At 46.8% G+C, this 56624-nt stretch carries 63 protein-coding genes (2 of these 63 only partly in view); 13 read left to right on the top strand and 50 right to left on the bottom strand.

Translation table 11 applies throughout. The annotated features are described in order from the left end of the window. The 22 genes from ftsZ to DRW41_RS02595 all read right to left on the bottom strand — a co-directional run. Window positions 1–1005, bottom strand: the 5' portion of a protein-coding gene (ftsZ, locus tag DRW41_RS02705) for a cell division protein FtsZ (protein WP_115450412.1). It extends 132 nt beyond the left edge of the window; the window shows 1005 of its 1137 coding nt (coding positions 1–1005); its start codon is at window positions 1003–1005; its stop codon lies off the left edge, out of view. A gap of 158 nt (window positions 1006–1163) precedes the next feature. Then, entirely contained in the window at window positions 1164–2450 is a 1287-nt protein-coding gene (ftsA, locus tag DRW41_RS02700) for a cell division protein FtsA (protein ID WP_115450411.1), read from the bottom strand. Window positions 2451–2572: 122 nt separating this feature from the next. Further along, complete coding sequence (locus DRW41_RS02695) at window positions 2573–2935, bottom strand: small basic family protein (RefSeq protein ID WP_115450410.1); 363 nt, start codon at window positions 2933–2935, stop codon at window positions 2573–2575. Continuing rightward, complete coding sequence (locus DRW41_RS02690; protein WP_245959322.1) at window positions 2935–3678, bottom strand: DUF881 domain-containing protein; 744 nt, start codon at window positions 3676–3678, stop codon at window positions 2935–2937. Before DRW41_RS02690 ends, DRW41_RS02695 begins: the two co-directional genes overlap by 1 nt. Before the next feature lie 35 nt (window positions 3679–3713). Beyond that, window positions 3714–4421: a DUF881 domain-containing protein gene (locus tag DRW41_RS02685; RefSeq protein WP_245959321.1), complete on the bottom strand. Its 708-nt coding sequence runs from the start codon at window positions 4419–4421 to the stop codon at window positions 3714–3716. Then, window positions 4399–5184, bottom strand: a complete 786-nt coding sequence (locus tag DRW41_RS02680; RefSeq protein ID WP_115450408.1) for a cell division protein FtsQ/DivIB — start codon at window positions 5182–5184, stop codon at window positions 4399–4401. The genes DRW41_RS02685 and DRW41_RS02680 overlap by 23 nt, the downstream gene beginning before the upstream one ends. Before the next feature lie 164 nt (window positions 5185–5348). Then, window positions 5349–6257 (bottom strand): UDP-N-acetylmuramate dehydrogenase, encoded by a 909-nt coding sequence (murB, locus tag DRW41_RS02675; protein ID WP_115450407.1) that lies wholly within the window; start codon window positions 6255–6257, stop codon window positions 5349–5351. 336 nt (window positions 6258–6593) lie between these two features. Continuing rightward, entirely contained in the window at window positions 6594–7694 is a 1101-nt protein-coding gene (gene spoVE, locus DRW41_RS02670; RefSeq protein WP_115450886.1) for a stage V sporulation protein E, read from the bottom strand. Between the two features lie 86 nt (window positions 7695–7780). Further along, a complete protein-coding gene (murD, locus tag DRW41_RS02665) occupies window positions 7781–9130 on the bottom strand; it encodes a UDP-N-acetylmuramoyl-L-alanine--D-glutamate ligase (RefSeq protein ID WP_115450406.1) in 1350 nt (449 codons plus the stop codon). Next, a complete protein-coding gene (gene mraY / locus DRW41_RS02660; RefSeq protein ID WP_115450405.1) occupies window positions 9131–10105 on the bottom strand; it encodes a phospho-N-acetylmuramoyl-pentapeptide-transferase in 975 nt (324 codons plus the stop codon). A 149-nt stretch (window positions 10106–10254) separates the two neighbouring features. Next, the gene (locus DRW41_RS02655; protein ID WP_115450404.1) at window positions 10255–11739 is read right to left on the bottom strand and encodes a UDP-N-acetylmuramoyl-L-alanyl-D-glutamate--2,6-diaminopimelate ligase; all 1485 of its coding nucleotides are present in this window, start codon (window positions 11737–11739) and stop codon (window positions 10255–10257) included. 166 nt (window positions 11740–11905) lie between these two features. After that, window positions 11906–13825 carry a stage V sporulation protein D gene (locus DRW41_RS02650; RefSeq protein ID WP_115450403.1) on the bottom strand — a complete coding sequence of 640 codons (1920 nt, stop codon included), beginning with the start codon at window positions 13823–13825 and terminating at the stop codon, window positions 11906–11908. Between the two features lie 171 nt (window positions 13826–13996). After that, complete coding sequence (locus tag DRW41_RS02640) at window positions 13997–16210, bottom strand: PASTA domain-containing penicillin-binding protein (RefSeq protein ID WP_115450401.1); 2214 nt, start codon at window positions 16208–16210, stop codon at window positions 13997–13999. Window positions 16211–16212: 2 nt separating this feature from the next. Next, window positions 16213–16569, bottom strand: a complete 357-nt coding sequence (gene ftsL, locus DRW41_RS02635; RefSeq protein ID WP_115450400.1) for a cell division protein FtsL — start codon at window positions 16567–16569, stop codon at window positions 16213–16215. Between the two features lie 52 nt (window positions 16570–16621). Next, window positions 16622–17554 carry a 16S rRNA (cytosine(1402)-N(4))-methyltransferase RsmH gene (gene rsmH / locus DRW41_RS02630; protein ID WP_115450399.1) on the bottom strand — a complete coding sequence of 311 codons (933 nt, stop codon included), beginning with the start codon at window positions 17552–17554 and terminating at the stop codon, window positions 16622–16624. 60 nt (window positions 17555–17614) lie between these two features. Then, window positions 17615–18046 carry a division/cell wall cluster transcriptional repressor MraZ gene (mraZ, locus tag DRW41_RS02625; RefSeq protein WP_115450398.1) on the bottom strand — a complete coding sequence of 144 codons (432 nt, stop codon included), beginning with the start codon at window positions 18044–18046 and terminating at the stop codon, window positions 17615–17617. Window positions 18047–18262: 216 nt separating this feature from the next. Continuing rightward, complete coding sequence (gene bshC / locus DRW41_RS02620; protein WP_115450397.1) at window positions 18263–19897, bottom strand: bacillithiol biosynthesis cysteine-adding enzyme BshC; 1635 nt, start codon at window positions 19895–19897, stop codon at window positions 18263–18265. A 97-nt stretch (window positions 19898–19994) separates the two neighbouring features. Then, window positions 19995–20390, bottom strand: coding sequence for a DUF3397 domain-containing protein (locus DRW41_RS02615; protein WP_115450396.1), 396 nt, complete (start codon window positions 20388–20390; stop codon window positions 19995–19997). After that, entirely contained in the window at window positions 20387–21277 is an 891-nt protein-coding gene (locus tag DRW41_RS02610; protein WP_115450395.1) for a 2-dehydropantoate 2-reductase, read from the bottom strand. Before DRW41_RS02610 ends, DRW41_RS02615 begins: the two co-directional genes overlap by 4 nt. A gap of 147 nt (window positions 21278–21424) precedes the next feature. Beyond that, complete coding sequence (locus DRW41_RS02605; protein ID WP_115450394.1) at window positions 21425–22966, bottom strand: acyl-CoA carboxylase subunit beta; 1542 nt, start codon at window positions 22964–22966, stop codon at window positions 21425–21427. A 10-nt stretch (window positions 22967–22976) separates the two neighbouring features. After that, complete coding sequence (locus DRW41_RS02600; protein ID WP_115450393.1) at window positions 22977–23189, bottom strand: biotin/lipoyl-binding carrier protein; 213 nt, start codon at window positions 23187–23189, stop codon at window positions 22977–22979. A gap of 58 nt (window positions 23190–23247) precedes the next feature. After that, the gene (locus DRW41_RS02595; RefSeq protein WP_115450392.1) at window positions 23248–24576 is read right to left on the bottom strand and encodes an acetyl-CoA carboxylase biotin carboxylase subunit; all 1329 of its coding nucleotides are present in this window, start codon (window positions 24574–24576) and stop codon (window positions 23248–23250) included. 308 nt (window positions 24577–24884) lie between these two features. On the opposite strand from DRW41_RS02595, the gene DRW41_RS02590 reads away from it, so the two are divergent. Beyond that, window positions 24885–25358 carry an N-acetyltransferase gene (locus DRW41_RS02590; protein WP_115450391.1) on the top strand — a complete coding sequence of 158 codons (474 nt, stop codon included), beginning with the start codon at window positions 24885–24887 and terminating at the stop codon, window positions 25356–25358. Between the two features lie 58 nt (window positions 25359–25416). Here the strand turns inward: DRW41_RS02590 and DRW41_RS02585 are convergent, their stop codons facing one another. The 4 genes from DRW41_RS02585 to DRW41_RS02570 form a co-directional block, all read right to left on the bottom strand. Next, window positions 25417–26022, bottom strand: a complete 606-nt coding sequence (locus DRW41_RS02585) for an RsfA family transcriptional regulator (protein ID WP_115450390.1) — start codon at window positions 26020–26022, stop codon at window positions 25417–25419. Window positions 26023–26102: 80 nt separating this feature from the next. After that, a complete protein-coding gene (locus tag DRW41_RS02580; RefSeq protein WP_115450389.1) occupies window positions 26103–26858 on the bottom strand; it encodes an enoyl-CoA hydratase/isomerase family protein in 756 nt (251 codons plus the stop codon). Window positions 26859–26953: 95 nt separating this feature from the next. After that, window positions 26954–27127, bottom strand: a complete 174-nt coding sequence (gene rpmF / locus DRW41_RS02575) for a 50S ribosomal protein L32 (RefSeq protein WP_007086250.1) — start codon at window positions 27125–27127, stop codon at window positions 26954–26956. Between the two features lie 81 nt (window positions 27128–27208). Beyond that, window positions 27209–27733, bottom strand: a complete 525-nt coding sequence (locus DRW41_RS02570; protein WP_115450885.1) for a YceD family protein — start codon at window positions 27731–27733, stop codon at window positions 27209–27211. 240 nt (window positions 27734–27973) lie between these two features. Here DRW41_RS02570 and DRW41_RS02565 point away from each other — a divergent pair, with 240 nt between their 5' ends. Further along, window positions 27974–29194 (top strand): nucleotidyltransferase, encoded by a 1221-nt coding sequence (locus tag DRW41_RS02565; RefSeq protein ID WP_115450388.1) that lies wholly within the window; start codon window positions 27974–27976, stop codon window positions 29192–29194. Between the two features lie 12 nt (window positions 29195–29206). Here DRW41_RS02565 and DRW41_RS02560 read toward each other — a convergent pair whose 3' ends face one another. Further along, window positions 29207–30235 carry a SepM family pheromone-processing serine protease gene (locus DRW41_RS02560; RefSeq protein WP_115450387.1) on the bottom strand — a complete coding sequence of 343 codons (1029 nt, stop codon included), beginning with the start codon at window positions 30233–30235 and terminating at the stop codon, window positions 29207–29209. 2 nt (window positions 30236–30237) lie between these two features. Further along, complete coding sequence (locus DRW41_RS02555; protein WP_245959320.1) at window positions 30238–31020, bottom strand: patatin-like phospholipase family protein; 783 nt, start codon at window positions 31018–31020, stop codon at window positions 30238–30240. A 313-nt stretch (window positions 31021–31333) separates the two neighbouring features. Between DRW41_RS02555 and spoVV the strand changes: the two genes are divergently transcribed. After that, a complete protein-coding gene (spoVV, locus tag DRW41_RS02550) occupies window positions 31334–32554 on the top strand; it encodes a dipicolinic acid transporter SpoVV (RefSeq protein ID WP_115450385.1) in 1221 nt (406 codons plus the stop codon). Between the two features lie 72 nt (window positions 32555–32626). Here the strand turns inward: spoVV and coaD are convergent, their stop codons facing one another. Together coaD and rsmD are read right to left on the bottom strand one after the other, a co-directional pair. After that, window positions 32627–33109: a pantetheine-phosphate adenylyltransferase gene (gene coaD, locus DRW41_RS02545; protein ID WP_115450384.1), complete on the bottom strand. Its 483-nt coding sequence runs from the start codon at window positions 33107–33109 to the stop codon at window positions 32627–32629. Further along, complete coding sequence (rsmD, locus tag DRW41_RS02540; RefSeq protein WP_115450383.1) at window positions 33102–33683, bottom strand: 16S rRNA (guanine(966)-N(2))-methyltransferase RsmD; 582 nt, start codon at window positions 33681–33683, stop codon at window positions 33102–33104. Before rsmD ends, coaD begins: the two co-directional genes overlap by 8 nt. 366 nt (window positions 33684–34049) lie before the next feature. Between rsmD and DRW41_RS02535 the strand changes: the two genes are divergently transcribed. Next, window positions 34050–34439, top strand: a complete 390-nt coding sequence (locus DRW41_RS02535; RefSeq protein ID WP_115450382.1) for a DUF7147 family protein — start codon at window positions 34050–34052, stop codon at window positions 34437–34439. Window positions 34440–34749: 310 nt separating this feature from the next. On the opposite strand, the gene DRW41_RS02530 is transcribed toward DRW41_RS02535, so the two are convergent. After that, window positions 34750–35025 (bottom strand): YlbG family protein, encoded by a 276-nt coding sequence (locus tag DRW41_RS02530; RefSeq protein WP_115450381.1) that lies wholly within the window; start codon window positions 35023–35025, stop codon window positions 34750–34752. Between the two features lie 140 nt (window positions 35026–35165). Here DRW41_RS02530 and DRW41_RS02525 point away from each other — a divergent pair, with 140 nt between their 5' ends. Beyond that, window positions 35166–35495: a hypothetical protein gene (locus tag DRW41_RS02525; RefSeq protein ID WP_115450380.1), complete on the top strand. Its 330-nt coding sequence runs from the start codon at window positions 35166–35168 to the stop codon at window positions 35493–35495. Between the two features lie 106 nt (window positions 35496–35601). Here the strand turns inward: DRW41_RS02525 and DRW41_RS02520 are convergent, their stop codons facing one another. The 3 genes from DRW41_RS02520 to DRW41_RS02510 all read right to left on the bottom strand — a co-directional run bounded on the left by DRW41_RS02520 (window position 35602) and on the right by DRW41_RS02510 (window position 36817). Next, window positions 35602–36048 carry a YlbF/YmcA family competence regulator gene (locus tag DRW41_RS02520; protein ID WP_115450379.1) on the bottom strand — a complete coding sequence of 149 codons (447 nt, stop codon included), beginning with the start codon at window positions 36046–36048 and terminating at the stop codon, window positions 35602–35604. Window positions 36049–36146: 98 nt separating this feature from the next. After that, window positions 36147–36395: a YlbE-like family protein gene (locus DRW41_RS02515; protein ID WP_115450378.1), complete on the bottom strand. Its 249-nt coding sequence runs from the start codon at window positions 36393–36395 to the stop codon at window positions 36147–36149. A 14-nt stretch (window positions 36396–36409) separates the two neighbouring features. Beyond that, window positions 36410–36817, bottom strand: a complete 408-nt coding sequence (locus tag DRW41_RS02510; RefSeq protein WP_115450377.1) for a YlbD family protein — start codon at window positions 36815–36817, stop codon at window positions 36410–36412. Between the two features lie 135 nt (window positions 36818–36952). Between DRW41_RS02510 and DRW41_RS02505 the strand changes: the two genes are divergently transcribed. Continuing rightward, complete coding sequence (locus DRW41_RS02505) at window positions 36953–37453, top strand: PaaI family thioesterase (RefSeq protein WP_181884386.1); 501 nt, start codon at window positions 36953–36955, stop codon at window positions 37451–37453. A 7-nt stretch (window positions 37454–37460) separates the two neighbouring features. Beyond that, window positions 37461–37823, top strand: coding sequence for a hypothetical protein (locus DRW41_RS02500; protein WP_115450376.1), 363 nt, complete (start codon window positions 37461–37463; stop codon window positions 37821–37823). A 32-nt stretch (window positions 37824–37855) separates the two neighbouring features. Here the strand turns inward: DRW41_RS02500 and DRW41_RS02495 are convergent, their stop codons facing one another. Together DRW41_RS02495 and DRW41_RS02490 are read right to left on the bottom strand one after the other, a co-directional pair. Continuing rightward, window positions 37856–38947, bottom strand: a complete 1092-nt coding sequence (locus tag DRW41_RS02495; RefSeq protein ID WP_439330847.1) for a CAP domain-containing protein — start codon at window positions 38945–38947, stop codon at window positions 37856–37858. Window positions 38948–39119: 172 nt separating this feature from the next. Beyond that, window positions 39120–39554 (bottom strand): CBS domain-containing protein, encoded by a 435-nt coding sequence (locus DRW41_RS02490; protein ID WP_115450374.1) that lies wholly within the window; start codon window positions 39552–39554, stop codon window positions 39120–39122. A 204-nt stretch (window positions 39555–39758) separates the two neighbouring features. On the opposite strand from DRW41_RS02490, the gene DRW41_RS02485 reads away from it, so the two are divergent. Together DRW41_RS02485 and ytvI are read left to right on the top strand one after the other, a co-directional pair. Then, window positions 39759–40118 carry a YugN family protein gene (locus tag DRW41_RS02485; protein ID WP_115450373.1) on the top strand — a complete coding sequence of 120 codons (360 nt, stop codon included), beginning with the start codon at window positions 39759–39761 and terminating at the stop codon, window positions 40116–40118. 179 nt (window positions 40119–40297) lie between these two features. After that, entirely contained in the window at window positions 40298–41356 is a 1059-nt protein-coding gene (gene ytvI, locus DRW41_RS02480; protein ID WP_115450372.1) for a sporulation integral membrane protein YtvI, read from the top strand. 52 nt (window positions 41357–41408) lie between these two features. Here the strand turns inward: ytvI and DRW41_RS02475 are convergent, their stop codons facing one another. The 7 genes from DRW41_RS02475 to cyoE form a co-directional block, all read right to left on the bottom strand. Next, window positions 41409–41876 carry a DUF420 domain-containing protein gene (locus tag DRW41_RS02475; RefSeq protein WP_115450371.1) on the bottom strand — a complete coding sequence of 156 codons (468 nt, stop codon included), beginning with the start codon at window positions 41874–41876 and terminating at the stop codon, window positions 41409–41411. A gap of 118 nt (window positions 41877–41994) precedes the next feature. Beyond that, window positions 41995–42888 (bottom strand): cytochrome c oxidase assembly factor CtaG, encoded by an 894-nt coding sequence (gene ctaG, locus DRW41_RS02470; RefSeq protein ID WP_115450370.1) that lies wholly within the window; start codon window positions 42886–42888, stop codon window positions 41995–41997. Between the two features lie 228 nt (window positions 42889–43116). Then, a complete protein-coding gene (ctaF, locus tag DRW41_RS02465; RefSeq protein ID WP_115450369.1) occupies window positions 43117–43452 on the bottom strand; it encodes a cytochrome c oxidase subunit IVB in 336 nt (111 codons plus the stop codon). 4 nt (window positions 43453–43456) lie between these two features. Next, window positions 43457–44086 (bottom strand): cytochrome (ubi)quinol oxidase subunit III, encoded by a 630-nt coding sequence (locus DRW41_RS02460; RefSeq protein ID WP_115450368.1) that lies wholly within the window; start codon window positions 44084–44086, stop codon window positions 43457–43459. Next, window positions 44086–45957, bottom strand: coding sequence for a cytochrome c oxidase subunit I (ctaD, locus tag DRW41_RS02455; RefSeq protein ID WP_115450367.1), 1872 nt, complete (start codon window positions 45955–45957; stop codon window positions 44086–44088). The genes DRW41_RS02460 and ctaD overlap by 1 nt, the downstream gene beginning before the upstream one ends. A 29-nt stretch (window positions 45958–45986) precedes the next feature. Continuing rightward, a complete protein-coding gene (gene coxB, locus DRW41_RS02450) occupies window positions 45987–47060 on the bottom strand; it encodes a cytochrome c oxidase subunit II (protein ID WP_115450366.1) in 1074 nt (357 codons plus the stop codon). Window positions 47061–47147: 87 nt separating this feature from the next. Then, the gene (gene cyoE / locus DRW41_RS02445) at window positions 47148–48080 is read right to left on the bottom strand and encodes a heme o synthase (RefSeq protein ID WP_115450365.1); all 933 of its coding nucleotides are present in this window, start codon (window positions 48078–48080) and stop codon (window positions 47148–47150) included. Window positions 48081–48742: 662 nt separating this feature from the next. On the opposite strand from cyoE, the gene DRW41_RS02440 reads away from it, so the two are divergent. After that, entirely contained in the window at window positions 48743–49645 is a 903-nt protein-coding gene (locus DRW41_RS02440) for a COX15/CtaA family protein (RefSeq protein ID WP_115450364.1), read from the top strand. An 80-nt stretch (window positions 49646–49725) separates the two neighbouring features. Here DRW41_RS02440 and DRW41_RS02435 read toward each other — a convergent pair whose 3' ends face one another. Beyond that, the gene (locus DRW41_RS02435; protein ID WP_115450363.1) at window positions 49726–50925 is read right to left on the bottom strand and encodes an FtsW/RodA/SpoVE family cell cycle protein; all 1200 of its coding nucleotides are present in this window, start codon (window positions 50923–50925) and stop codon (window positions 49726–49728) included. Between the two features lie 155 nt (window positions 50926–51080). Next, complete coding sequence (locus DRW41_RS02430) at window positions 51081–51362, bottom strand: Fpa/YlaN family protein (RefSeq protein WP_115450362.1); 282 nt, start codon at window positions 51360–51362, stop codon at window positions 51081–51083. Window positions 51363–51539: 177 nt separating this feature from the next. Here DRW41_RS02430 and DRW41_RS02425 point away from each other — a divergent pair, with 177 nt between their 5' ends. After that, window positions 51540–52034 carry a peptidyl-prolyl cis-trans isomerase gene (locus DRW41_RS02425; RefSeq protein WP_115450361.1) on the top strand — a complete coding sequence of 165 codons (495 nt, stop codon included), beginning with the start codon at window positions 51540–51542 and terminating at the stop codon, window positions 52032–52034. Between the two features lie 71 nt (window positions 52035–52105). Here DRW41_RS02425 and DRW41_RS02420 read toward each other — a convergent pair whose 3' ends face one another. Then, window positions 52106–53434, bottom strand: a complete 1329-nt coding sequence (locus DRW41_RS02420; protein ID WP_115450360.1) for a PhoH family protein — start codon at window positions 53432–53434, stop codon at window positions 52106–52108. A 327-nt stretch (window positions 53435–53761) separates the two neighbouring features. On the opposite strand from DRW41_RS02420, the gene DRW41_RS02415 reads away from it, so the two are divergent. Then, complete coding sequence (locus DRW41_RS02415) at window positions 53762–54349, top strand: YhcN/YlaJ family sporulation lipoprotein (RefSeq protein WP_115450359.1); 588 nt, start codon at window positions 53762–53764, stop codon at window positions 54347–54349. Window positions 54350–54518: 169 nt separating this feature from the next. On the opposite strand, the gene DRW41_RS02410 is transcribed toward DRW41_RS02415, so the two are convergent. Beyond that, the gene (locus tag DRW41_RS02410) at window positions 54519–54974 is read right to left on the bottom strand and encodes a pyridoxamine 5'-phosphate oxidase family protein (RefSeq protein ID WP_115450358.1); all 456 of its coding nucleotides are present in this window, start codon (window positions 54972–54974) and stop codon (window positions 54519–54521) included. Between the two features lie 177 nt (window positions 54975–55151). On the opposite strand from DRW41_RS02410, the gene DRW41_RS02405 reads away from it, so the two are divergent. Continuing rightward, window positions 55152–55352 carry a YlaI family protein gene (locus tag DRW41_RS02405; RefSeq protein WP_115450357.1) on the top strand — a complete coding sequence of 67 codons (201 nt, stop codon included), beginning with the start codon at window positions 55152–55154 and terminating at the stop codon, window positions 55350–55352. A 44-nt stretch (window positions 55353–55396) separates the two neighbouring features. Here the strand turns inward: DRW41_RS02405 and DRW41_RS02400 are convergent, their stop codons facing one another. The 3 genes in view from DRW41_RS02400 to typA are tightly spaced (at most 21 nt apart) and all read right to left on the bottom strand, a layout consistent with a single transcriptional unit that may run on beyond the window. Further along, window positions 55397–55702, bottom strand: coding sequence for a hypothetical protein (locus DRW41_RS02400; RefSeq protein WP_115450356.1), 306 nt, complete (start codon window positions 55700–55702; stop codon window positions 55397–55399). A 17-nt stretch (window positions 55703–55719) separates the two neighbouring features. Continuing rightward, complete coding sequence (locus DRW41_RS02395; RefSeq protein WP_115450355.1) at window positions 55720–56025, bottom strand: YlaH-like family protein; 306 nt, start codon at window positions 56023–56025, stop codon at window positions 55720–55722. Window positions 56026–56046: 21 nt separating this feature from the next. Beyond that, window positions 56047–56624: the 3' end of a translational GTPase TypA gene (typA, locus tag DRW41_RS02390; RefSeq protein ID WP_115450354.1), read on the bottom strand. 1261 nt of this gene lie beyond the right edge of the window; the window shows 578 of its 1839 coding nt (coding positions 1262–1839); its start codon lies off the right edge, out of view — the gene reads right to left on this strand; it ends in the stop codon at window positions 56047–56049.

Genomic DNA, 56624 nt, shown 5'->3' with positions numbered 1-56624 from the left:
AGGCTTCGGCTGGCCGAAAGACTGGCGGGCTGACGGCCTTTGCTGAATGGATTCTTCATTGAATCCAGTAGCGATGACCGTAACAAGGATTTCATCTTTCAAATTTTCGTTGATGACAGATCCGAAAATCATGTTTACTTCCTGGTCGGATGCGGAAGCAACTATATCGGCGGCTTCCTGGACTTCATAAAGGCTCAGGTTGGTTCCGCCGGTAATGTTCATCAGGACGCCTTGGGCTCCATCAATGGAAGTTTCAAGAAGCGGGGAACTGATTGCTTTTTTGGCTGCTTCGGCCGCCCGGTTTTCTCCGGCAGCGACTCCGATGCCCATTAGCGCGGAACCTTTATTGGACATGATTGTTTTCACGTCGGCAAAGTCAAGGTTGATCAGCCCCGGGACAGCGATTAGGTCTGAAATGCCCTGCACCCCCTGGCGCAAAACATTATCAGCTTCACGGAATGCTTCAAGCATCGGGGTGCTCTTGTCAACAATCTCAAGGAGGCGGTCATTTGGAATGACGATTAGGGTATCCACGGCTTCCTTCATTCCGGAAATCCCCATTGAGGCCTGGGTCTGCCTCTTTTTCCCTTCAAATGTGAACGGGCGTGTAACAACTCCCACTGTAAGCGCGCCCAGATCACGCGCGATTTGGGCGATGACAGGGGCGGCGCCTGTTCCGGTGCCTCCACCCATTCCGGCTGTAACGAATACCATGTCAGCCCCACGGAGCGCCTCTTCGATTTGTTCCTTGCTTTCTTCGGCTGCCTTTTTGCCGACTTCAGGATTGGCTCCAGCGCCCAGCCCTCTCGTAAGCTTCGCGCCGATTTGCATTTTCACTTCCGCTTTGGAAAGGTTCAGCGCCTGGGCGTCAGTATTGACAGCAATGAATTCGACTCCCTGGACACCATGTTCAATCATACGGTTAACCGCGTTGTTTCCGCCGCCTCCGACGCCAATAACTTTTATGGTAGCTAATTGATCTAAATTTGTATCAAACTCCAACATGACAAATCCTCCTAATTCGTCCATTTTCCTTGTCGCCCTGTCCCCTTATCATTTGGGGCGTATAGCCTGCCACGCATCATTTACAGAAAAAGGGGTTCTGGCAGTAGAAACCCACGATTTCAATCGATTCATCAATCAGCGTCTGAAAAGCCGTTTGCCTATTCAAAAAAGTAGCCAAAAAATTTCTTTACTTTTGTGGTCATCTTTTCTTCCGGCTGTTTTGCCTGTTTTTGCGAAGCCTGTTGCTTTGGCGCCCTGCTTTCCTTTTGTTCCTGGGAATGTGGCACACTCACGGACTGGACGGAATAGTTGTCAAGCCTGCTGTTCCTGCTCGCATATTTGATGAGGCCGACCCCAGCGGTAAATTGGGGCTCCCTGACGCCTATGTAATCAGGAACCGCCCTTCTAACTCGGCTTTGAAAAACTGTCTGGGCGAGTTCCAGTACACCTTCCATATTCGAAACGCCGCCTGTCAGGACATATCCACCTGGAAGGTCGCGTGCACCCATCCTTTTCAGCTCATTCAGGACAAGGTCGAAAATTTCCTCAAGCCTTGCTTCGATGATATCCGATATTTCAAGCTGGGTAAATTGCTGGTGCTGGTCGCTTCCAATGACAGGGACGCTAAAAACTTCATCACCTGATGCCTCCTCGTAAAAGGCATGTCCATATTTAATCTTGATTTTTTCAGCATTTTCCGTTGAGGTTCTCAGGACGATGGAGAGGTCCTTTGTAATATGTTCACCGCCCACAGGTATCACGCTTGTGGCGATCAGGCGGCCCTCATCGAACACTGCGATGGTTGTAGTGCCTCCCCCGATGTCAATAAGGGCTGTGCCGAGGTTTTTCTCGTCGTTCGAGAGGGAATACATTCCGGCGGCAAGAGGCTGGAGTGTGATGTCAAGAATTTCAAGATTCGCCCGTTCAACACACCTTAATACATTATGTAGGATTGTTTTGTAGCCCGTTATGATTGTTCCTTCCATTTCAAGCCTTACACCCATCATATTGATCGGGTCGGTAATTTCGTCCTGTCCATCGACAATGTACTGGTACGGCACCACATCGATGATTTCCCTTTCAGGAGGAATCGAAATAACCTTGGCGGCATCTTCGACACGGTAAATATCCTCACGGGTAATTTCCTTGTTATCACCCGAAACTGCAACAACTCCGTGGCATGGCTGAAGCATGATATGATTCCCGGAAATCCCGACAATGACCTGCCTGATTTCCATACCTATCATTCTCTCGGCCTGTTCGACTGCTTTTTTAATAGAATGAACGGTCTCTTCTATATCGACGATGGCCCCTTTTCTGAGCCCGGCTGATTTCACGTTGCCAACTCCGATAATATTTAACGAGTCATTGACCTTTTCACCAATGATCACTTTTACACTGGATGTACCGATGTCAAGACTTACAAATATCTCATTGTTGTTCATCCTATGGCACCTCCTTCAGCAAATACTGCACTATTTAATAGATTTATCGTTCATAAAAATGTAAATATATTTATATATTATAAAAATATTCGTCAGAACGAAATGATTCCCTTTAAAAAATATCAAATTTTTTCTGTTTTTTCACGCGATGCCAACCATTTTGTCAGGATAATCCGCCTGATCACCGCAATATTCTGGAAAAGCCTGACTCCGAATGCGAAAACGGCGGCTAAATACAAGTCTACACCAAGATGGACTCCCAGGAAAGCTAAACTTGCTGCGAGGATTATATTAAAGAAAAAACCCGATACGAAAACCTTTTCATCGTAAATATTTTGCAGCTGCGCCCTAATTCCGCCAAAAAGGGTATCCAGCGCGGCCAGGACTGCGATTGACAAATAATTTGAATATTCATCGGGTATTGTGATTTCGGTCATAAGCCCGAGAATCACTCCGATAATTAACCCAAGTACTGGAAGCCACATTAGGAACCCCCCCCTTCGTCGGTCTTGGCTGGCTTCATTGTATTCATTCTGATTGGATTACCATACGCCTCTATGTTGACTTCCTGTATCGGATCGGAAACAGTCAGCCGCAGGTTTTCTATGAAGAACTCTTCCATTGACTGGGAAGCCTTCATCCGATTGGAGAGTTTTTCGGCAGCCTGCACATTGTCGACGACTACCTTTATTTCTATCGGAAGCGCCGATAGCCGATGCCCATCTATCCTGGTTTCCGAACTTATTTCCCGGATGACTGTTGAATTGATGATCCGCTGCCCATCGATTGATATTTGTTTTGCCTCGTACATATTCAATTCATTTGTCAGCCTTTTTAAAAGATCGGGGGTGACAGTTGTACTGATTGGGTCTCCAATGAGGACTTCCTCATAAACCGGTTCGATTTTCAGGATAATCCCCGGTCCCGTAACTTTTGTCAAACCTGCCTCGGTTTTTAATTCTTCCAATGTTTCCTGGAGCACCTTTTCCTTTCCGTTTTGCCTCTTTGTTTCATACCCGGCAATTTTGTCCTCGGTCGATCTGATTTCACCCAGGAGTTCAGACTGCAGTTTTTTCTCTTTCAGGATGTCCTGCCGAAGTTGCCAAATATCCCTTGTGTCCCGCTCATCAACAGGTTCTTTTATCGTTTGGAATTGGATTGCGATCATAAAACCGATGATGGCGGCGACGAGCGAAAAGCTGGTAAGATTTTTTTTGTGTTTGTCCACATTTTTCACCTAACCTTCTTCGTGGACATAAGTTGTTAGCTGCCCAAAATCGGATTAAAATTAATAGAATCCTTTTTTTCTAGAGTGAAGATAATGTTGTCATTCACTAGCTGGTCCCGGACGCCGCCAGTCATATTTAATGCTGATTCAAGGACGGCAGGGTCGCCGATAGCCGAAATCACGAATGGGGCCGGATATTGCTTGCCATCGACTGTTATGACTGGGCCATTGCAAACGATATACGATTTAGACGATAGCCTTTGACCATTGATGGCAACCGCTTCCGCCCCGGATACATACAACTCATTCACAACTTTGAAAACATGGTATTCATGGACGAGGTAATTATTAATGTTTTGTTCATCCGGGTTATATTCGCCATCCGCCAGTGAAACCTGGATTCCCGGCCCTTTCACCTTTACCTTGCCAAGGAACATCCTGTATTTTTCAGCCTCCCCTGCGATGGCAGAGTATGCTTCTTCTTCCTTTGAGAGTTCTTTTTCAATCTGAAGGACCTTAGCCTGCTTCTTGTTATATTCCCTCTGGAGTTTCCGATTCGCCTGCTCAAGTAAAATAAGCTGGTTGCGGAGGTCCAATGTCCGCTCGTAATGCCCGCCTGTGACTTGCTTACTTTTATGTTTGTTTTCCACAAGGGTTAAATGGTAGGAAAAGGCCATTATGTAACCAAGGACAAGGCAAACGAGCGATAGAATCACATGTTTACCCCTCACTTTCTTCTTCAAGGCCTTCTTCCCCCTCTTTTTCATATGCTTTGAAATAGGAACCGACTTCCAAATCAATGACTCCTTTGACGTTTGGATCCAGCTGGCTCACGATTGATGGATAATGGGCCATTTTCTCTGCGAAAGTCCTTAAGGATGCACTAACTTCAAACCCGTCATTCATAAACAGCGACACATGGAATTCATCTGTTTTTTGGGGAGTGTAGTGGATTTCAGAAATGGAATTATAAATTTCCTCTGGCAGCGAAAGGAGGGAAGAACACATTTCATCGAGCACTTTACCTTCCTTAAATCCCATTAGGACAGGGACATTTTCCGAAAGGGATTCCTTCTTGTTCCCCGGAAGAACCTTCCCGTTTTCCATTACCGGATAAAACCCCGCATTCTTGGCGAGATAGGCGATACGTCGATGCTCTGTAATCGCAATCTCAATTTTATTCGGAAACACAAGTTTTACACTGGCATTTTTTATTTCTGGGAATTTTTCCAATTGCCCGGCAGCTTTTTCTTTATTGATTTTCCAAATATTCGTCTTGTCTGATATTCCGGTCGCTCTCACAAGCTCCGTGTCTTCGTAAACGGAATTCCCGTTTACCTCTATGGAGCTTACATGGCTTAGCGGGGACTGTATGTAGATGACACCGGCAATCAGAATAAAAAACATAAAAAGCAGAAGGGTCAACCTCCTGTTTGCCTTTTTCCGTCTTTGTTCCTTTAATTTTGGTATTCTATCTTCCAAAGTAAGCACTTTGCCTTTTTGCATACCCGTTCACCCCACGTGATTAGTGAAAAAACTCCCCCGTTTAGGAAGAATAATCGAAAACAACGGCACGATAGTCTCATGCCGCCGTTTTTGGTACAGCTTTTCGCCTAATCCAATGGAAACATTATAGCATACAATTGCAAGCCAGTATGAGGAAATTCCGGTTATTTTCTGCCTATAATTTCGACTTCGGTTTCCATCCTGATTCCATCAAGGGAGAAAATGGTATCCTTGACATGCTGGATGAGGGCAAGCACATCTTCAGCGGTAGCGCTGCCTGTATTGACGATAAAATTACCATGCATTTCAGAAATTTTCGCCCCGCCAATCGAATGGCCCTTAAGGCCGGCGGCTTCAATCAGCCTTCCAGCATAATTCGGAAGCGGATTGCGGAAAATGCTGCCCGCGCAAGGATAATTCCATGGCTGTGTTTCCTTGCGGTAGTCCTTGTTTTTCTGCAGTTCGGCTACAATCGCGTCCCTGTCACCGGTTTTAAGCTGAAAGACCGCTTCCAGGACGATACCTGGCCTTTTTTTCTGAAGGATGGATGACCTGTAGGAGAATTCTAGCTGTTCATTTGAAAGCCACTCCATTTTCCCATCTTCGAACAGGATATGTGCCTTCTTCAAAATTTTGCTGATGTCCGATCCGTGCGCCCCGGCATTCATATAAACCGCTCCACCGACTGAACCCGGTATCCCTCCGGCAAATTCCAAGCCCGTCAGGCCTTTCCTGCTGATCGAGGTGGCAAACGAAACCAGGGACTGACCGCCTCCAACCGTAATTTCCTCACCATTCTGCTCGAGCCGGTCCAATCCGCTTCCGAGTTTGATAACAACCCCTTCAATTCCCCGGTCGGACACGAGCAAATTTGAACCACGGCCAATCGCACGCCAAGGTATGCCGTGCCGCATGACAATTTCCATCGCTTTAAGCAGGTTTTCAATTGACGACGGCTCCACAAAAAGGTCTGCTGGACCGCCAATTTTTATGGTTGTATGCTGGGATAGTGGCTCCGACTCTTTCACTTTGCCAACCCCGGCCATTTCCAATTCTTTTTTCAGACCATCCATAAGATCCCTCCTTCTCTTTTTTACAAACGGAGTTTTTTTCAGTTTATGCAGTGCATAACTAGTGGTTCTTTCCATTTCAGGCAAGTGCGTTTCCTTGCCTCTCTTCTCCTTATGTATCGCTTTTACATTTTGATGGTTTATTGCACTGTTCATCTATATTCAGCGCATGACGATTAAAATTCGGATTCACCCAGAAACAAAAAAGCACCGACTATATTTACCCTCATTCTACTATAATTTAAACGTCGAAACGATGAAAACGGCCATAGAATTCATGCCATTTTTATCCTCGCAAGCTTATAAGAGAAAAAAGAACCCTGCACGGCAGGGCCCTGGTCAATATTTTACATAGCGGCTAATGTTTAAAAGCACTCCGATCGCCATAAGCATAAGGGTCAGCGATGAGCCCCCGTAGCTTAAAAAAGGCAGTGTAATCCCTGTAACAGGCATCAGCCCTGTTACAACTCCTATATTGATCATAACCTGGATGGCGACCATCGAAATGATGCCTACCGCCAGGAAGCTTCCATACAGGTCGGGAGCCCCAAGCGCGATCCTTATCCCGCGCCAGAGAAGCAGGGTAAATAATAGGAGTATAAGCGAACCCCCTATAAACCCCAATTCCTCGGCAAGAATCGCAAATATGAAATCGGTCTGAGGCTCCGGCAGGTAAAAGAATTTCTGGCGGCTCTCGCCGAGCCCCAGCCCAAACAGGCCGCCCGGGCCAATCGCAAATAGCGACTGGATAATCTGGAAACCACTGTCCTGCGGATCCGACCACGGGTCAAGAAATGAGGTTATCCGTTTAATCCTATATGGCGCAGAAATGATCAGACCCGCGAAACCGGCCGCGCCAAGAAGCATCAGCCCCGCAAAATGAAGTATCCTGCCCCCGGCCACGAAAATCATCACCAGACAAGTTCCGACCATCACTGTTCCAGTGCCAAGGTCGGGCTGAAGCATGATTAGCGCAAAGGCGATGAAAACAAGCCCAAGCGAAGGAACGAGGCCTTTCCTGAAAGACGTTATTAATTTTTGCCTCTCCGAGAGATACTTCGCCAAAAAAGCAATCATCGCAAGCTTCATGAATTCGGATGGCTGAATGGAAAAAGCACCGACCCCAATCCAGCTCCTTGACCCATTCCTGACATTCCCGATGCCGGGAACGAGCACGAGCAAAAGAAGGAAAAAGCAGACAATGACAATAACCTTTGCCCAAGTGCGCCATGTAAGATAGTTGATGTTCATGATGAAAAACATGGCCCCTATTCCTACCCCAGCAAATAGGACTTGCCTTTTCGCAAAGAAAAACGAGTCATTGAACTTGAATTCCGCCCATATCGCGCTTGAACTATAGACCATAATGAGCCCGAAAGCGAGCAGCGCGAATGTAACGGCTAACAGGATCATGTCGGGAGAATTCTTTTTTACTGGCACTGCCAAACACCTCTGCCCCATGTATTGGGCCTTCCGGAGAGCCAGGTATACTTACTGAAGCGGCTCAAACGAGGAGACAAGCCCTACTAAAGCTTATGCACCGCTTCAATAAACATGTCGCCCCTGACCTCAAAAGTTTTATATTGGTCCCAGCTCGCACATGCCGGAGACAGAAGGATGATATCGCCAGGCTTAGAGAGCCGGTACGCTTCCGGAACAGCACCCTCAACATTATCGGCGCGGACAATTGATTTTATTCCGGCTTTCCTTGCGGTTTCTTCAAGCTTTTCCGCAGTCTGCCCAAAGGTGACAAGAGCTTTAACATTTTTCATGGAAGGGATGAGCCCGTCAAAACCATTCCCCCGGTCAAGCCCTCCCGCAAGAAGGACTATTGGCGCGTCAAATGCTTCAAGCGCCTTTTGGGTCGCGAGAATATTGGTTGCCTTTGAATCGTTGTAAATTTTTCTTCCATCTTTCTCGGCGACGAACTGAAGCCGATGCCGGACACCCGTAAAGGTTCTCAGCACGGCCTGTATGGCGGTATCGTCCACGCCAGACAGCTTTGCCGAAGCGATTGCCGACAGGATGTTTTCAAGGTTGTGCTCCCCTGGCAGGGCCACATCCTCGCGATGGATGATTTTCTCTCCTTCAAAGCAAAGCCATCCGCCGCTAACGTATGCCCCCGTTCCAAGTTCTTTTGTGGCCGAAAAAGGCACAAGAGTTGCCTTCGAGGCCCTTGCTATTTCCAAAGTTTCATCCTGGTCGGCATTATAAACAAAATAATCGCCAATTCCCTGGTTCTTTGTGATGTTCGCTTTTGCCCCATAATATTCGGACCTTGTGCCATGGTAATCAAGGTGTGCGTCATAAAGATTTGTGAGTACAGCGATTTTTGGCCTGAAACGGTCGATGCCCATCAGCTGGAAGGATGAAAGTTCAATAACAATCGTATTATCCTCTCTTGCTTCCTGGGCGACACCTGAAGCGACCGTACCGATGTTTCCTGCGATGAGAGGCTGTTTTTCACCTTCTCTCAACATTTCAAAAATCAGGGTTGTCGTTGTTGTTTTTCCATTTGTCCCGGTAATCCCGATAAATGGGGCTTCGGATATCTCCCAGGCAAGTTCGACCTCGGTAATGACAGGTATCCCCTTTTCAAAAGCCCGTTTTACCATGAGGTTTGTGTAGGGGATGCCGGGATTTTTGACAACGAGTTCAAAGCCTTCTTCCATCAGTTCAACCGGATGGCTCCCTGTAATCACGGTGATTCCCTGTTCTAGAAGACCCTGGGCCTCCATATTTTCGGAGAGGGGCTTGAAATCATTCACAGTGACGAATGCCCCTAGCTTATGAAGGAGCGCGGCGGCGGTGACCCCACTTTTCGCAAGGCCGAGTACAAGTATTTTCCTATGCTGGTACGTATCAATTTTCTTCACTTACATCCACACCCCGATATAAATTCCAAGTATCGCAAAAAGGAGGCCCACTGTCCAAAAGGTCATGACTACGCGCCATTCCGACCATCCAGATAGTTCATAATGATGATGGAGCGGGCTCATTTTGAAAATCCGCCTGCCGGTTGTTTTAAAGGAAATCACTTGCAGTATGACCGAAAGCGTTTCAATGACGAATACGCCTCCAATCACAAGAAGCAGCAATTCCTGGCCAGTCAGGATTGATAGCGCGGCGATAGCCCCTCCAAGCGCAAGTGATCCCGTATCCCCCATAAATACCTTGGCGGGGTGGGCGTTAAATACGAGGAAACCCAAAACCGCGCCAACGACAGCGACGCTGAAAATCGACAGTTCGAATTGAGACTGGCTCCAGGCAAGCACGGCATATCCCCCAAAAGCGATCGCCGCCGTTCCCGACACAAGCCCGTCTAGCCCATCCGTCAAATTGACGGCATTCGAAAAGCCAACAAGCCAAAAAATGACAAAAACTAGATAAAACCACCCCAGGTCGATGGAATAATCGGTGAAAGGCAGTCCCAATTCGGATGGCATTTCGTTCCTTCTGTAAAGAAGATAGAAAATGACAGAAATAATAATCTGCCCCAATAATTTCTGCTTGGATGTAAGGCCTAGATTTCTCTTCATCGCCACTTTTATAAAGTCATCAAGGAAGCCAAGCAGACCGAATCCAGCGGTTACAATGATCAGCATGTATGTCCTTGATGTCGGCCCCGCGAACTTGCTTGCCATAACGAGCGAGGTAATGATTATCGATAGCAGAATCATTATACCGCCCATTGTTGGGGTCCCTGATTTCTTCTGGTGCGATTTTGGCCCCTCTTCCCGGATGCTTTGCCCAAACTTAAGCCTTCTAAGAAAGGGAATAAAGATCGGGGAAAGCAGGACGGTTATTAAAAAGCCCATCATTATCGTGAAAAAAATAACTTGTTCAAGCATGAAGCTGCCTCCTTACAGGAACAGCGGCGCACATGAAGCCCGCGGCCACAGCACTATCATATGAAGCTTTAAAATTTGGGAGAAGGCCCTTATGAAAAAAAACAATTTGTCCACTACTCATATCAATACATTAGTCTCCATTAAAAAGTTTAGTTAGATTTTTTATTGCCTTTTGCCAAGCGGCTGACCGCTTCCTTTGCACAAACCCGGTCGTCGAAATCATACCGGACACCTTTTATTTCCTGGTATGTTTCATGCCCTTTACCAGCTATAAGTATGACATCCCCGGCTTTGGCAGAACCGACCGCGAACTCAATCGCATCCTTTCTGTCCGGGATGACCTTGTAGTACCTGCCTTTTACGCCTTCCTCCATATCGCGGAGGATGGCATCGGGGACTTCACTCCTTGGGTTGTCTGAAGTGAAAACCGGGTGTGTGGCGTAATCACAGGCTATACGGGCCATCAGAGGGCGCTTCGCCTTATCCCTGTCGCCACCGCAGCCAGCCAATACATAAACATCCTTTTTCGCGAATTCACGGATTGTCTTAAGGACATTTTCCAGGCTGTCCGGGGTATGCGCATAATCTACAATAATTGTGAAGTCCTGTCCCGCATCGACAGTCTCGAACCTCCCTGCCACTCCCTCGATCCGCTCAAGTGATGAAATTGCAAGTTCTGGCTTTATCCCGGAAGCAACTGCGGCTCCAATCGCGGCAAGGGCGTTATAAACGTTGAATTTGCCGACTTGTTTCATTGAAACAGGATAGTTTTTTCCGGAAATTTCAAGTGTAAATGTTGTGCCCTGTGGGGAAAGGCTGATGTTTTTGGCCATGATATCAGCCTTTTCATCAATCCCATATGTAAGTATCAATGCCGCGGTTACACGAATAAACTCTTCGGTGGCAGGATCATCTGCATTTAAAACAGCAAATTTTGGCGAGGCATCGGAATAGGCGTTTCCCAATTGGGAAAACAAAAGGCTCTTTGCCTGCCGGTATCTGTCCATCGTCTTGTGGTAATCGAGATGGTCCTGCGTCAGGTTCGTAAAAACAGCGACATTGAAATCAGTTCCATGGACCCTGCCATAGTCGAGCGCGTGTGAGGAAACCTCCATAACGGCGTGGGTAACTCCCTCATCGGCCATTAACTTGAACGTCCTCTGCAACGTCAGGCTTTCCGGGGTTGTATTTTTCACCTCATATTTCTTGTCGCCGACCTTTGTATACATTGTACCTATAAGCCCTGTTTTATTGCCTGCGTCCGCAAAAATCCGCTCTATCAAATGGCTTGTTGTTGTTTTTCCGTTCGTCCCGGTTATCCCCGTTAAATGGATACCATGGCTCGGATGTCCGTAAAAGGCATCCGCAAGAATCGCTTTGGCCCTAGACGTATCACGCACAATATATACAGGTACGGGAACATCAAGCTCTTTTTGGGCAACGATGGCCGCCGCGCCATTTTTTACAGCCTCCGCTGCCAAATCATGGCCATCAACGGACAAGCCTTTAATGCATATAAACAAGCTGCCTGCCTGGACTTTGCTGTGGTTGTCCTCCACTGACATTATTTCCGGATTTCCATCCGGCATAGGGCTGGGCTGATGCAAATGAAATAATAGCTCATGCAGTTTCATTATTTTCAATTCCTCTCATGCTTAACAATCGATACCTATTTTACATGATATACATGCATTTAGCCATTAATCCATAATGTTTTCCATGGATGTTCCCGCAAACGATTGGCATATGCTGGGGGGACAGGAAGAAGGCGGTGGAATAAATTCCATCGCCTTCCAGACTTCACTTTCCTTTGCCGAAATAAAGGATGATCGATGATCCTTCCTTAACCCGGGTTCCAGGTTGCGGCAGCTGTTTTACCACAGTATCGCCTTCCCCTTTTGCCTCGATTTTCAGGTTTTCCATCTGTTCGGCGAGCTCTTTTTTTGTAAGCCCCTCCAAGTTTGGCATTGAGATCATCGGAACATCCTGCCACGTCATTTTCTTTTCGATTTGGTCCTTTCTCGGTTCAACTCCCAGAGCGAGCAAGGAATCCTTCATGATATTCCCTACGATCGGTGCTGAGACAACGCCTCCAAACTGGACGGTCCCTTTTGGATTATCCACGGCAACATATACGACCAGCTGAGGATCATCTGCCGGCGCGAAACCAATGAATGAAACAATATGGTTATTTTCAAGGTAACGGCCGCCCTGCGCTTTTTGCGCCGTCCCGGTCTTTCCGCCAACCCGATAGGAATCGATGAATGCTTTGCCTCCGGTCCCCTGGGCAACAACACTTTCCAGCGCATGCCTGATTTGTTTCGATGTTTCTTCTGAGATGACCCGCCTTTTCAATTTCGGGGAATTTTTCATGACTACTTGTTTCGTTGCGGGATCAATTAATTCCTTCGCGATATATGGAGTGTACAGGTATCCTCCATTCACGGCAGCTGCGACCGCGGTTACCTGCTGGATCGGCGTTACAGAAACCCCTTGCCCGAAAGCTGTCGTTGCCAGTTCGACCGGGCCAACACGATTCATATTAAATAAAATTCCGGTACCTTCTCCCTGGAGGTCAATTCCCGTCTTCTGGCCGAAGCCAAACCCTTTTACATAACTGAATAGCTTTTCCTTCCCCAGCCTTTCGCCAAGCTCGACAAAGCCGGGGTTGCAGGAATTTTGGACAACCTCTAGGAACGACTGGCTTCCATGCCCGCCGCGCTTCCAGCATTTAAGCCTCGCCCCGGCGACTTGCACGCTTCCCGAATCATGGAAATGATCTTTTTCCAGATTCACCTTACCTTCCTCAAGGGCGGCGGCAAGGGTGATGATCTTAAAAGTCGATCCTGGCTCGTATGTGCTCCAGACAGGGAGGTTCCTGTTGTATACTTCCTGCGGGACTTTCCTGAAATTTGCCGGGTCGAAATTCGGCCTGCTCGACATCGCCAGGATTTCGCCGTTATTTGGATTCATGGCAATCGCGATAAGTCCGTCGGGATTATATGTTTTTTGGGCGATTTCCATCTCCCGTTCGACGATTGTCTGTATTTTCGTGTCAATCGTAAGCTTTAAATCCAGCCCGTCTACCGGGGCTTGGTAATCATCGGCCATATCATCCATCCGCCTGCCTTTTGCATCGGCATAAAATTGGACAGACCCTTTTTGGCCGCTTAGTTCCTTATCATAGAACAATTCAAGGCCCATGAGCCCCTGGTTGTCAATTCCCGCGAAGCCAAGGACATGGGATAGATAGCTTCCAAAAGGATAGTGGCGCTTCGAGTCATCGCCGATATAAATTCCTTTTAGGCCTAGCGAACGTATTTCCTTTGCCTTTTCGTGAGAAATTTTGCGGCCTGAAGGCAGCCTTATGATAGATTCAGTCTCCGTTAGGCTTTTTAACGTTTTTTCCTTCGAAGTATTTAAGACGGCCGCCAGCTTTTCCGCGGCAACTTCGGGATCTACAATTTGCCTGGGAACAATCCAGACCGTTGGGGAACTGATGTTGGTCGCCAGCGGAACACCATTGCGGTCAATAATTTCCCCCCTTTCAGGGGCGAACGGAATGTTCCTGCTCCACGAATCCTTCGCCTTGCCTGTCAGCATATCGCCTAGGTAAAACTGGACGTAGCCAAGCCTGACATCAATAATAAAGAAAATCAGAATGCCCGTGAACAGGGCTGCCATAAGGCGCTTTCTTACAGTAACATTTGAAACCCGCATAATTGCTCCCCCTTCTTCGCGCGCCATTCCGGATAAACGCTTGGCGTTTCCCTTTTAAGGGACATGCCTGTCGGTTCATTTTTATGCGGGCATCCAACAAAATAGAACGCCGGCGGAATTGCCGCCGGCGTTCCAATTGCGAGAGTATTCGTTAACTGGCAGTGTATCACTTTACTCCTTAATTTCAGGGTTCTCCTCTACCTTATCGTCCCTATTCAAGCTGTCAAGAGGCGTTTCCAATTCGACCGTGAGATGGTCGCCGCTTTTTATAGGCGTACCCTTTGTAACGCTTTGCTTCACGACATACCCTGAGCCTTTGAAGTTCAGGTTAAGCCCGGCAAGGTTCGCGGCCTTCAGGGCATCCCGCAAAGACCATCCGGTCAAATCCGGCATAATCGCATCGCCAGCAGTTCGAAGGATTACTTTTTCGCCTTCCATCACAGTTTCACCCGGGGCGGGAATCTGGCCGGAGACAGTCCCTCCCTTGCCCATGGTAACCGTGTCAAATCCTTTTTCCTTCAGCGCTTTCCCCGCTTCGGCGGAAGGCTTGCCGACAAGGTCGGGAAGCGCTTCTGTTTTTGCGACAACGAGGCTTGAAGGCTTTATATTCATATACTGCAGACTGTTTTTCATGACCGGGTTAAAGACCATCGAAACAGGAAGCGAGCCTTTGAAATAGCTGTCGATATCAGGCTGCTGAACGGCCACATAGACAATCAGCTTCGGATCATCCGCTGGCGCCATACCAAGAAAGGAAAAAATATAATCCCCCGGACCGTTTAAATATCCACCGCCCTGGGACATTTCCGCTGTCCCTGTTTTTCCCGCGACACTGTAACCTTCAAGATTATACCGGTTATGCCCCGTTCCTTTTGGTGATGTGATAACCGTTTCAAGGATATCCCTGACTTTTTTCGCGGCTTCCGGGGTAATCGGCTCTGCTACGACTTCAGGTTTTGTTTCCTCTATTATTTCTCCTGTATCATGGTCGACGATCTTCTTGATGACGTGCGGCTTCATCATTTTTCCGTTGTTCGCGATGGCGGTCGCCGCCTGGATTTGCTGGATGGCGGTGATTGCCGTCCCCTGGCCGAACGAAGTTGTGATCTTTTCGATTGGCCAGTCATAGCGAAGCTGGCTCGTCGCCTCATCAGGAAGATCGATACCCGTCGGCCTGTCGAGCCCGAACCTTGTTAAATACTCCCGGAACTTTTCAAATCCCAACTTTTCTTTGGCGATTTTGGCAAAGGCCACGTTCGATGAACGCTGGACGCCTTCAAGGTAGGTGATTGTTCCCCATCCTCTACCATTATGGTCCTTGATCGCCTTATCACGCTCAGTAACTCTGTAAGACCCGGATTTGTACTTTTCTTCCGGATTAAATTCTCCTTCATTTACCGCGGCGGCTAATGTAAAGATTTTCATTGTGGAACCTGGCTCAAACGGATATTCGATTGCTTCATTATGCCAGCTTTTTTCAATTCCATCCCTTGTTTTTGGGTGGAACGTTGGCCTTTGGCCCATCGCCAGTATTTCTCCTGTTTTCGGATTGGCGACAATTGCAATGATTTTTTTCGGATTATATTCCTCGACCGTCTTATTTAATGCATCCTCAAGGAATGTCTGGATTTTTTTGTCCAGAGTCAAATAAATATCATTGCCATTTTGAGCGGGCGTGACAAGCTCCTTCCCGGAGGGCAGTAAATATCCCCATAGGTCGCTCTCGTAATCGATACTACCATTCTCGCCCTTTAAAGATTTATCCATCGATTTTTCTATGCCAAGTTTCCCAATAGTCTTTGACGACCCGTTGTTTCCTTCCTTTTTTTCAACGAAACCAACAACATGGGAGGCAAAAACACCGTTCGGATAAAAGCGCTTTGATTCCTTTTTAAATGTAATTCCAGGCAGCTTTTCGGCTTCAATTTTTTTCTTTGCCTGAAAGGATATATCTTTTCCGGCTTTGCCAAACTCCACTTGGAATAATTTTGGGTTATCTTTTTTCTTCAAGAGGATCCTGAGGATTTCGCTTTCACTTAAATCGATATATTTTGCCAGTGTGGCGGCGGTTTTTTCGGGATCCACGACATGCTTCGGATTTTCAGGGTTTGTGGTCATTTTCTTATCAAGGATGGCAACAAGGCTATAGGAGGCGGTGTCTTCTGCGATGACTTCACCACTCCTGTCCATGATGGTGCCTCTCGCCGCCTCAATCGTGCCATGCCTCATATGTTTTTGTTCCGCCCGAGCCGCAAGAGGCTGGCCGGCTGCTTCCCCTGTTATGCCAATAACAAAAAAACGGTATAGGATGGCAAAAAAGAGCAGGCTGAATAGAAAAAACAATCCAACTGCTCCCCTGTTAATATTCGGTTGTTTTTTCACCATTTTTATTGCACGACCTTGACATTATTTTCGTTCAGCATCAAGCCAAGTTCCCTTGCTTTTGCCATAATCCGGTCGTAGTTGCTAAGTTCTTTCACCTGGATTTTCAGGTCTCCGTTCGCTTTTTCCTGTTCCTTGACAAATGCTTTCATTTCCTGGATATCCTTGTTCACTGTATAGATTTCAGATTGAGCTGAGACAATTTGGACCGCCCCGAAGAATAGCAGGGCTGCAAATATAGCCCAAATCAGTTTTTCACCTGGCGTAACCTGATGCCTTAACGCTTTTCTCCTTTCAGGCTGGACTACCTGCTGCCTTTGCTGGCTCTGCTGTTCCTGAAGCTTTCTTGCTAAACTGCTCATTCTTTCCCCTCCTGATTTTCTGCTTTATTATCTCGTCTCTGATTTTGGCATTTTAAAGTTTCTCCGCAATGCGCAGTTTTGCCGACCGTGCGCGGTTGTTTTCTTCAAGTTCCCTGTCTGAAGGAAGGATTGGTTTCCTGTTCACGAGTTTTAAGACGGGTTTGAATTCGTCTGGTATGACTGGCAGCCCCGGAGGTAGCGGCGGCGTTTCGGAAGCTTGCTTGAAGGCCGCTTTACAAATCCTGTCTTCTAGGGAATGGAACGTAATGACGGAAATCCTCCCGCCTGGGTTCAGCAAATTGATTGCCTGTTTTAGGGAATTTTCAAAAACGCCCAGTTCATCGTTCACCGCAATCCTGATCGCCTGGAAAATCCTTTTCGCAGGATGTCCACCTTTTCTCCTTGCGGGAGCGGGTATGGCATCCTTGATTAGTTCAACAAGCTCGAATGTTGTTTCAATCGGTTTTTTTTCCCTTGCAGCTTCGATTTTACGGGCAATCTGCTTGGAGAATTTCTCTTCCCCATAGCGGAAAAAAATCCTCACCAAGTCATTATAATCCCAGCCATTCACCACATCATAAGCCGATATGTCCGCGCTTTGGTCCATCCTCATATCTAGCGGCGCGTCATGGTGATAGCTGAACCCCCGCTCAGGTGTGTCGAGCTGCGGAGAAGATACTCCCAAATCATATAGGATTCCGTCGACCTTATGTATCCCGATTTCTTCGAGGCCGCTCTCAAGATGCAGGAAGTTGCTTTGAATCAAAGTAAGCTTGCCGGCAAAGGGCGCAAGCTTTTCCCTTGCATTTTTGATTGCTGTCTCGTCCTGGTCAAATGCAACCAGCCTGCCATTTTCTCCAAGCCTCCGGATAATTTCCATGCTGTGGCCCGCACCTCCCAATGTGCAGTCCACATAGATGCCATCCGGTTTAATATTTAGTCCTTCAACTGCTTCATCCAGTAAAACGGTAGTATGTTGAAACATAGCTAGCCACCCTTCCAATCGAACGATATTCAAGGAAACTATTCGGAAAAAATAATTCCCTTATATATCGAAGCCAATCATATTTTCTGCAATTTCAGCAAAAGAATCCTCGGATTCCTGGAAGTATTCTTCCCAAATCTGCTTGCTCCAAATTTCAATTCGATTGGAAACCCCTAAGATTACACATTCTTTTTGTAAATTTGCATAGTCAAGCAATGGAGCCGGAATGTTGATTCTGCCCTGCTTATCAATTTCGCTTTCAGTTGCCCCGGAAAAGAAAAACCGCGTAAAAGCACGGGCATCCTTCTTTGTGAGGGGAAGCGCTTTAAGCTTCTCTTCAATGAGGCTCCATTCGGTTAGCGGGTATCCAAAAAGGCATCGATCCAGCCCCCGGGTGATGATGAACATTTCCCCAAGGCTGTCCCTTAGTTTAGAAGGCACTATCAGGCGGCCTTTATTATCAATGTTATGATGATATTCGCCCATGAACATGCCATTACCCCCACTTTCTAATTAAAATGTACCACAATCCACCACTTTCCTCCACACTTTTTTTCTTTTCCCCCAAAATGTTTCCTTAAAAGCCTGAAACAAGATGGTTGAAAAAATGCAAAAAAAAAGCCCTCCATAAGGAGAGCTAAAAACAAGCTTGCAGGAGCACGAGGCTGCCATCATTTAGGGCGCGGCACCCGCGGGGGGCAATGCCTCCTATAGCCGGACCACTTTATGTTTTCCATCAAATTGATAATCTAGGGCGGCAAGCCTTGAAACAAAATCCGGGCCGTATTTATTCAGGTAGTAAACGATGTTCCATACCCGTTCCTGCGGGCTGCCATCCGGGCGAAGGGCAAGGTTGATACGCGCGAATTTATCGAGGACTGCCTTATGCTTCAATCGGAGAGCTTCTTCAAGCTTTTTTTCCAAAAAAGCGACCTGGGAGAGGATGATTGATTCATTTTTTTTCATAATCGGAAGAAGGGACGGAACGGAAGCTGCCGCCTTTTCGACAAGCGCTTCATATTGCCTGACTATTGCATCCCTCGCCTTCTCGAACGCCTCGTCTAATTCTTCATCCTTTATGGAAGACAGGAACTTCTCTTCGTCCGCGCCTGTGCCATGGATAAGGGCATCGGCGATATCCAGGCCTAATTCCTGGATGTCATCTTCTACCGCGCGTTCAAGAAGAGTAATATTAAGCCTCGGAACGATTGGAGGCATTTTCATTGAGAAGTGTTCGAACACCTGTTTCAATTCAGCCCAGTACGCGATTTCGCCTGGCCCTCCTATAAAGGCGAGGACTGGAAATAGCCATTCCTGCATCAACGGTCTCGTCACGACATTGTTGCTTAACAAAAACGGTTTTTCCCTAGCAATTAGCAGCAATTCATCTTTCGAAAAAACCACCGATCCGCTTTTACCGGTAAACCGTTCAGCCTCAGGATCAAATTCAAGAAGGATCCTTTCTTCAAGTGTTGGGTCGTAATAAAACAGGTTCGCTGAATTTTCCGACGCCTCGATTGTATTGGTAAATCCCTGTTTTCTAATCGCCTCCTGCTGGCGAAGGAGTGCTCCGGAGATTTCAGCATGGCTATTTATAATCGCCTCGAATCTGCTGCTCTCGATTTGGCGTAGCTCCTTATTTCCCGAGTCCACAATCAGCAGTCCGGTATCTTTGAAAAGATGAAGGACCAGCGCGGCGAAAAAATCGCTGTAGGAAGAAAACGCCTCGAGGGAACGTTCAATAAATCCGGCCAATTCCTTTGTATGTCCCGTCTCACCGAAATGGGCAAAAATTTTGGAAACCCACTCCCCGCAAAGCCCACGGTCAATTTCAATATCGGAAACCATTTTTTTCCCGGTTGTTTTTTGGGGGAAAATCCACTTTTCAGCGGAATTTCCAGAGGGGACATAAATATGGTTGACCTCATGGTAATCATGGTCCTCGCCGGCAATCCAGAAAACCGGCACGACCGGGACTCCGAGCCTTTCCTCTTCAAGCATTGCGAGCCGGATGATCGATATAACTTTATGTATCGTATAAAGAGGGCCAGTCAATATCCCGGCCTGCTGCCCCCCAATAACAACCGCACTATCGGGCCGTTTTAATTTTTCTATGGTTTCATGGGTTTGCGCGCTTATCCCGAACCTGGACATGTACGATTCAATATGCGCGGCAATCTTCTCCCTTGGGAAATCCCTTGATGCCAAATCATCCAGCCTTTCCCTATCAACTCCGGGCGTGTTATATGTATAATGAAAAAACGGCCTCACCGCATCCGACTGCTCCAGGTATTCTGAAGCAAATCGATTCACAGCCGGCAGTGAGAGATCTGAAATCTCCATACAGTACTTCCTTTCTGATTTAACGATAGTCATACCATATGAGTATAGCATTTACACCGCGCCAGGAAAAAAACTTTGCCTGTTTTTTTTCTGGATTCTAGGAAGCCTGGACGGCAATGATTGCCCGTTCCACAAGGCCGAATAAAATCAATCCGACATAAGCTGTAAAAAAAAGCAAGAAAGTAAACCGCCAGAACCCTTTGAATACTTTGCGCCAAACGACTTCCCCTTTTGTTTTCCATTGGAAAACAGCCGCAGCCATCCCCACCGACAATAGGACAACAAAAATGAGCCAAAGAAACGAGACTTTCCAGATTGTCAGGATCAGAAAATGGACAGATATGACCAAAAGAAACGTCGTGGCGTCAAGCGCAAGCCCAACCGAACGGCGATGGCTGCCTAAGAGAGGTTTGCATATCGCAAATACAAGTACATATCCCAGCAACGGGAGAAAAATGAACAATGCGAAAATGGATGACAAAATTGTGCTCAACAGCTTTCCCTCCCGTTCGAGTCCTTTCCTTTTATCATTTCATAAAACGCCCTCAAAAGAGGGGCAGCCATTTCCCTGTCATCCGCCTCATCAAGGAGGTAGCCGAGGATTGCGTCAACTTCCGTCGGCCTTCCAGCATCAAGGTCCTTCAGCATCGATGACCGGTTTTCGGAAGTATTGCGGCAAATCCTCTTTACATTCGCAAGCCTATCTTGCGGATCCTTAAAACCCAATATTGCGGCAGCCTCTTCAAAGACTTTTTCGAGAAGCTTTTCATAGCGCGGGTTCTCAACGAGCTCCCCATTCCTCACTCCAAGTATTGCGGTTAAAGGATTAATGACGGCGTTGGCCGCGAGCTTGCCAGCAAGCATTTCATAGAAATCCGGTTCCAGTTTCATTGGGAATGTATCGGACAACAACGATGCAACCTTTTCAAGCAGGTCGGGGCTTCCTCTGAATACAGCGACCCTGGTGAGGCCGGCGCCATTATGGCTCACAGTGTCAGGGGTTTCCCTCAAGGCTCCATGTTCTACCGAGCCTACATAAATCGCTTCCACATTCAATTGTTCGAGCAGCCTCAAATGCCCCATCCCATTTTGCAGAAAAAGCAGAGCTCCTTTAGCAGGAAGGTGGGAGAGGACCGATTCAAGCTGATATTGCTTTACCGCGATGATTGTCAAATCGTTGTCCATTGGACCGGTCCCCAGGGCTTTTGCCCGAACATTAGCCGTCAAAGGTCCAGCCCCTTTAACTAGCCTCACGCCGTTTCTGTTAATTCGTTCCGCCTGGCCAATCGTCCTCGTATATACAGTCACATCGAATAGGCCGTTCATGTAAGCGGCGAAAAGCAAACCTATCGAACCTGCCCCGACAATTCCTATTTTCATCGTAAAATCAACCCGCCTTCTCTTTGCCTACATTTTACCAAATTACAGGACCTTTGTACCGAAAATTAGTTATTTAGCGCACTTTCCTAGTTTTTCGTGGATTTAAAAAAATAAAGGGCTTCCCTTGGGGAAAAGCCCTTTTGCCGTTTATACCGGGTAGACCGGATGCTTCCTTGTACTGAAATTCAATTCCTTCGTTTCATAGTAGCCGAACCGTTTGATCAATACATCGCGCAATTCCGAAGGCGCGACGATTTCATCGACGATCAATTCGGAAGCCAATTTATAAATATCGATGGATTCCCTGTACTCCTGATGTTTAGCCTGGACGAATGCCATCTTTTCCTTCGGGTCTTCGATTTCATTGATTTTATTTGAGTAAACAGCGTTTACCGCGGCTTCCGGCCCCATTACGGCGATTTGGGCCGTAGGCAGGGCGATGCATACATCTGGTTCGAACGCGGGGCCGGCCATCGCGTACAATCCCGCTCCATAGGCCTTCCTGACAATTACCGAAATTTTCGGCACTGTCGCGGAGCTCATCGCCGCAATCAGCTTTGCTCCGTGGCGGATAATTCCTGCCCTTTCCACCTTGGTCCCTATCATGAAGCCCGGAACATCCGCCAGGAAAAGCAACGGGATGTGGAAAGCGTCGCAAAGCTGGATGAACTTCGCCCCTTTATCAGCTGAATCGACAAACAGCACTCCGCCTTTTACCTTTGGCTGGTTCGCGATGATGCCAACTGTCTTCCCGCCAATTCGCGCAAGCCCGGTAATCAGTTCCGGCGCGAAAAGTTTCTTAATCTCATAGAAGCTGCCCTCGTCAATCAGGGTGTGAATTCCTTCATACATATCAAAAGGGGCATTTTGATTTTCCGGGATGATCGCTTCAAGTTCACGACCTGGAGCCGGCGGCTGAGAAGAAATGGCTTTCGGCATTTCACGGAAGTTCGCAGGGAAATACGCAAGGTAATTTTTCGCGGAATCGATCGCTTCTTCCTCCGAGGAAGCGAGGACGTCCCCGCAGCCTGAAATCGAGCAGTGCATTCTGGCTCCGCCCATTTCCTCGAGTGTGACTTTTTCCCCGATTACCTTTTCCGCCATCCTCGGGGAGCCCAGGTACATTGACGCATTCCCGTCGACCATAATCACAATGTCGCAAAAAGCCGGTATGTATGCTCCGCCAGCAGCGGAAGGGCCGAACAGGATGCAGATTTGCGGAATCATGCCCGAAAGCTTGACTTGATTATAAAAAATCCTGCCAGCGCCCCTGCGGTTCGGGAACATGTCCAGCTGGTCCGTAATCCTGGCTCCCGCGGAATCCACGAGGTAAAGAAGAGGTACTTTCAGCTTTTCGGCGGTTTCCTGGATCCTGATGATCTTTTCCACCGTCCTTGCACCCCAGGACCCCGCTTTTACGGTCGAATCGTTCGCCATCACACAAACAGTCTGGCCGCCCACTTTTCCTATGGCGGTTACCACCCCGTCTGCAGGAAGGCCTTCTGTGGTGTTATTGGCAAATTTGCCATCTTCCTCGTATTCCCCATTGTCGAAAAGCAATGCAAGCCGGTCCCTTGCGAAAAGCTTCCCCTGCTCTTTCAGCTTTTCATGGTATTTTTGGTGCCCTCCTGCTTCGGCGGCCTTCCTTTTGTCGGTTAATTTCTGCTGGATTGCACTTGTTCCTGTCATAAGCTCCTCCTTATTCCAAAGTGGCCAGGATATCGCCTTCATTTACGAAGTCTCCAATTGCCACCCTTAAGTCTGCTATTTTTCCACTGGCAGTGCTTTCTACGGGAATTTCCATTTTCATTGATTCCAGGATGAGGATGGTTTGCCCCTCGGCAACGTCATCACCTGCTGACACCAAAATATTGAATACTGTTCCTGCCATAGAAGATACTATTTCCTTCATGCGTTTTTCCTCCATCATTTTATTATTTTTCCAGCGTGGCGCTTTCTCTTTAAACCGGTTAGCGGTTGTTCAGGAATGCGGTGGTATAATTTCCTTCCGCGAAATCCCGGTTCTCAAGGATTTCCCTGAAGAGCGGCGCATTCGTTTTGATGCCCGTCAATCGCATTTCTTCAAAGAATTTTTTCGACCGCGCCAGGGCTTCTTCCCTGCTCTTTCCTGAAAAGATGCATTTTGCGATCATCGGGTCGTAATAAGGGGTGACTGTATCCCCTTCCATATATCCAGAGTCAATCCGCATTCCTACTCCTTCCAAAAAAGAAAACACCTCGATTTTCCCTGGGGAAGGTAGGAATTTCACAGGGTCTTCGGCATACAGTCGAAATTCGATCGCATGGCCCGAGGCGGTTATTTCGCTTTGCTTTGCCGGGAGAGTTTCACCGCGGGCGGCGCGAATCTGCCATTCCACCAGATCCAGGCAGGTAAGCGCTTCGGTTACTGGATGCTCAACCTGGAGCCGGGTATTCATTTCAAGGAAGTAGAAATTCTCCTCCTCATCAAATATGAACTCGATTGTTCCCGCATTCGTGTAGTTGACTGCTTTCGCAGCTTTGATAGCGGTTTCAAAAAGTTTTTGCCTCGACCCTTCCGACAGAAATGGAGATGGGGATTCCTCCACTACCTTTTGGTTCCTCCTTTGAATCGAGCAATCCCGCTCGAAAAGATGGACGACGTTTCCATGGCAGTCCCCAAAAACCTGCACCTCAATGTGCCGGGCATTTTGAATGAATTTTTCAAGAAAGACGCCGTCCGACCCGAAATAGGCCTTAGCCCTCGACTTAACGGACGAAAAAGACTTCTCCAGTTCTTCCTTTGTCGAGCATTTCACCATACCAATCCCGCCACCTCCGCTTGATGCTTTCAGCATTACAGGGTAACCGATTGACTCCGCGATTTCAGCGGCCTCTTCCATTGTCTCTATTCCGGCGAAGCTCCCTGGCACAACCGGAACACCCGCTTTTTGCATCGTTTCCCTGGAAGCGACTTTGTCTCCCATCAGCCGGATTGTCCCAGGCTCTGGCCCGATGAAAGTAATACCTTCCCGTTGGGCTGTTTCGGCAAATTCGGCATTTTCCGATAAAAATCCATATCCGGGATGTATTGCATCAGCGCCCAACCTTTTTGCGGCCTCAATAATCGCTTCGGACTGCAAATACGATTTTAGGACTGGAGGTTCGCCGATCCGCACTGCCTCCGTGGCTTCTTTCACATATGGAAGGCCCGAGTCGGCATCGGAATAGATGGCAATCGTTTCAATGCCCATCTTCTCGCACGTTTTTATTATCCTAAGGGCTATTTCACCCCTGTTCGCAATCAAAACCCTTCGCACATAATACCCCTTTCTTTCCTGTTGTCCATTACATCCCTAAAAAACTCCCAAAATAGCAACTTCCATGTCGCGGCACGGAAATCGGAATGTAAGCGGATACAGTTTTTTATGGAATAATAAGTCCTTATACTATGTTTCTACCATATACTCTGAATATCCTGCAAATTTTGAAATTGGAAATCCATGCTTTAATGCAGAATTTTTTGTTTTTTTGATATATAATAAAACTGGTAAACCAAAGATACACAGCATCACCTGTTTCTTTCTTCTGAATTGAAATAAAAGAGGGTAATTAGGGGGGTATTAATGTGGCGGTAAAAGTTGAAAAGCTGAAAGTCAATTACAAAACGCTTGAAGAATTTAAAAGATTCAAGGAGTATGGGCTTCAAGAACTTTCCATGCTCGAGGACCTTGAAGCGAACATTATTGAAAATGATAGCGTGTCGCCCTTTTATGGGATTTACTTCGGCGATAAACTGGTCGCAAGGATGAGCCTTTACCAGGTAGACTCAAAATTCGATCGCTATTTCGAGCCACCCCAGACATATCTTGAGCTGTGGAAACTGGAGGTCCTTCCAGACTATCAGGGAAAAGGATACGGAACAGCGCTCGTCCAATTCGCGAAGGGATTTGGATACCCGATTAAGACGAACCCGCGCGTCGGTTCCCAGGGCTTCTGGCATAAGCACGGCTTCACGGATGTCGTTTATGAGGTCGAAAGGGACCTAGGGGAAAATCCGCTTGTCTGGTACCCTGAAGGGGTCAGCGCCCAGCATCATTAATCATCCTTTTAAAGTGAAAGGCTGCATGGTTGACATGCAGCCTTTTTCTGGATTCCATTCATTCAATCCGTTCCAAGTTTCCGAACTTGTCAACCTGGAACTTTGCTTTTTGCTGCATCTGCTGGGACCCGTCCTTGCTGAATGCCATTGTCCTTGCTCTTTCAAGGATTTCCATAAGGGAGTGATAGTCCTCCTTAATCCTGTCCAATTCCGCTAGCAGCCTCCCATTTTCAACCTCCAGCTCTTCTATGCGCGCAAGTAATTGTTTTTGCCCATTTGCGTTCGATGCCGAGTTTTCCGCTAATTCATAAAGCTGTCCAAGATAGGAAATGATTGAATGGAAATCAATTGGCTTGCCGCCTTCCTCTTTCCGCTCTTCTCTCTCAATTTCCCCTACATTCCGGGAAACTTTTTTCCCCTGTGGATCCCCCAGCTTTTTTCCTTCCTTCCGCTGGCTTTTGGCGTGTTCGATTCCGGCCTTGTATTGTTTCCTTACATGGGAATTCCATCTGAATCCGCATGCTGCTGGAGTGCGGGAAAGCTGTCTTCCCACCTCTTCAAATGCCTGCAGCTGGGTGCCGCCTTCCCTAATGTTCCTGAGAATTACCTCGGCGAGCAGCAAATCCTCATCCGGCGTCCATGCGTCCTGGCGTGTCGATGGCATCCGTCATCCCTCCTATTTGTTTTACCTCATACATATGCGCGTAATAGGAAAGATAGAATAGCATCGGATGGCCGGATTTTTCAGCCTCTTTTCAGGAACGCCGCCACTTGCCGGTTGTGGGCTTCGCTTTCCCACAGCCCCGAGCAAAAATCAACTTCTTTTTTCATTCTATCCCAGAGTTTCGCTGCCTCCCATTTGGCGGTCCATACTCTTTTGTAACCTACAAGAACGCCCGTCTCATGCCTTACCATCTTCGATAGGAACTCTCCCGCCGCCTCTTCAGGGTTGTTTTCAAAGATTTTGTCAATGAAGCCGGCCTCGGCCAATTCCTCCGCTGGCAGCGGTTCCGCTTCCATTAACAGCCGCATCGCAAACGGTCCCGGAAATTTTTCCGAAAGGATGGACCCGCCTCCCCAGCCCGTTGTGATTCCCTGCCTCCCCTGGATAAAGCCGGCCTTTATCCCAGATTTGGCAATCCGGAAATCGCAGGCGGCAGCAAGCTCGCATCCTCCCCCAACGGCTGTGCCGTTAAAGACCGCGACTGTCGGCTTGGGGAATGTCAGGAGGCCATGGAGAATGCCAGCCATCCTGGAGAGCATCGGCAATGCCTCCTCCTTTGTTTTTAGCGAGTGAAATTCCCCCAGGTCCCCTCCCGAACAAAACGCCCGGTCTCCGGTCCCCGTTAACGCTATGGCCTTAATCGCTTCCCCACGCGCTTCGTCCATTAGCCTTGTAAGTCCTTCCATGATTTCATAGTTGATGGCATTCCGCTTTTCTTCCCTCTCGATTGTAAAGAGAAGGATACCTCCATTAAGCTGTTTAATTGAATAAGCCATTCCTGGACCTCCCGGATTTTGTATATGTTTTACTTTGCCAAACAAACGAAAAAAGCACAAGGGATGCAATCCCTTGTGCTTGATCGAACGGAAAATTAGTCGTTGACAACTTCTTTCCCTTTGTATGTTCCGCAAGCTTTACAAACGCGGTGAGCAAGTTTCATTTCTCCGCAATTTGGGCATGCCACCATACCAGGAACATTTAATTTAAAATGAGTGCGACGCTTTCTTTTCGCAGTTTTAGAAGTCCTCCTAAAAGGTACAGCCATTCTTCCCACCTCCTTAAAAGAGTTATAAGAAAGTTATGAAGGCCAGAAATGCTGGTTCTTCACTTGCTTACTTTTTGCCGATCATGAATCGGATGGATTGTTGTCGTCAAAAAACTTGGCGAGCCCCGCAAGCCTCGGATCAATCCGGTTGCTTTTATCTTCCTCGCGGACAACCTCCCAATCCTTTCCGGATTGAGGAGCGGCCCCTTCGGCGTTTACATCATCGCAAAATACCTGCATCGGAACCTCAAGCAGAAGGATTTCCCTGATGACGGGCATTAAGTCGACCACGTCACCCTTAACCTGATGGGCTTCCTCATCTGTTTCATATCCAGAAGTATTGAAAAGGAATGTTTCCGTCGTTTCGACATCAACTGGATAATTGACATCAACTAATGTCCTGGAACAAGGCAGGACCAAATGGCCTTTCATCCTGATATGGAACACAACTTTATGCGCACCGATATCAGCCCGTCCAGTTACATGGATCGGGGAAACGCCCCTGATGGATGAATCAATCTCCTTGATTTCATCGGCTTGGACCATTTCATCAATCGCCATTTCCTTATTCCGGCTTTTTTGCAGCTGGTTTATTGTCCATTTCATTTTCATCACCCCAAGGCAACAAAGGTAATTATAGCCCCCACAAAACCATTTGTCAATATTTTTTCTTTACACCCAAAGCGGGATGAAAAACTCACCCCAGTCAGCGGACGAACCTTGCTATTCTTTAGTTTAACCTTAAATGGCGGGCGCAAACATGACCTCCGATTAAGGGGTTTTACTGTTGGCCCCCACTGATTTATAGTAAGAGGTAAAGAGTATAGGTAAAAGGGGGGCTGTTAATTGAAAGCCGTCGGTATCGTTGTAGAATATAATCCGTTCCATAATGGCCATTTATACCATCTTGAATCTGCAAAGGAGATAACTGGTGCCGACATCGCCATAGCCGCGATGAGCGGCAGTTTTCTCCAAAGAGGGGAACCAGCACTGGTCTCCAAATGGGCAAGGACAAAGATGGCCCTTTTAAATGGAGTTGACATCGTCTTTGAATTGCCTTATAAATTCAGCACCCAGAAAGCAGAATTATTTGCCCGCGGCGCCGTTTCCATCCTTGATGCCGCCGGCTGTTCGCACCTTTGCTTCGGAAGCGAATCTGGGGAAGCTGGCGCCTTTGAAAAAACGGCAGCCTTCATCGATGCGAATAGGCCGGCATACGACGGTCTGATCAAAAAATACAGCAAAACAGGGGTTAGTTATCCGAGGGCCGCTTCGCTGGCATTTGCCGACCTGAATCCGCCGCCTGATACGATTCCACTATCGCAGCCAAACAATATCCTTGGCTATCATTATGTAAAATCAATTTCTTCACTTAATAGCAGGATGAAACCGATGACCGTTAGGAGGAAAAACGCAAACTACCACGACGAGGATTTTTCTTCCGCGACGATTGCGAGCGCGACAAGCCTCAGAAAGGCCCTATTCGCAGGAGACTCGGGCCTTGAAGGAATTGGACGCTATATCCCTGGACAAACCAGGAAAATACTTCTGGAATACATGGGTGAATTCGGCGGTTTCCATAATTGGGAAAGCTACTGGCCATTTTTGAAGTATCGCCTGCTTCAAAGCAGCCCCGAAGACCTCGGTACGATTTATGAAGCGGAAGAAGGCCTCGAAAACCGTCTAGTGGAAGCCGCACGCAGGTCTGCGAATTTTCAGGAATTCATGGAATTCGCAAAAACAAAGCGCTATACGTGGACGAGGATCCAGCGACTTTGCACCCATGTGCTTGTTAATGCGAAAAAGGAGGAAATGGCTGCGGATTCCACCGGGGCCAGCTATTTGCGCCTCTTGGGGATGACGGAGAAGGGCAGAAGTTACCTCAACATGCATAAAGGGACCCTTGGTCTTCCCCTGGTATCGAAGCTTTCTTCTTTTCCTGGGACAGAGATTAATCTCGACATAAGGGCTTCCGCCGTTTATTCACTCGGCATTCCCGGAACCCCAGGCCAAAACCTGCTGGAAATGGAATACAGCCAGCCGCCTGTCCTTATCGAAAAGGGATGAAGCCATGAGGCATCATCCCTTTCCTTTTTTGGGTTTTAGTTTTTCTAGATATGTGACTGCATCGTCAAAGGTATCGACTGGTACGATGACCATATCTGTCCCTATATCCTTTCCTGTTTTTACTGCGGCCCGATAATTCGAGTCTTTGGCACCCTTTTCATTTGGCGCGAAAAAGTATTCCGCCCCCGCCTTATCGGCAGCTACTATTTTTTGTTCAATTCCGCCGATCGGGCCGACAATTCCATCACTTAGCGTACCGGTGCCCGCGATTTGGTACCCTTTCGTCAAATCTTCCTCGGTTAGCTGGTTGTAAATTTCAAGTGCGAACATCAAGCCGGCGGATGGCCCCCCGATTTCATCGGTTTTGACCTTCACTTTAGGGCTGACGATGATTTCCCTGTCATCGACAGGTTCAATGCCAATGCCCGCTTTTTCGGGTAACTCTTCGAATGGCTTGAGCGGCAGCTTTACATGATGTTTTTTCCCGTCTCTTATATAATCCAGTTCAACGCTCTCCCCTGCTTTCTTCGAGGCAAGGAGGGTCAATAGCTCTGTCATCGACTTGAGGTTTTTCCCATCGGCGGTCATGAGCCTGTCCCCTGTTTCAAGCTTTCCTTCAGCCGGCATGCCTGGCACGATGCTCATCACGTAAACTCCCTTATACCTGTACTCCACAGGAATCCCGGCTTTTTTGTATGCCGCTTCAATCGCGTTCGTTTTCGAACTTTCCATTAAATGCAGCTGTTTGGTGTTGTAGTCCTGCTCACTTTCCCCTTTGCGAAGAATCGTTTCAATAGGATAGATTTCCTGGTATTTGCCGAATTTCGCCAGTAGGTAGGTGTAGATATTGGCCTTCCCCATCCTGACAGTCGTGAGCATGAAGCTTCCTTCTTCCTTATGGCCGCCTTCCACCGAGATGATGGGTTCAAGTTCTTTTGCCAATCCGGGCTTTGATATATAGTAAGGCAAAGTATAGAACATACTTGCCACTATTAGGAGTGCCGCGAGTACGTATGGGATTTTCAGGTGTTTTTTGTGCATTTCTATTGCTGCTCCTTCCAGCGCCTAATGGCATCCTTGATTGGTCCTATCGTTTTTCGAGCCTCTTCTTCCCCTATTTTAATAATCTCTTCAATATTGGTAAAGGCTCGAGAACTGAATCTGCCAACCTGCGGGCGAATCATTACATCCGATTCGATTTCCCGGTTTTTCAGAAGTTCGGCCTGCATGATGTCGATGCTTTGCATTATGACATCATAAATCGAATCAATCCGGGCATTCCGCTGGAAACCGGAAACATCCACGGCTATGACAATATCTGCACCCATTTCCTTTACAACGGAGACAGGGATCCTGTCAGCGACTCCTCCGTCTACTAGGAGCCTTCCGCCTATTTTTTCAGGAATCAGGATACCGGGTATCGAAATGCTGGCCCTGACCGCCTCTGCTGCAGGGCCGTCTTTAAAAACGACCTTTTCCCCACTCATTAAATCGGTCGCGACAATCGCGACTGGCAGATCCAGTTCCTCTATATTTTTATTATGGGTAAATAACCTAATAAACTCTTTTACCCGTTTTCCAGCGATAAAGCCCATTTTGGGAACGGAGAAATCAAGAAAGTATTTTCTCTTGAAGGAAATCGATAGTTTATGAAATCGTTCCAAATCGATTCCGGTTCCGTACAGGCACCCGACAAGCGCGCCCATGCTGCTCCCCGCAATCATATCAATGGGAATTCCCTCATCCCGCAAAACCTTGAGTACCCCCAAATGGGCAAATCCCCGGGCTCCTCCTGATCCAAGCGCCAAACCTACTTTTGGGGCCATTACAATCTGTCCTCCTCTGATCCTAATCATTCTTTACACTGGCAGAGGCTGCAATGCCTGATGCAAGCATTTTTTGGACTAGCTGGCAAGGCCGGAAAATCTCCTTCAATCTTATGGTCTAAATCATCATTCTATGAGTATATTGTGTTACAGGGACAAGGGTTATGCGGCATTCTGATCCACCCATGTCCATAAGCTTTTTTGCAAATAAGAGCCATTTCCAATCCTTTACGTCTTCAGCGTGCCTAACCATTCTATCATGCCTTTTTGCGCTTAACCATCCATTCTACTTGTATCACGAAGGAGGCAAGCCATGTTCCGTTCCAAAATAAAAACAATTTTCCTAGCAGCTTCTGTAACCCTCATGGCGGCGTCTTTAATCGCTTTTCCACAGGAATCGTTTCAGGCGTCGGTTAGGGGTTTGAATATGTGGTGGAAAATTGTTTTCCCTTCCTTGCTTCCTTTTTTTATCATTTCGGAAATGCTGATTGGATTTGGGGTTGTTAAATTCATAGGAGTTCTCCTGGAACCGTTCATGAGGCCGCTTTTTAAAGTGCCTGGCGTGGGCGGTTTCGTATGGGCGATGGGGATGGCCTCCGGCTACCCTGCAGGTGCGAAATTGACCGCCCGGCTTAGGCAGGAAGGCAGCCTTACCAGGTTGGAAGCGGAAAGGCTTGTGTCATTTACCAATTCTTCGAATCCCCTTTTTATTTTCGGGGCTGTTTCAGTTGGATTTTTCGGTAACCCAAAATTGGGGGTAATCCTTGCCATTTCCCATTACCTCGGCAATATTGCCGTGGGCCTTCTCATGAGATTTTATGGGTACGATGAACGAATGACAAGGAGCAGCCGCCACAAAAAGTTTAAAATAAGGGAGGCCCTCGCCGCCCTTCATAGGACACGTATAAAAGATAACAGGCCGATAGGCAAGCTGCTTGGCGACGCGGTTACTTCTTCAATCCAGACACTTCTTATGATTGGTGGATTTATTATCCTGTTTTCAGTAGTAAACAAACTTCTATTCCATCTTCAAGTTACAGCTTTCCTGGCACAAGGCGTGGATTTTCTCCTTTCTTCACTGGCTTTTCCTAAAGTACTGAGCATTCCCTTTATTTCCGGCCTGTTTGAGATCACACTCGGCAGCCAGCTCACCAGCCAGGTCCACGAGGCGACATTGCGACAGCAGGCAATGGTTACAAGTTTTATCCTCGCATTCAGCGGTTTTAGCGTCCAGGCCCAGGTAGCAAGCATCCTTGCGCAAACGGATATCCGGTTTAAACCCTTTTTCATCGCAAGAATTATGCATGGCTGTTTCGCCAGCACATTTTCTTTTTTATTGTGGGAACCGTTCTATTCCAAGGTAGGAGGTTCCGTGGCTCGACTGGGTGCTGTCCCGGTCATGCTCCAGGAACAGTCACAGCTTATTTCCCATTCCTTTTTCCAACTTGCCTTGGCAGGCCCGTTGATCACCATTTTCGCACTGGCCGTCTACATAGCCATTTTATTCAAAAGGCTTAAACGGGGAAGCCCATAATGGTAGTTTTACAACGGCCACGAAAACAAATAAAAGCCGGAGGCTCAGTAGCCCGGCTTTTTCATATTTTTATCAATCATCAAATTTTTTTCGTAATGCACCCTCGACCGCAGGTGGAACGAGCTCGGAAATTTTTCCGCCGTACTTCGCGACCTCTTTCACAATACTCGAGCTCAAGAAGGAATATTGATTGTTTGTCATAATGAAAAAGGTTTCAATATTCTCATTCAGGACCCTGTTCATTGATGTGATTTGCATTTCATATTCAAAATCGGAAACAGCGCGCAGCCCCCGGATGATGGCCCCGGCATTGACACTTTTGGCATAATCGACAAGGAGGCCCTGGAACGAGTCGACCTTTACATTCTTTAAATCTTTCGTAACCTCGCCAATCAGTGAAATTCTTTCATCCACGGAAAACAGCGGGTTCTTTGATGAATTGTTCAGAACGACCACGTAAACCTCATCAAAAACCCTCGCGCCTCTCCGGATGATATCGAGATGCCCATATGTGATTGGGTCAAAACTGCCCGGGCAGACTGCAATGCTAGCCATTGTCATTACCCTCCTGGATTGGATCTGGATAAGCATAAATTGAAATAGCGATAATCCCGTAAACTTCACTTTTTATCTTTGTAAAGCCGCCGGCATTCTCCGGCATCTGTACATCTTTGCTGTGTTCACACAAAATGGTGCCCCCGCTATTCAGCCTTTTCTCCGTGAAGATCCTTTCAAGAAGGGAAACAAGCTGCTGTTTTTTATAGGGAGGGTCGAGGAATATGTAGTCAAAAGCCATGTCCCGCTTCCTTAAGGCCTTTAAAGCCCTTTCCGCATCGTTCCGGTATACCTCCGTGCGGTTATCGAAGGAACAGGCTTTAATATTTTCTTTAATCGTCAAAATTGCTTTCGGGTCCCGGTCAACAAAAATGACTGTATCAAGCCCTCTGCTAAGCGCTTCAATTCCCAGGCCTCCACTTCCCGCGAACAAGTCCAGGCCCGCGCCTCCATCAAAATAGGGGCCGATCATATTGAAAATGGCTTCCTTTACTTTATCGGTGGTTGGCCTTGTGCTTACGCCTGGTACGGCTTTGAGCGGGCGGCCCTTGCAGCTTCCTGAAACGACTCTCATCAACAATCACCGCTAATCTGAAAATACTTTTTTCATAATCCTAACACAATTGGCCCTGACAGCCAAATCTAATTTTTCCGGTTTGTATTTCTATTTTAGAAAAATTTCCGGAAAAACGGGAGTATATCCTAGCCTTCAGTGGAAATACTGGTAGTAACAACATCATTTCGAGGATGTTGTTGCCAACCGCGGAGAAAACTTACGTTTCCCCATAAGTTTTCCTCCGGTTTCTCCTCTCCCTTTGCCTTCTGTCCCCAGTGGGATATAGAAGGACCCCGCAGGATTCCTGCGGGGTTTTTTTCTTTTTTCAAAAAGGGCGATGTGGTAATGTAGGGAAGCAGAATAATTGAAAAGGGGCGAAATTCGTTGATTCAGCGTTTCATTGAACTTGGCGGGGGGTACGGGGATTTGTACGAACTGATTGAAATCGCGGAAACAAATTCGCATCGAATCAGGCATTTCCTCGCCCTGAATACTGTTATCGGCAATAAAGAAGTTACTTCACTCGCAATCATACTGAACCCGGCGGGAGAAGGGAAATTCCAGCCAATTTATATTTGCCGGGAAGGAGTGCCAAATCCGCGTACAATGCCCAGCAAGCGGTTCTCCCTATTTCAGGAAGCCGCGGACAGGCATGGAAAGGATATATGCGAATTGGCCATCAAGCCCTCTTCGCTATTTGCCGAGCCTGAATTGTATTACCAGCAGCTGATTGGGATTCTCCGCTTGAACCATTTCCTGCCTCCACTGTCGTAGGGGGTGGAAGAACTAAATGCGCAAGCGCCATTGGGCAGGCTCGACCAGAAATTTATAATTTCCTGGACGAACAAAAAGTGAGGGATGTTCTCCCTCACTTATCCCACTCTTAAGGGACAGTAAGCCCTAAGGGCAACTGTCCCTAAAGGTCCAATTGGTGAGCTACAGTGAAACTTGCCGCTGTGGGCTTCAGCGGCTTAGTTGAACCAATCGGGTTCGTACTGCCGCTTTTATCCGCCTAAGCGGACAATTTAGCGGCAGTAGAACGGGGCTAACCATCAGCGAAAAAACCGCTGATGGAAGGTTCACTTTAAATACCCATTTTGTAATCATATTCTTTTGCTTTATCAGGTGACGAATTTTCATATTCCACTTTTACAAAAGGTTTATAAGATGGCTCAACCTTTTTAACAAAGGAGTATGACTGCAGTTTCTCCATGACTGTTTCTATTTCACTCTGATTGCAGTAAATGACAGCATATTTAAGCTTTTTGGAAATATAGTGGACGTTTCCAAACCTTCTCAGCATTTTGGCCTGCTTCAACGTATAAAGCCAAACCACCAAACCTTGCCTTTGCCCAAACATAAAATTTTCCCCTTCATTGTCGGTGTTTCTTATAAGTCTAGCATATTAAAACGGGGTAAGGCAATTACGCTTTCGGCAAGATAGATAAAACTCCCGAATATAATAGAAGGAATCTGGAACTTTTGAGAGGAGCTCTGGAAATGGACCTCGATATAATTTGGGATATCTTTATGGTTAAAGCATCGGAAATCCGTGGTGTGGCTAATATTGAAATGAGAAAAATCGCCGGGATTCCGTTCCTGTTCATTACTGTTGATAAAAACGGAACTCTCGATGCGATTGAAGCAGGGATTCGAGTGTGTTCGGCGGAAGCGATGAAAGGGAAAAGGCTAAGCAGCGAGACCGTGTTTGTGAGGCGTGGCGGGAATTACTACGTCTTTCGCCACCGATTTTTTGTTCCGCAGCGAAAAATGTTTTGCTGCGGGAATTTGTGTGTTGACTGTGTCCGATTCCAACATGACAGATTTTAAAACTATTCACGGGGCTTTCCTTGTGGAGAGGAAATCAACAAATAAAATAGTGACAAAACAAAAAAGGCCTGCGGATGCGGGCCTCTTCTATTGTGTTTCACAATCCTTACGCAGAGCATCCGCAGCTCCCACCGGAACCGCAGCCGCCTCCACAGCTTGATCCCGTATCGAAAAACGGATTCCCGGTCGGGACTTTAATATGTTTTGAAACGGATGCACCGACCATGACGCTGATCTCGTCAAGCAGGGACTGCAGGTCGGTTTCCGCACGTTTGAACTCCGCTACCCTGTCATCAAGATCCATATCCCGTTTTGCTTCCCTGACTTGAATCATGATTGACTTGTAATCCGGATGGTATTTGCCGAAACGCTGTACCTCCTCATACTGGTCCTTCAATTTGACGAATCGGGAAATCTTCCTTTGAGATTCCCTGCTTGTACGTAATTTATATAGACAACGCCGATACTGCTCGGCAACATCGGATTCGATAACCATCCTGCCCAGCTGCTCGGCATATTCGAGCAATTCAATTCTCTCAGTAGTCGCTAGCAACTTCGCCCACCTCCACTGCCATTTTACCACGTAGACAGTAAAAAGGTGAAATCTTTCTGAAAAAACCTAGTATTCCTTAAAAGAACCAAGAGGGTTTCTTAGCCTCCCTGGTTCGAGCTTTTCATGCTTTGGAGCATTTGGAACATCATTGAAGCCATCTGGACACCGTTTGAAAACTTTGCCACCCTGTGCGGGATTGTTTTTTCGAAGAAATATAAAGAAGCTGTTTCGAATGCCTCAAGGTCATTTGGGTTCCTCGATAACTTCCGATACCAGACCGGCTGCTCCCGGAGGAATTGTTTCAAATCCTTCCGTCCGCTGATATATTCCATCACTTCCGCTCTCATCGTATTACCTCCTCTCAATCCTTGCGGTAAGGAAAGGGCTGAGGCGGAACCATTTCCCGATGCTGTGCCTGAGGCGGCGGGCTGCTTTGAAACTGGCCAATCAAGCCTTGAATAGCCCCAAGTGCCTGGCTAAGATTGTAAAGGTGCCCCTGCAGCTGGGCAGCGTCCATCTTTTTTGCCATATTCAATAAATTCTTCATCAAGTCGGATTTGCCTCCCGCTTCTTTTGCTTCTGCAGGGACGGTTTTCCCTGTTTCAGATTGGCCATTCCAGCGCGGATCATCTTCTCCCAGCAGGTACCACTCCTCATACAGCTGCTGCCATGTAGCTTTTCCTTCCCGCACTTCCTTTACAATATGAGGATTGTTCGAAACAAATTCCTTAAACCTGCCCACAGAAGGATGCAGCTTATCCTCTGCCATTGGCGCATCCCCTCCCTTTTTTGCATGCCTATAATACGATATGTAGGCGAATGTGAATGGGTGAAAGGCCAATTCTAAAAACTATAAAAACAGCATTCAAAATGGTACTATTTAGGGAGAAAAGGAGAGAACGACTTGAAAAAAAAATTGGAACAGCTTTTGAAGGATTATATGGACAAAGCGGACGAAACCGGACTTAAGGCAATGGCCCACGTCCTCAAGGGAATGAATAACAAGCTGGAGGGAAAATCCACCACCTATATCGGAGGAATTCTCCAATATAAAAAAAACCCAGATGATTCGATTTGGGAAATGACGATACCCATCAATCCTGTTCTGTACAATTCATTGGGAATCGTCCATGGCGGCATTACAGCCACTTTGGCCGATTCGGCAATGGGGACCCTTGCAAACATGCTCGCCCCGGAAGGCTATGGGGCGGTTACATCCCAATTGAATATCCATTACCTGGCTCCCGGTATTGGCGATACTCTTCGCTGCCGCGCGGAAATCGCCCATCAGGGAAAAAATACGATGGTTGTAAGCGCGGAGATTTTTCGGGCAGATGGCAAAAAAGCCGCGCAGGCGACAGGAAGCTTCTTTATTGTAGAAAAGAAGGTAAGCAGCGGAGAGTGATTCATATATGGTTACCGCCATCCTTATTCCAATTATCTGTTTCTACTTCCTATGGCTCACCTTGAAGGAGGCCAAGGAGAACGAGAAAAAATGGCTCCAAACTGCAACAGCGGAAGAGGAAGCTATCGTTTTTGGAGAAGTGCTATCAGTCATTGAGGAAAAGCAGCGCTTCTATTACCACCGATATATTTTTGTCCAGGAATTGGCTGTCAGGACAGAAGGAAGGCAAGTAAAGGCCAAAATCATCACCCCTTTAACGAAAGGCGTGGCAATTAAGGGCTATCATGCGGGCCAAACCGTCCGGATTTACGGCTGCTGGGAAAAAAACTGGTTCCATGCGAACAGGGTTGAGATCGTTGAAAAAAGCTGAAAAGGAGGGTGGCATAGGCCACCCTCCTTTCATTATTCAAGCCACTTCTGGATGAAATTCTGTGTATAATACTTGCGGTAAACACCAACTCCAAGATGTGTAAAATCCTTATTCAGGAGTGCCTCACGATGGCCCTTGCTGTTCAGCCAACCCTCTACGACGGCGGGTGCATCACCATAATTCGCTGCAATATTTTCGCCGGCCGATTGGTAGACCACCCTTGCCTTTTTAAGTCGGTCGGATAAATCCCCGTACTTTTCCGATTCATGGGAAAACGTATTCGTCTCAAACATATCAAGGCTATGTCCATAAGCCGCCTCAGCGGTTTTTTCATCCCACTTTACTGTTTCGAGTCCGTGGCGGACCCGAAGCACATTTGTCAAATCAAAAATTTGCTTTTCCGCCCCCATCTCCACTTCCTGCCATTCTTCCTCTCCAAGTTCCCTGGCTTCGATAAGGGTTCCCCTGTAAGCCACTTCATAGGGCCTCATCTTGATAAGTGTTTCGGCATCAATGAAGCGGACGCTGGACAGGATTCCTGTAAATTTATCGATATAAAGCTGAGCATAGATATCCCCAAGCTGTATGAGGGGCATCGTATTAACATCTGTATCGTTCAACTCAAGCCGATACGCATTCCCTTCATAATCAATCGTTATATTCGTCTGGATGGCAAAGGTGGTGAAGATTTCTTCCAGCGGTTTTCCGATTTTAAAAGGTTCGACGTTTACGTCCCGACCGATTGCATAAATGGTGACCGCCTTATTATCCAGGATTCCTACCTGTACATATTTATCAAGAAACAAGTTATAGATATACCAATCATAATCATAACTGGACTTGTCGATCCTTTGTGGCTTTCCGAGTACTTTCTCCACCTCGGCGACATTTTTTCCAATCAGGACGGACAATCCTTCTTCGGGCCGCTCGGGAATCTCGTATCCTGCTGTCCCCCTTTGTTTAGGGTGTGCTGGCTGCTCAGGGGCGGGAACCGGTTCTTCCCTAATAAGTGAATCTTTATAGTCTGAATCGTTTTGGCTAACATAAAATCCAATTGTCAGAAAGACAGTCGATAGTATAAGTATCCGTAAAAGCGCCTTCAGGACCGTCCCCCCTTCCCAGATTGTCTACAATACTATATGTATAGGCAAAAATAATTATATCATCAGCGGCGGCAAAGGTAATAGCCGACTATATAATTATAACAAATTCTTAACAAATTCGCGCAAGGCTATCAATATGTAGCCACTGGTCTTCCACGATCAAAGGAAAAAGGCGCCTGATGGCGCCTTTTTCCTAATGCTGGACCCCGTTATAGTTTGTTTCGGATATTTCTGACAAGGCCCCTTTTGCTTGATCGTCGGTCATTTCCCTTACGGCGAAATCACCTAGTGACACGATTCCCAGCAACTTGTCTCCATCAACTACTGGCAGCCGGCGGATTTGATGTCTGGCCATCATCCTCGCAGCCTCATTTGTGGTGGCATCCCGAGAAATAGTATGAAGTTTCTCAGTCATGATATCCTCCACCCTTGTTGAACCAGGATGCTTTTCAGCAGTCCCCCTGACAACAATATCCCTGTCGGTAATAATTCCGACTAGTTTCCCGTCATCCACGACTGGAATCGCTCCCACATTCAGCTCCTTCATTTTAACAGCAACTTCATACATGTTGTCGAGTATTGAGCAAGTTTCCACATTTTCTGTCATGATATCGCCGACTTTTTCCATCACTTAATCCTCCCGTTAATGAATGATTGGTTGATTCAATGCCCCGCGCCTTTATCTTTTACCCAAGTCTGCCCCATTATTCCATTAAGGATGGTTCTTCCATGTGAATTCATTGCATATTGCGGGCATTTACACTATTATAAAAATGAACTTAATTGCCAGATAATATAGTTGCGGGCATGTTTTTAAAGGGGGATAACTAAAATGAAGTTTGAAAATACCGGTATTGAAAACCTGAAAGCGGAATTGGGAAGGCTTGATGAAGTAATGCTCAGCCATGGCCTCGTCCGTGAAGGACAGTGGGATTATGAACGAGTTACTTTTGATAAAAAGTTTGAATTAAAGGACGGAACTTTCTATTTAAGGGTTCGGGGATATGCGGTTGAAGGCGATGTCGACTCCGGGAGAGCCATCATCCAGCTACTTACCCCGCTTCTTGGCAAGCATTATTACCCGCACGGGGTTGAATACGGAGAAGGTGAGAACTTCCCCGCTTCCCTCGTGAACCAGTGCAAGAATTTGCTAGATGGGTTAAAGGAAGAGATTTCAGCATTCGCGGAGTAAATTGCAGCATCATTTTTGCGGGCAAAAGTTAATACTTCAAGTGTTAAGGCGCATCGGTATATGCGCCTTTTTTATTGCCAATATATCTTTTTTAAAAAATCCAGGATTGTTCGATTTCCATCTTTAAAGCTATAATGAAAAGAACAGGCATTCATATAACATAAGGTAGGTATAAACCATTGACTGCTTATTTTTCAAAAAAGAGAATTGCTTGGCTCGTCGGCATTGCTGCTGCTGCCATTGCACTATATTTCATTCTGCCGGTCTCCATTCCGCTGATTATGGCGCTCATTACTGCCATCCTGCTTGAACCTGCTGTCCGCCTCGCGGGTGTTAAGCTTAAACTGAAACGCAATCAATCTGTTCTTGCAGTGTTTTCGCTTTTCGTCCTTATCGCCGCTTCGGTCGGTTACTATGTGGCGACAAAAGCAATAACAGAAGCCATTATTGCTGTCAACCATATGCCAGTATTCGTCAATAAGCTGTCTGCCTTTTGGTTTGAGGCCAAGCAAGCGATTGCCCGAGCCGCGAAGGACTTGCCTGATGCAATCGTCATTCAGCTTACAGGGCAGCTTGATAAATTTATCGACACCATCAAAAATGTCCTCTTAGCCTATGTAAATATCGGGAACATCAGGGCTCTGCTGACAAACGTCCCTAATCTCCTGATATCGTTCCTTGTTTACCTGGTCGCGTTGTTCCTGTTTATGATTGACATTCCAAGGCTGAGGCTTGGCCTCCACAAGCATTTATCCGAGCGGACCGCGGAAAAAGTCAATCTTATGTTTTCGAGGCTATCCTATATTATTCTCGGCTTTTTGAAAGCCCAGCTGCTGGTCAGTATACTAATATTCGCGATTTCCTTGCTCGGGCTTTATTTGATTGTCCCGGAGGCGGCTGTTTTTGCCGCTTTCATTATTTGGCTTTTCGATTTTATTCCAATAATCGGATCCATTATCGTGCTTGGTCCATGGGCAATTTTTGCTGCATTAATGGGAAACACACTGCTAGCAATCGAGCTGTCAGCTCTCGCCGCCGTACTGATTACAACACGGCATTACCTTGAGCCGAAAATGCTCGGCTCCCATTTCCGCCTTTCCCCATTGCTGACTTTGGCCGCGATGTACCTGGGATTCAAAATTTTAGGCCTGACAGGGATTGTGCTTGGCCCAATCCTCGTTGTGGCAATAAGTTCAGCCAGGGAAGCGGGCATTTTGAAATTTAATTACAAAATATAAATAGGAAACAGGCAGCCGATTGGCTGCCTGTCCTTATTTTAACATATCCAGTTTATGAGCCCAAGATAGCCTTAATGACCGAAGTAGTTTCCCCGCCCTTGTAAAAGACATAGAGCAGCAAGTATACTGTTACTCCGGTTACGGCTGTGCCAAACCAGATGATGCTGGTTGCTGGCCCGAGTTTCCTGTGTATGCCAAGTTTATCTTTAAGGCCTGTGTATATGTTTACAAGTCCCATAATGCCGCCCAGCGTTGCCAGCGTAATATGGAAAATCAGGAAAACCGTATAAAAAATTTTAAGGTTGTCCGGCCCGCCGAAAGAGGTGTTTCCAATGAAAATCGTCCGCGATGCGTAAATGATGAAAAAGGTTAAGGCTGCTGCCCCAGCGAACAACATGGTCCGTTTATGGGCCTCTACCTTCCTTTTTGCAATCTGGTACCATCCGACGGCGACAAGGATGGCACTAATGACAATAAAAGAGGTACTGATGGTAGGCAAAATCGGTAAAGTATGATCCATGGTTAAATCCTCACAATCATTTATTCTATAATAATTTTAGACGAGTTGTTTCCAATTTTCAAACCCGTTGACCGTCTTTCCGCTCCCATGCAAACGAAAAGCCCCCTACTAGGGGACTTTACTCAGCTACGATCGGTTCGGGCTCGGGATCAATCCCTGTTTGCTCCTTCCGGTACCACTCAAAAAATACTTTTCCTAAGAATACAGCATAAACAACTTCCTGGATTATTTTCATAACGACACCGCCTAGCCTCTGGTCTTCGAGAAGGCTCATTGAACTGAACATTTCCGGCCCGCTCAAATCAAGCCCGGCAAGCAGTGTTGGTGAGACACAAAGTTCCATCGACTTTGCCCAGAGCACGGGATCGGAAAATGTGGCGTATAGCGGACTATTCGAAAAGATTATCAGCGCGCAGGCAGGCGTGATTAATATCCCGTCGGCAAAGATGTAACCGACTTTTTTCAGCCCGCTTAACGACTGATGGTCCGGCAAAACGGCGACAATCGGCCACCACATTATGATTGCCAGGAAGAACAGCATACCTGTATAACCCGCATGCAGGAGCATGGATTGCTTCACCGTATCAAAAACCAATGGGATATGGTAAATGGAAAACAAACCGTTAAATAGAACCAACGCAATCAATGGCTTCGTCATAAATGAGAAGATTGTGCTGACAACTGGCACCCCCAGCACCGCCCTCCAAAGCCATGGCGGAATTCCCATTACCAATAGAGGCGGTACGATCAGGTACAAGGATGCCATTTGGATCATGTGCGCCCATAAAGTTATGTGCCCCATCAAGTCAAGGGGAGACCCTTTAATGGCATAAATCAAAATCATTGCGGTGACAAAGTAGGATGCCTGTTTGGCTGTTAATGGTTCACTTTCCGTGAAACGCCCCCTAAAGTTTACAGTGAGTAGAAAATAGGCCACGGTCAAAACCACAATTGATAGTAAAAAGTACGGGCTCCATAGTGCTTGAAATCCAAAAATGTCTAGTGTAAGCACCGCATCATCACCTCTTAAAAGTTTGTTCCACTTAAATTATAGCCAATGGAATATCGGATAGCAAAGGAAGCAATTCCCTTAGTATGTCGGTCCATAAAAAGAAAATCGGCCTCAAGCCGATTTTCCAGTCTAAAATTAGGATTTATCATTTTGCCCTGCCACTGCGCTAAACGGGCGTTTGCGCTTTTCTTTGTCTAGCTACAGCGCAGGGCGCTTGCGCTTTTCTTTTTACCACCAAATGATTGTCATGAAGGCCAGGATTGTAATGAGGCCGATCAAGAGGCCTGTATACAGGAACAAAGCAGGCGCTTCATGTCCTTTATGGCTCATATGCATGAAATAATACAGCTGGAAAACTACTTGCACCGCGGCAAGAAGCAAAATCAGGGGAATAGTAAACCAGCTGGAGAAACTCCCCATTCCTACAGCAGCAAAAGCAATGAACGTTAAAAACAGCATCATTGAGAAGGAGATGATCTGATAACGCATCTCCTCTTTGCTTTTACGCTTCCTGTAGGCAAGGTCGATTCTTGGGTTCCCTGAGTTCAAATTTTGATTCGCCATCAGTTTATCCCACCATTCCCATTAAATAAACTACTGTAAAGATGAATACCCATACAACGTCGATGAAGTGCCAGTACAGACTCGCTAGGTAAAACTTAGGCGCGTTGTAAAGGCTAAGCCCTCGCTTCGCGTTGCGGATCATTAATGTAGTTATCCATACAAGGCCGAAAACAACGTGTGCACCGTGGAATCCAACGAGTGAATAGAACGCGGATCCAAAAGCGGAACTTGTAAATGTATGTCCGTATTCATGGACATAGTGGTTGAATTCATAGATTTCAAGGCCAAGGAAGCCAAGGCCAAGGGCAACTGTCACGCCGAGCCAAAGCATCATCTTGTTGAAAGCAAAGTTTTTCATATGATACATCGCATACACGCTTGTGAGCGAGCTTGTCAACAGGAGCATGGTCGCGACAAAAGTCAGCGGAAGATCGAAAATTTCCGCCGCCAGATGATGGGTATCATCTGGCACCTTGTCTTTCAAGGCAAGATAGGTCGCAAACAGGGAAGCGAACAGAACCGTTTCGCCGCCAAGGAAAAGCCAAAAACCCAAAAACTTATTTTTACCTTCAAGCGTTGCTTTTTCAGGGAGGGCAGGCCAAGTTTCAAACGTCAATTTTTCTTCAGTTTGCATTATGCCTCAACCCCCTTGTCATTTTTATCGATCAGGTCTTCCTTATGGATATGGAATCCATGGTCGTCCTTGACGGAACGGAAAATCATTGCGCCAAAGGAAATCAGAAGCCCGATAATCAATACAGGAAGCGCCCACGCATACCCGTCCGGGCGGTAAAGAGCGCCGAAAGCGGCAACGAAGAACCCGAACGACATGACAACCGGCACAAAGGATGAATTCGGCATATGAATGTCGCCAAGCGGTTCGGCCGGCATCATGCCTTTTTTGCCTTCCATTTTTTCCAGCCATAATGCATCTAGGCCGCGGACAAGCGGAAGCTGCTTAAAGTTATAGAATGGAGCCGGAGAAGAAATTGACCATTCGAGGGTCCTTCCGTCCTCCCAAGGATCATTTCCAATGCGCTCATTCCTGACTTGTGTGGCAACTATGTTATAAAGCATTACGATAACCCCAGCCGCCATAAAGAACGCCCCTATCGAACTTACCAAGTTCCCCGTTTCAAGCCCCTGGTTCGGCAGGAACGTAAAGATCCGGCGCGGCATTCCCATCAGTCCAAGGAAGTGCTGGATAAAGAATGTTAAATGGAAACCGATAAAGAATAGCCAGAATGTAATTTTACCCATTGTTTCGTTGAGCATTGTCCCAAACATCTTCGGCCACCATAGATGCGTCCCGGCAATAAGGGCAAACACAACGCCGCCGACGATTACATAGTGGAAGTGGGCTACAACGAAATAAGTATCATGGTACTGGTAATCCTGGGCTGCTGACGCCAGCATGATGCCGGTGACGCCCCCCATAACGAACGAAGGAATGAATGCGACAGCCCAGTACATAGGCGTCGTAAACTTAATGCTTCCTCCCCACATCGTAAACAGCCAGTTGAAAATTTTGATTCCTGTCGGTACAGCGATAGCCATTGTAGCAACAGCGAAAATAGCGTTTGCGACCGGACCAAGTCCAGTTGTAAACATATGGTGGGCCCAAACCATGAACCCGAGGAAACCAATCAGAACGGTTGCGAATACCATTGACGAATAACCAAATAGGCGCTTTCTCGAGAAAATACTGAAGATTTCCGAGAAAATACCGAATGCCGGAAGAACCAGGATGTAAACTTCAGGGTGCCCGAAGATCCAGAATAAATGCTCCCATATAACAGTATTTCCGCCATTTGCAACATCAAAGAAGTTAGCGCCGAACATCCGGTCAAACATCATCAATGTCAAACCTACTGTAAGCGGTGGGAAAGCGAACAGAATAAGAGCGGAAGCTACAAATGTAGACCAGGTAAACAGCGGCATCCTCATGTAGGTCATTCCTGGGGCGCGCATGTTAATAATAGTTACAAGGAAGTTAATTCCCGCCATCAGCGTACCAAAACCGGAAATTTGCAATCCCAGCACATAGAAGTCAATCCCGTGTCCCTTACTGTGTGTCGCCAGTGATGCGTAAGAAGTCCAGCCCGCATCCGGTGCGTTGTCGAGAAACCAGGATAGGTTGAGGAAAAGACCTCCAAAAAAGAACAGCCAGAAGCCAAGTGCGTTCACGAATGGAAACGCGACGTCACGCGCTCCAATCTGCAGAGGCACCACGGCGTTCATAAAAGCAAATAGCAACGGCATCGCCGCGAGGAAAATCATCGTCGTTCCGTGCATTGTGATAATTTCGTTAAATGCTCCCGCCGATACAAAGTTATTGTCGGGGCGAATTAGCTGGATGCGGATGAACATCGCTTCCAAACCGCCGACGAGAAAGAAAAATCCGCCTGCGATTAAGTAAAGGATTGCAATTTTTTTATGGTCGACAGTCGTTAAATAATCCCATAAAACTGCGCCGAATCCCCTTTTTTGAGCGTAGGTACTCACAGTTTTACCTCCCTTTCAACAATCCCAGGTTAATCCTGGACTTTCAATCCCATCAAATAAGCAGCAAGCTGGTCGAGCTGTTCGGGCTCAAGTTCTCCATAAGCACCGGACATCAGGTTTCCTGGCTTATATTTTTCAGGGTCTTTAATCCAGTTCTTCAAGTTTTCTTCATCATGTTCCAAAATGCCCGCGACACGTGTACGGTCGCCAAAATTGGTCAGGTTCGGGCCTTTCCTTGCGGCTTCAGGAGTCGTATTGGCAGGTGTTACTGCGTGGCAGCCGATACAGCTTTTATTGAAGATTTCCTGCCCTGCCTGCGCGTCGGCGGTTTCCGCCTTGACCGGCTCCTTGACGTCTTGCATGGAAGCAACCCACTTGTCAAACTCAGCACGTGGGAGCGCCTTCACCTTGAAATCCATAAACGCGTGGGATGGGCCGCATAGCTCGGCGCACTTACCATAGAAAAGGTCGCCCGCTTCTTCCGCTTTCTTGCTGTCAAATACGAGCCACATCTTGTTTAACGTATCGGTATTCGTATCCATCTTTCCACCGGCGGCCGGAATCCAGAAAGAATGTTTAACATCGGATCCCTTAAGGTTGAAATATACTTTTTCATCCGTTGGGACAACCAGTTCCTGGCTTGTCACAATTTTTTGATCCGGGTATTCGAATTCCCACCAGTAAAGGCTGGCACGGACATTGACAACAAGCGCGTCCCTTGTGCCATCCTTGTTTTTCTTATCCATTGGCTTTACGTCAGCGAGATGAAACGTCTCGGCGACAGTTGGTACAGCTAGGATCAACAGCAAAACAATAGGTATGACTGTCCAGATAATTTCCATTGTGTGGTTTCCTTCGACCTGTTTAGGAATTTCCCCGTCATGTTTGCGACGGAATTTAAACAGGACTATAAGGAAGATAATTGTTACTACCAGGATAACCACAACCATAATCCCGGTGCTTAGCTTCATTAGCCAATATTGCCTTTCAGCAACTTCGCCAGCGGGCCTCAGTGCTGATAGATAAGGTTCTCCACAGCCGGAGAGAATGAGCGCCACGGCCGATAACAACGGGAACAAGCGCCATTTTGCAAGCCTTTTCATAGCTTAATCTAACCCCTCTTTCAATTAAAGTCTTAATGTGTGGGCGGATCCGCCTTCCTGCTGGGCAGGAAGCCCCTATGGGGAAAACTAGATGACTGAGAAAATGACCATAGCCACAAACATAATCGTCATGTACTGAAGCGAATAGACAAACATCAGTTTCGCCCATTTAATATCATCTTTGATTTTATATCCATAAATCCCCAATGCCAGCCAGCCTAAGTTCAGCAGGGTAGCCAGAATCAGGAATGGGATCCCGAGTGAACCGAGGAAAAAAGGGATTGGGAGCAATAGCGCCACCCAAATCACGATATGGTGCTTTGTTACCTGAAAGCCTTTCACAACTGGAAGCATAGGAATGCCAGCTGCCCTATATTCTTCCACACGCCTCATCGCAAGAGCGTAAAAGTGCGGGGGCTGCCATGCGAACATTAAAGCGAATAGCGCCCAGGCCATTGGCCCGAGGCCAGGATCCACCGCGGCCCACCCGATAAGCGGAGGGACGGCACCAGAGATGCTTCCAACGATTGTATTGGATACATAAAGCCGTTTAGACCACATTGTATAGAGGACAACATAGCTGAAAACGCCAATGATGCCAATCACTGCCGCTGTTGTGGTAGTCAGGAATAAAAACATGGTTCCAATAAGGATTAGAGCGAGCCCAAGTCCAAGGGCAATGACAGGCTGAACCTTGCCGTTTACGGTTGGCCGTCCCTTCGTCCGTTCCATATACGGGTCAATATCCCGGTCATAATAATTATTTATGCTGCAGGAACCAGCAATAATAAGCGCTGACCCGGCAAGCGTGAAAAATACGATATCCAGGTTGTCGAGGAAACGCATGCCTGAAAAATGAAGGGCAAGCCAGAGCCCCGTAAATGCAGTGATTAAATTCGAATTGACAATGCCAATTTTTATTAGAGCAAAAAAGTCTTTCCAGGCCGTTGATTTTTCCAGGCCAATTGTTCCAATTCCATCGTTTACCGATGCTTCGCTGTACGCCTTTGGATTGGACATCCTAATTCCTCCCTGTCTGCCCAGTGGACCGGAATCGCCGGAAATGACAATTCCTCCATAGGGGTAGTCGGTGATGTATCTCTCTGTATAGGGTTGTTCTATTTTACACTATCAGAATAATGTTAATTATATAAGAAAAAGGTAATTGCTTTCTCTGTATATTAAATCACACTTCATCCCTTTTTTGTGAACTTTTTTCGAATTTAATTCAACAAATTTATGACAACATCTCTTTGTACCTGAACGATTTTTAGTTTCCGCATCAGGTTAAATCAGTTACAATGGAAAGGACGGCGTTTGCTCCTTTTTTTACCGGAAAAATGAATATAGGTGCCGCACTCCCTAATAGTTGCGAGAAGATACTATATTTAGGCAATATTTTTATATTCCACTATAATAATGGGTTAAATCAAAATTATTGAAAGAAAATTCCCGCATTAATTGAATTGGATATGAGGCGGCCAATAGTTAGGCCATGTCATATCCGTTCATGGATTGTCAATTTATTGAGGCCTCATAGTCGAGGCTTTGAAACATGCATGTCCCTGGTCTTTTCTCCTTTACTTGGCTATTATGTATGGGGACCTTTCCCTCAACTCCCATTTATTATACTGACAACTAGTTTTTATGACAAATTATTGAACTTTAAGAAGGTGAATCTTTTGCGGCGCTCGTTAAAGTGGTTTGCAGTTGCTACAACAATTGGAATGGTATTTATATTACTCGGAGGCGCACTCGTTACAAAAACGGATTCAGGAATGGGCTGCGGAAGATCATGGCCGTTATGCAACGGAGAATTTTTGCCTGGCGATGTTACCCCTGAATTAATCATTGAACTTGCCCATCGCCTCGTTTCAGGAACAGTAGGCTTGATGGTATTGGGCCTTTCTGTTTGGGCATGGCGTGCCATCGGCCATATCAGGGAAACCAAATTCCTGGCAATCCTTTCTTTCGCGTTTCTCATGCTTCAAGCTTTGATTGGAGCGGCAGCGGTTGTTTGGGGACAATCCGATTTTGTCCTTGCGCTTCATTTCGGTATTTCTTTAATCTCGTTCGCATCCGTATTCCTTTTGACGCTGCTTATTTTTGAAGTGGATAAGAAATTTGATGCGGAAAATCTCGTAATTGATAAGAGAATGAGGTTCCATATTATCTGGGTGACCATCTATAGCTATGCCGTCATTTATACTGGCGCCCTTGTCAGGCACATGAACGCCAGCCTCGTATGCCCTGAATGGCCTTTGTGCAACAACAGCGGCTTTAGCCTGCCAGACAATATTTATGAATGGGTGCAAATGGGCCACCGGGCGGCGGCTGGGATCATTTTTATTTGGGTGGCGTATATCGCTTGGCTAGCGGCGCGGAATTACAGGAACCAGAAAGTGATTTATTGGGGTTGGATCATTTCCCTTATCCTTGTGAGCCTCCAGGTAATCGCCGGCGCGCTGGTTATATTTACAAGATTGAATCTTTACATCGCACTTGCCCATGCGTTTTTCATCACCTGCCTTTTCGGGATGTTCAGCTACTTTATCCTGCTTGTTTACCGGAGCAAACGCCAATAAAAAAAGGATGCCACCACGCGTTGGAGGCATCCTTTTTAGTTTGCTTATTACAGAGGGCGATAATTTATTAGGTCCGGCGGCTACCTTCTGGCCCTGATTGGTTCACTCATGGCGGGAGCAGGAGGGTTTTGGGCCTGCTTTGCCTTGAATTTCCTTTCGTAATTGGCAAACATCGAAACATTTACAAGAATTCCCGACGCAATCGCCAACTGGATGATGGATGAGCCTCCATAACTGACGAACGGGAGTGGAACCCCTGTCAGCGGAATCATACCGGAAACGCCCGCAAGGTTAATGGCCGACTGGATTCCAATCATACTTGAAATTCCCAGTGCAAGGAGGCTGCCAAACGGGTCTTTGCATTTCATCCCGATATAGATTCCTTTCAGGACAATGAATCCGATGCAAAAAAGGACAAATGCTACTCCAACAATCCCGAGCTCCTCCGCGACGACGGCGATTATGAAATCTGTATGGGATTCAGGCAAATAGCCAAGCTTCTGGACCCCTTTTCCCAATCCAAGGCCTGTTATCCCCCCTGATCCGATTGACAGAAGGGAATTGGATAAGTGGAAACCTTCATCCAGTTCATCCTTGAACGGATCCTCGAGTACGGTAACCCTCTGGAGCCTCTCTTCGGAAAATATCTTATCGTGAAGGGCCAGGGAAAAGACGATAAGGGCGAGCGCCCCAATGCCAATCAACTTAAAGATGTTTTTCCAATTCATCCCTGAGGACAGGATAATCGCCATTGCAATCAGGATGATGATTCCTGCAGTACCATAATCCGGCTGAATCATAATAAGAGCGCAGACGAACACAAGGTAAAGGAGCGGAGGGACAACGCCTTTATTGAATTCATTTATATAACTTTGTTTTTTCGCGTAAACTGCCGAGAGGTAAATGATGACCGCGAGCTTCGCGAACTCGGATGGCTGGATGCTTACTCCTCCAACTTGGTACCAGCTTTGGGCGTTGCCTGCAACCTTGCCGAAAATGAGTATCCCGCCCAGGCCCAAAAGGGACATCATAACCATTGGGGCGAGCAGCCTAGTGCTTCTCATGATTTTGTACGGAAAGAAGGCAAAAAACGAAAAAATAACCGCTGCCCCGATCAAAAACAATTTTTGCTTTTGAAAAAAATGGTCCGGGGCGACACCATACCTTTGCACCGCAAATGCCATGCTTGCGCTATATACCATGACCAAGCCGAAGATTGATAAAACAGCAATGACCGCTATCAATGAATAATCATATGATTTAAGGATTTTTTTCAGCATCGCATTTCCCCGATTCCATAATGAATGTATCTATTATAAATGAAAATTGGAAGTTTTAGTTGAATAAATTGCTATTTTCATCATTTGAAATGAAATTGAAATACGAGGCGGAAACAATAATAAAACCCAAACATGGCTCTGTTTGGGTTTGGGGATTATTTTTTCATGGAGGCTTCATGGAGGGCGGAAAGCTCCCTCTCCAGTTTTTCAAGGATGGCTTTGCCGTCCTTTTCATCTATCAGCCCAAGCCTGGAGGCAAAATCTATTTCCCTGGATAAGCCGAACATTTGCGTGTCCAAGACCTCTTCATATAGAGGGCATTGGGGCATCGTCAAGTTATCCATTTGCACCTTGATTAATTTCAATATTTTATCAGCGTCAGCCTGTAATAGGGCATATGCTTTTTCCTGATGATTAATGATCATTTCGGACGCCAACATCGATCCCCCCGTTTCCGAGCGATTACTCCACTATCTTTAAATTTTACAGGTCATGGCCGAAAATTGCAAGAACTATTAAGGAGCAAGCCCTTTTATTCCTCCCGGGCCGCATTAATGACTTTAAAAGGTAAACGGAGTATACTCATATTGCAGTATGGAATTGGAGGAATGGCAATGGATGGGATTATAAAGTTGACCGGAAAGGTAAGATTTCCGATAACGATTGACCCCGGCGTCTGGATTTTCGACGAGCGCCGAGTAGACCTCGATACTTTTTTTGAACAGGCACGGGATACCGGCGGAGAACTTGAAGCTTATACAAAGTCGGTTTCGAAGCAGTGGGACAAGGAATTCACCGAAGGGGCGCAGCTTCCGGAAGAGCCGGGAAAGAAAAAATTTGAAAAACAGAAGGTTCTTGAAGGCACCTTCGGGATGCCAATCGGCCCTTTCCTGAAAAACGCCGAGCCTGAAGGGGACGCCACCACATTTTCCGTCATTGCGGACGGCAAGGAGTATACCTTTCCCCTTTCAGAGGCATATAGCTTGGTCGCCGCATTTTCCAATAAAGGCAAACCGCTCCGCGAGGATGGCCCTATCCACCTTTACCTAGAAGATGGGTCAAATAGGGACAACCCGATCAGGAATGTGACAGAATTTATTATCAAGTAAATGTGCCTGATTCCGATTCCGAGGGGGCAATACCAAGTAACGAAAAACAGCCCGAGGGCTGTTTTTTATTTTTATAACAGGTCCGCGGCAAGCCTCGCGAGCCCTGACCTCTCCCCCTTCAGAAGCTTGACATGGCCGGCGATCGCCTGGTCCTTGAATTTTTCGACGACATATGTGAGGCCGTTATTATAAGCATCCAGATAAGGATGGTCAATTTGTTCTGGATCGCCCATCAAGACTATCTTGCTCCCCTCCCCTACCCTCGTAAGGATGGTCTTCACTTCATGCTTTGTCAGGTTTTGGGCCTCATCGATAATAATGTATTGGTCGGGCAGGCTCCTTCCCCTAATATAAGTCAGCCCTTCCACCTCGATTGAACCAAGACCTGCCAAAATCGCATCAAGCTCCCCCGGTTTTTTTGTATTAAACAAAAACTCCAAATTATCGAAGATTGGCTGCATCCACGGCCTCAGCTTTTCCTGTTTTTCTCCCGGCAAGAAGCCAAGGTCTTTTCCGACTGGCACAATCGGCCTGGCTACAAGCAGCTTTTTGTATTGCTTCAGGTCTTCGATCTGCATCAGACCCGCGGCTAGCGCGAGCAGTGTTTTACCAGTCCCCGCCTTCCCGGATAAAGTGACAAGCTGGACGTCCTTCCTCAGCAGCAATTCAATCGCCATTGTCTGCTGGACATTCCTCGCATGGATTCCCCATACATGTTCCTGTTTCACAGCAAGCTTCCTTGCTTTTTTCCCCGAGCTGTCAATTAGGCCCAGGGCAGAGGACGAACTGCCAAGTGCATCTTTCATAATCAGGAACTGATTTGGATAAAAAGGATGGTTCGCCAATTCCGAAACAGGCAATTCCCCTTTTGCGTAAAATTTATTTAGTGTTTCGACTGGCAAATGGATTTCAAGAAAACCATCATACAAGTGGTCTGCCTCAACCACCCTATCCTGGAGGAAGTCCTCGGCATTGAGGCCGATCGCATCAGCTTTCACCCTGACAAGGGCATCTTTGCTGACCAAAATAACATTTTTTCCGTTTTCCTTCGCCTGCTCCTCCAAAAACAAATTCTTCGCTACGGCAAGGATTCTGTTGTCATTTGTTTTTTCCGTGAAAATTTCCTGAAGTTCATGGAAAGAGCGATGATTAATTTCGATTCTTAAATTCCCCCCATTTTCCAGATTGATTCTTTCATGAAGCTTTCCATGGGCCCTGAACCCGTCAATCAGCCTGGAAACCTGGCGCGCATTCCGGCCTATTTCGTCCATATAACGCTTCTTGGAATCGACTTCCTCCAAAACGACCGCAGGTATGACAATATCATTGTCCTCAAACGAAAAAATTGAATAGGGGTCCTGCAGCAAAACATTGGTGTCCAATACATAGATTTTATTCAATTGAATGCCTCCCGCTTATATGGCCTCTCTCAACTTTTGGTAAAATATATGATTTTGCGAATAAAGATAGACGATATTCCGGACAATAATCGTGTTACCCCCTTTGCCAACCGTGTAAGTTTATATATAGGTCCTGGAAGTGGGCTACAGTGATACTCGGCACTTTGGGTTTCTGCTGCCTAGTGGAACCAATCGGGTTCGTACTGCCTGTTTTTAATACGCGTTAGCTGCTAATTTAGCGGAAGTTGAAAGGGGCTAATCATCGGCGGAATCTGTTTTTTTCGGAACGGCTTCCGGCATTTTAAAAGGTAGGTGGTTTTCTTGTTCATGGGAAAATTAATGATGATTCTTGGTATTATGCTCGCTCTTTCCGGCTGCGGTGCAAATCAAGGGACTGATGGCGGCAAGGCCACAAATCACCTTGTACAAGTAAAAAACAGCGCCGCTCCGAATACGGACAGAAAAACAGGGAAGAGGGCAGCCCGCCATCTGGAGAAGATTGCTTCATCCGTACCGAACGTAAATGGAGCGAATGCTGTCGTACTAGGAAAATATGCGATAGTTGGCATTGACATCGATTCCACTGTGGAACGATCGGAAGCAGGGACAATCAAATACTCAGTCGCCGAAGCACTGAAAGACGACCCTTACGGAGCCAGGGCGATGGTCGTTGCGGATCCAGATATGAATGCGCGTTTAAAGGAAATTTCGGAGGATGTTCAAAATGGCAAACCTATACAGGGGATTTTATATGAACTGGCAGACTTGGCCGGGAGGATTGTACCTGAAGTTCCGGGTAAAATCGTAGAGCCGGAGCGGGGCAGGCCTGTGAAAGGGAATAAGGAACAAATGCCTGAACAAGACAAGAAAAAATTGGAGCGGAGACAGGAAGAAGAGTCCTTAAGGAAAAAGTAATGGATCCGTGAAACGGAAAAACGTTCAGACCCAACATGTTTCAATAACAAATCATTTCCAAAACCAGGCCTCATTAAGCGAAATTGAAGAATGCCCAACAATGACATGCTGAAAATGCAATGGAAGCCTGGCAAACTTGCCGGGCTTCCATTTTTAGTCCCGCAGGAGATCAGGCTTTCCGGAATGCCTCCATGACCTGCGTATCAAGCCGTGCCGCGGCGGCTTTGTCATACGTTTTATCGTATTCTGGCTCTTGTGTAATTTTGGAACCGTAAAACATGACATCACGAACTTCATTGATTTTCACTTCGATCAGTGCCAGCTTTAAAGGAACGCCTTCCATCTTTTCATGTTTAACAGCCGCATTGCCATTAATCGCGTATGTAGTTTCATTGGCAATGACATTTATAGCCACTTCGCCTTTGTTTTTAATGTTCTGAACAATCCTCGAACGATTATCCACTGCGAAATAAATGGTGCTTTCATCTTTTGCAAGCAGCCATGAAATGGCGCTGATGTTCGGTCCGCCCGTTTCGTGGTCTATCGTGGCAATTGTGGCAAACCGTTCCTTCTGCAATTCGTCGAATAACGGTTTGATTAGTTTTGGTTCTACCTGGTTAGCCATAAAAAATGCTCCTTTCGATTCTGTTAAATTCCCGGCTCCCCCATCTTACTATTAACCATTTCATACAGCAACTTGCGGGAATGCCGGGACTATGTTCATGGAATATCCCATGTTATACTATTAGTATGCCAATAAATTAACCAAGGTGAAAGCAAACAGATTTGAGGTGGCCCGAGCTTGAGAGTAAAATGTGTTCTATGTGATACAATTGAAATGATTCCGGACGAATCCCCGGAAGCAAAAAGGCTTCGCAACCGGCCAATCCATACGTATATGTGTATTCCTTGCCATGACAGGATTGCAGAGAGGACTAATGAACGGATTGCAAGCGGCAATTTCCGCCTATACCGTACAAAAAAGAACAAAGACGACTTTTAAAAAAGACAAACCCCCTGAACAGGCCCGTTCAGGGGGTTTTGCAATCAGCTTTCAGATTCATCCGGAAAGTTGCAGAACTTATCGGGTTCCATATTGATCTGGTTCAGCATTACTTCGATCAGCTCACGTGGAAAACGTGTTTTCTTCTTTTCCCCATCACGTTCATAGTGGACGTAATACATGTTTTCATCCGTTTCGATTGTTAAATCGGAAGCGCTGACCCCATAATTATCGGTAAGCATCCCTTCAAACATCTCCATTGTTTCCAAAGCGGCAGAATCGTTGGGCCGGGCGTCGCATACCACTTTGATAGTGAGCCAATTGTAAATAGTATCCTGCAGGGAATTCATTTGCAGACCCTCCCCCATCAAGCTTCTGTTTTTTGTTTCCGCTCCTGGTTCAGGCGGATTTTGTAAATGATCAAAATGATTGCAGCAACCACGAGTCCTTCGGTTATCGGCAGCATGACTCCCAAAAAGGTCAGGATTGTGCTGCCAAGCGCGAGGAACAAGTAAATGACAGCAGATTTGGCAGGAGGGAGTTTTTTAGCGAACCCCAATTTGTACACAACGACAGAAAGGGCGACTATCGTAACATACAGCATCCACATCCCCATTTTTGGGTTTTCCCCTACCTTATAAAGTGCCGCAAAAAAGGACAGCCTGTCCTCCATTCCAGCATTCCTCCCCTACTACTAGTTCATTTCCGCGTATTTCTTCTTCTTGGCAATCCGTTCCCGCTCGTTTTTATCTAGTATCTTTTTGCGAAGGCGGATTGACTCCGGTGTAACTTCACAATACTCGTCTTCATTCAAATATTCAAGTGATTCCTCCAGCGTCATGATCCGCGGCTTTTTAATTGTTGAAGTTTGGTCTTTGTTCGCCGAACGGACGTTGGTTGCATGCTTCACTTTTGTTATATTTACAGTAATGTCATTTTCACGTGTATGTTCCCCGACGATCATGCCTTCATAAATTTCAGTTCCAGGCTCGACAAAAATCGTACCCCGGTCTTCAACCTGCATGATGCCATAGGTTGACGCTTTGCCTGACTCCATGGATACAAGCACGCCTTGGCGCCTACCGCCTACCTGGCCAGCAAGCATTGGCTGATAGCTATCAAACGTATGGTTGATGATTCCGTAACCGCGCGTCAAAGTCAGAAATTCAGTAGTATAACCAATCAAGCCCCTGGCCGGAACCATGAATATTAGGCGGACTTGGCCATTGCCGTTATTGACCATATCGGACATTTCGCCTTTTCGCGCACCGA

It is taken from the genome of Neobacillus piezotolerans (assembly GCF_003362805.1).
GTDB classification, from domain to species: domain Bacteria; phylum Bacillota; class Bacilli; order Bacillales; family Cytobacillaceae; genus Bacillus_D; species Bacillus_D piezotolerans.
The sequence above is the reverse complement of the archived record's forward strand: the minus strand, read 5'-3'. Positions and strand labels throughout refer to the sequence as shown.

Excerpts from the sequence above, each read along its gene's own strand:
- ftsA (WP_115450411.1), bottom strand. The coding sequence starts at position 2,450 with ATGAACAACAATGAGATATTTGTAAGTCTTGACATCGGTACATCCAGT.
- DRW41_RS02695 (WP_115450410.1), bottom strand. The coding sequence starts at position 2,935 with ATGTGGCTTCCAGTACTTGGGTTAATTATCGGAGTGATTCTCGGGCTT.
- DRW41_RS02680 (WP_115450408.1), bottom strand. The coding sequence starts at position 5,184 with ATGCAAAAAGGCAAAGTGCTTACTTTGGAAGATAGAATACCAAAATTA.
- murB (WP_115450407.1), bottom strand. The coding sequence starts at position 6,257 with ATGGATGGTCTGAAAAAAGAATTGGAAATGGCCGGGGTTGGCAAAGTG.
- mraY (WP_115450405.1), bottom strand. The coding sequence starts at position 10,105 with ATGCTTGAACAAGTTATTTTTTTCACGATAATGATGGGCTTTTTAATA.
- DRW41_RS02655 (WP_115450404.1), bottom strand. The coding sequence starts at position 11,739 with ATGAAACTGCATGAGCTATTATTTCATTTGCATCAGCCCAGCCCTATG.
- DRW41_RS02650 (WP_115450403.1), bottom strand. The coding sequence starts at position 13,825 with ATGCGGGTTTCAAATGTTACTGTAAGAAAGCGCCTTATGGCAGCCCTG.
- DRW41_RS02640 (WP_115450401.1), bottom strand. The coding sequence starts at position 16,210 with ATGGTGAAAAAACAACCGAATATTAACAGGGGAGCAGTTGGATTGTTT.
- ftsL (WP_115450400.1), bottom strand. The coding sequence starts at position 16,569 with ATGAGCAGTTTAGCAAGAAAGCTTCAGGAACAGCAGAGCCAGCAAAGG.
- rsmH (WP_115450399.1), bottom strand. The coding sequence starts at position 17,554 with ATGTTTCAACATACTACCGTTTTACTGGATGAAGCAGTTGAAGGACTA.
- mraZ (WP_115450398.1), bottom strand. The coding sequence starts at position 18,046 with ATGTTCATGGGCGAATATCATCATAACATTGATAATAAAGGCCGCCTG.
- bshC (WP_115450397.1), bottom strand. The coding sequence starts at position 19,897 with ATGGAGATTTCAGATCTCTCACTGCCGGCTGTGAATCGATTTGCTTCA.
- DRW41_RS02610 (WP_115450395.1), bottom strand. The coding sequence starts at position 21,277 with ATGAAAATAGGAATTGTCGGGGCAGGTTCGATAGGTTTGCTTTTCGCC.
- DRW41_RS02605 (WP_115450394.1), bottom strand. The coding sequence starts at position 22,966 with ATGACAGGAACAAGTGCAATCCAGCAGAAATTAACCGACAAAAGGAAG.
- DRW41_RS02600 (WP_115450393.1), bottom strand. The coding sequence starts at position 23,189 with ATGAAGGAAATAGTATCTTCTATGGCAGGAACAGTATTCAATATTTTG.
- DRW41_RS02585 (WP_115450390.1), bottom strand. The coding sequence starts at position 26,022 with ATGCCATCGACACGCCAGGACGCATGGACGCCGGATGAGGATTTGCTG.
- DRW41_RS02580 (WP_115450389.1), bottom strand. The coding sequence starts at position 26,858 with ATGGCTTATTCAATTAAACAGCTTAATGGAGGTATCCTTCTCTTTACA.
- rpmF (WP_007086250.1), bottom strand. The coding sequence starts at position 27,127 with ATGGCTGTACCTTTTAGGAGGACTTCTAAAACTGCGAAAAGAAAGCGT.
- DRW41_RS02570 (WP_115450885.1), bottom strand. The coding sequence starts at position 27,733 with ATGAAATGGACAATAAACCAGCTGCAAAAAAGCCGGAATAAGGAAATG.
- DRW41_RS02560 (WP_115450387.1), bottom strand. The coding sequence starts at position 30,235 with ATGCACAAAAAACACCTGAAAATCCCATACGTACTCGCGGCACTCCTA.
- DRW41_RS02555 (WP_245959320.1), bottom strand. The coding sequence starts at position 31,020 with ATGGCCCCAAAAGTAGGTTTGGCGCTTGGATCAGGAGGAGCCCGGGGA.
- spoVV (WP_115450385.1), top strand. The coding sequence starts at position 31,334 with ATGTTCCGTTCCAAAATAAAAACAATTTTCCTAGCAGCTTCTGTAACC.
- coaD (WP_115450384.1), bottom strand. The coding sequence starts at position 33,109 with ATGGCTAGCATTGCAGTCTGCCCGGGCAGTTTTGACCCAATCACATAT.
- rsmD (WP_115450383.1), bottom strand. The coding sequence starts at position 33,683 with ATGAGAGTCGTTTCAGGAAGCTGCAAGGGCCGCCCGCTCAAAGCCGTA.
- DRW41_RS02530 (WP_115450381.1), bottom strand. The coding sequence starts at position 35,025 with ATGTTTGGGCAAAGGCAAGGTTTGGTGGTTTGGCTTTATACGTTGAAG.
- DRW41_RS02525 (WP_115450380.1), top strand. The coding sequence starts at position 35,166 with ATGGACCTCGATATAATTTGGGATATCTTTATGGTTAAAGCATCGGAA.
- DRW41_RS02515 (WP_115450378.1), bottom strand. The coding sequence starts at position 36,395 with ATGAGAGCGGAAGTGATGGAATATATCAGCGGACGGAAGGATTTGAAA.
- DRW41_RS02510 (WP_115450377.1), bottom strand. The coding sequence starts at position 36,817 with ATGGCAGAGGATAAGCTGCATCCTTCTGTGGGCAGGTTTAAGGAATTT.
- DRW41_RS02500 (WP_115450376.1), top strand. The coding sequence starts at position 37,461 with ATGGTTACCGCCATCCTTATTCCAATTATCTGTTTCTACTTCCTATGG.
- DRW41_RS02490 (WP_115450374.1), bottom strand. The coding sequence starts at position 39,554 with ATGGAAAAAGTCGGCGATATCATGACAGAAAATGTGGAAACTTGCTCA.
- DRW41_RS02485 (WP_115450373.1), top strand. The coding sequence starts at position 39,759 with ATGAAGTTTGAAAATACCGGTATTGAAAACCTGAAAGCGGAATTGGGA.
- DRW41_RS02475 (WP_115450371.1), bottom strand. The coding sequence starts at position 41,876 with ATGGATCATACTTTACCGATTTTGCCTACCATCAGTACCTCTTTTATT.
- ctaF (WP_115450369.1), bottom strand. The coding sequence starts at position 43,452 with ATGGCGAATCAAAATTTGAACTCAGGGAACCCAAGAATCGACCTTGCC.
- DRW41_RS02460 (WP_115450368.1), bottom strand. The coding sequence starts at position 44,086 with ATGCAAACTGAAGAAAAATTGACGTTTGAAACTTGGCCTGCCCTCCCT.
- coxB (WP_115450366.1), bottom strand. The coding sequence starts at position 47,060 with ATGAAAAGGCTTGCAAAATGGCGCTTGTTCCCGTTGTTATCGGCCGTG.
- cyoE (WP_115450365.1), bottom strand. The coding sequence starts at position 48,080 with ATGTCCAATCCAAAGGCGTACAGCGAAGCATCGGTAAACGATGGAATT.
- DRW41_RS02435 (WP_115450363.1), bottom strand. The coding sequence starts at position 50,925 with ATGCTGAAAAAAATCCTTAAATCATATGATTATTCATTGATAGCGGTC.
- DRW41_RS02425 (WP_115450361.1), top strand. The coding sequence starts at position 51,540 with ATGGATGGGATTATAAAGTTGACCGGAAAGGTAAGATTTCCGATAACG.
- DRW41_RS02415 (WP_115450359.1), top strand. The coding sequence starts at position 53,762 with ATGGGAAAATTAATGATGATTCTTGGTATTATGCTCGCTCTTTCCGGC.
- DRW41_RS02410 (WP_115450358.1), bottom strand. The coding sequence starts at position 54,974 with ATGGCTAACCAGGTAGAACCAAAACTAATCAAACCGTTATTCGACGAA.
- DRW41_RS02400 (WP_115450356.1), bottom strand. The coding sequence starts at position 55,702 with ATGAATTCCCTGCAGGATACTATTTACAATTGGCTCACTATCAAAGTG.
- DRW41_RS02395 (WP_115450355.1), bottom strand. The coding sequence starts at position 56,025 with ATGGAGGACAGGCTGTCCTTTTTTGCGGCACTTTATAAGGTAGGGGAA.